This is a genomic window from Nocardia sp. AB354 (assembly GCF_049538315.1).
Lineage (GTDB): Bacteria > Actinomycetota > Actinomycetes > Mycobacteriales > Mycobacteriaceae > Nocardia > Nocardia nova.
Map to the genome: position 1 here is coordinate 1 of NZ_JBMVFU010000023.1, position 54808 is coordinate 54808.

Here is a 54808-nt window from a genome sequence, read left to right on the forward strand (position 1 = left end):
GGCGGCAGACCCGAACGCCGACGGTCTCGACGAGTCTTCCGCGGTTCGCGAACGTTCGCATCGATCGTCTGCCGCCGACGTGGATTCGGCTGGCTCCGAATGCTCTCCCAGATCTTGCCGAGATGGCCGACGGCGGTGGGCGTCATGAACCCAGGACCGTGTCCTCCTCGCGCGCGTCGTAACTCTCACGGGCGGATTCGATGGCCGGCATATGGTCGGCTGCCCACGCCAGCAGTACGTCGACAGGGTGGCGCAGGGTTTTGCCGAGGGGGGTGATTCGATATTCGATCGCGACCGGGCGGGTGGTGACGACTACGCGTTCGATCACGCCGTTGCGCTCGAGTCTGCGCAAGGTCGCGGTGAGCGACTTCTGGGTGACCGCCGGGATGGCGCGGCGTAGTTCGTTGAAGCGGCACGGACGTTCGCAGAGTTCGTTGAGGACGCTGAGCGACCACTTGTCGAGCACTTGATCGAGTAGGTCACGGTGCGCTGTCTCGATGCGGATTTCACCGTTGGTATCCATGCTGAAACCTGGTTTCGTTGAAGTGTCCTTCGTCAACTAAGTATCTTAGTGATACTTCAAAACGAAAGGTCCAGAGCATGACTGTCAAGCACTTCACGCCCGAGGGAATGTTGCAGCCGACCCCCTACCATCACGTGGCTGTAGGCACCGGATCGCGCCAGGTGCACGTCAGCGGGCAGGTCGCACATTTCGCGGACGGCACTCCGGTTGTGCCGGGCGATCTCGCCGGCCAGGTCGCCCAGGCGCTGCGCAACACTGCTCGCGGATTGGCCGGTGCGGGTGCGTCTTTCGCGGATGTGCTGCGCCTGACGTTCTACGTCACCAGGTGGAGCCCGGAGCAGATCGACGACTTCATGGCCGGCGTGGAGGCGGTCGCCGCGGAGATCGGACTGCCGATTCCGATGCCTCCGGCGTCACTGATCGGTGTCGACTACCTTTTCGAGCCGGATGTGCGGGTGGAGGTCGAGGCGACCGCGGTGCTCGACTGACCGGTAGGAATATCGGCTAGCAATTTCATGATTTCTCAATGCATATCGCCGAGATGGGCGGTTACCCGCCCGCACGACCCGGTTTCACTGCCCTCGCCACGGTGCACGCGGGACTGGGTATGTGCTCCCGGCCCAACTGCCCTGGGCCGGGAGCACCTGCCTGTCGAAGCTGTCGTGAATGATTCGGCTGCAGGCATGCCCACGGCGGCAACCGCACGGGCAGCCTCGTCTCACGCTAGCCGCCCCGTCAGCGAGGCGGCCGAAAAGACTAGAGACGCAAGCTCTCCGCGCCGGTGTGATTGCGGCGCGAACCCTGTTTGGCAGTCCGAATCCCGGGAATACGGGCGCAATGGGAACCGCCGTCAAGTATGTGATCGGCCTCGTCGAATCGACGGGGACCGCTCGGGCAGCCGACTTCGACATCGAGGGCATCGTCGACAATCTGCATGCCTTGGTCGACGACTGGGACTTCAGCATCATCGACCGCCCGTTGTTCTGGGGCGTCATCGCCAGCTACCAGCGGTGATAACGGGTTCCTGAGGCCCGCGTGGCCCGGGTGACGCGCTCTCCGACGAGCAGCGACGTGCCGGACGCTGTGCAATCGGCGAGACATACGCGGTCGTACCCCACTTCCGCCGCCACTCGCCGCGTTGCGGGGGTCCCAGCGCCGATCGGGCTATGGCTCGTTGTGGGCAAGGTCGGCGGTGGTGTCCGCAAACAGCCGCACAACGTAGTCGATGACTGCGGAGGTGGCGCTCGCACACTCGCCGTGGATTCGGGCGGTGGTGGTCGAACTCGTTTACCCAATACTGTGCCGCCTTCGTGTTGGGTCGTTGCGCGGTAAGTCGACCGGTCGCTCGGTTCGAGGGTTCAGCTGGATTACCTGCCTGCGGTGACGCTCGATATCACCCCACAGTCCGATGCCATGCCATACCTGGGGGTGAGTTGAAACGAGAAGTCGGCCAATAGCTTCGGTGTATCGACACGTCACCCCGCCCCACCGCGCGATGCACCGGATCCCGATCGACATCGGCCGGCATCCAGAGCGGGCGAGGTGTCGTCCGCGCCTCAGCTCCCAGGAAGAACCATGACGACACCGGCTTTGGTCCCACTGCCCTCCCCGAGATCATCGCGGCGTACCGACGGTGATTACGCCCGCCTGTTACGTCGAATCTCCGACGCGGGCTTGATGAATCGACGTCCCGTCTACTACGCCATCCGGCTCGGCCTCGTCGGGATTGCGTTCGTAGCCGGCTGGGTGGCGCTCGTGCTCGTCGGCGACTCGTGGTGGATGCTTCTGGTCGCGGCGTTCATGGCCGTGACCTTCGCTCAGGTCGCGCTCGTCATGCATGACGTCGCCCACCGTCAGGTGTTCCGGCTCCGTCGCCCGACCGAGATCATGGGTCGGGTCGTCGGTAATGCCGGGATCGGACTGGCGTACGGGTGGTGGCAGGACAAGCACACGCGGCATCACGCCAATCCGAATCACGAGGAGCTGGATCCTGATGTCGCGCCGGACATTCTGGTGTGGTCGCAGCGGCAGGCGCGGGCCAGTCGTGGGTTGCCTCGGCTGATCGGGCGGGCGCAGGCGTTCCTGTTCTTCCCGCTGCTGATGTTGGAGGGGCTGAATTTGCATGTGGCCGGGGTGCGTGCGCTCCGGAGCCGGGCGGCCAAGCACCGTGTAGTGGAGGGCGTGCTGCTGTTCGGGCATTTCGCCGGCTATCTGGGAGCACTGTTCGCAATTCTGCCTGCCGACAAGGCTTTCGCGTTTTTCGTTGTGCACCAAGCGCTGTTCGGGCTCTACATGGGGTGCATCTTCGCGCCGAATCACAAGGGTATGCCGACATTCACGGGAGACGACCGGCCCGACTACTTGCGCCGGCAGGTGTTGACCTCGCGCAATGTGCGCGGCGGCGTGCTGACCGATATCGCTCTCGGTGGGCTGAACTATCAGATCGAGCACCACTTGTTCCCCAGCATGCCGACTCCGAACCTGCGGCATGCCCAGGTGATCGTCCGCGATTACTGTGCCGAGATCGGCGTGCCGTATCACGAGACCGGGCTGGTCACCTCGTACCGCGAGGCGTTGAGGCACCTGCATGACGTCGGTGTGCCATTGCGCACAAAAGGTTCGCACCATGCGCAGGATGAACCAATCGAGGAGCCGGCAGCGGGACGCTAGGCCGGCTCGATTCGAACGCCCATCGCTCTTCGCGCCCGACCCTCGCGTGACCGCGTTACGCACCCACAGCATCGCGCCTGGCGGCACTGCATCAGGCGCCCGCAGCATCGCCCGCGCAGCTGGTGGCACCGCGCCACGCGCCCGTCACCGCCAGACGCTGCGTCACCGCGTCACGCTCCGCGTCACCGCGCCAGACCGTGCGTCACCGCGCTACACCCGCGGCACCGCGCTACACCCCGTCACACCCTGCGCCACCGCGCTACGTCCGCGAGGCCGTGCCGCGCACGAAGAAGTGCTCGTGCCCTTAATCCACAGCATCCAGCATCGACCGGCGTGCGGGGATGTGAACTGATCGTGCAAACCTCGCCGAATTTTGCAGTTTTCTCGCATTCTCGTCGAGGTTTGCACGAAAAATTCGGCCCCGACGCCCAGTCGACATCGCGCGAGGGCCAGTCGCAGCCCAACTTCGTGAAGTCGCCACCAGTCGCGCTATTCAGCGGGCGCACAATGGGCCGTGCGAGGATCGGAGCACCCAACCACGGGAGATGTGATGACCACACTGGAACAGGCGGTGGAGCTCGGTCGCGCCGAGAAGGGGCTCGCCGTCGTCTCCACCCTCAGATCCGACGAGACTATTCAGTCCACGCTGGTCAACGTCGGGCTGTTGGCTCATCCTTCGACGGGGGAGCCGGTTCTTGGTTTCGTTACCTACGGCAAGGTCAAGCTCGCGAATCTTCGCGCTCGCCCGCAGGTCAGCGCCACGTTCCGGCAGGGCTGGGCATGGGCGACGGTGGAGGGGCGCGCTCAGATCGTGGGTCCCGACGATCCGCAGCCGTGGATCGACGCCGAGGGATTGCGTCGGCTTCTGCGTGATGTGTTCACGGCCGCCGGCGGTGAGCACGACGACTGGGACGAGTACGACCGCGTGATGGCGGCGGAGCGCCGTGCGGCGGTCCTGGTCGAACCGACTCGGGTGTACAGCAACGGCGGCTAGTTTCGACGAAAGGGATTGGGCCATGCGGATATTGAGAACGCCCGACGAACGCTTCACGGGGCTGCCCGACTTTCCGTTCGAACCGCATTACGTCGAGGTGCCCGCGGGTGACGGGACCACGCTGCGGATGCACTACCTGGACGCGGGCCCGCCCGACGGTGAGGTGGTGCTGCTGCTGCACGGCGAACCGTCGTGGTCGTACCTGTATCGGCGGATGATCCCCGTGCTGGTGGCGGCCGGGCTGCGCGCGATCGCGATCGACCTCGTCGGCTTCGGCCGCAGCGACAAGCCGGCGGACCGTGCGGACTACACCTATCAAGCACACGTCGACTGGACCTGGGCGGCGATCGAAGCCATCGGCCTCGACCGGATCACGCTCGTATGTCAGGACTGGGGTGGATTGATCGGGCTGCGCTTGGTCGGAGAACATCCCGATCGCTTCGCGCGCGTTGTCGCCGCGAATACATTCCTGCCGACCGGTGATCGCCATCCCGGCGACGCGTTCCTCGCATGGCAGCGCTTCAGCCAGGACACACCCGACTTCCGAGCGGGGAAGATCGTCAACGGCGCGTGCCTGACCGATCTCTCTCCCGAGGTGATCGCTGCCTACGACGCTCCCTTCCCCGACGACACCTACAAGCAGGGCGCTCGCCAGTTCCCGCTCCTGGTTCCGACCAGTCCCGAGGATCCTGCCGCCCCCGCGAACCGGGCCGCGTGGGCAGTCCTGGAGACGTTCGAGCGGCCGTTCCTGTGTGCCTTCTCGGACTCGGATCCGATCACGCGCGGCGGGGACAAGGTGCTGTCGTCGAAAATCCCTGGCGCCGCGGCGCATTCACCGGTGACCATCACCTCGGCCGGGCATTTCCTCCAGGAGGACAAGGGCGAAGAACTCGCTGCAGTGGTCGTCGACTTCGTCCACGCGACGCCATTGGATCAGTCGCTCGCCTGAGGCGACTGGATCGGCGGCGGGCCCGACTCGACCGCTGCCGCTGTCCGCTTGCAACCGATGGCCGCGGTCGGGGAGGCCGAGCTCACCTACCCGCGTGCGGTGGTGCAAACATGCCATGAACGATGCGGTCCATCGCAGGTTCGGCCCACAGCGACGTCTCAAGGCGAGAACGATTGCGCCACAAATGATCCGGGCAATCGCCGACTACCGTGCGATCCAGCTGACGGCGTACCTCCGCATCCCGTGGAAGGTTGCGGCGTTGCGGTGCGTGGAAGCCGGTTACCGACCCCGGTCGGCGTCGCACCGACGACCCCGGCCACGCAGTCCGCGGAACCCGCGCTGACAATCGCCGCCGGTATCCCGCTGCAGGGACACGTCCCACCAAATCCGGACGACGTCCGAGCCGGTATCGCAGTCGTGCGGACCGTGAACGGTCGAGACCGAAAAGACAAGTTTCCTTGACATTGGATGTCAAACATCCTTAACATTGGTTTCGTGGTCGGCGATCAGCAGGAGCATCCGGTACGCAAGCGACGGCGCGAGTGCCGGATGACCCAGGCGCAATTGGCGACGACCGTCGGCGTCAGCCGGCAGACCGTGATCTCGATCGAACAAGGCGACTACGCGCCGAGTGTCTATCTTGCGCTGCGGATCGCCCGTGCGCTGGGAACGACGGTGGAAGACATTTTCTGGACCGAGGATCTGGAGGGGACATGGCCAAAACCACTGCATTCGAGGACATCTTCCTAGCGCCCGACGAACCGGCGTGGGGTGACGAGCGCGCCCGCGAGGAGTTCTACCGAGGCTCGACCATCGCGCTGTGCGCCACGATCTACGGCTGTTACGCCATCGCCATCGTCGCCGCAGCGCTGGATGCCAAGTGGGTATCGCTGCTGATCTTCGTGCTGCCCAGCCTCACATCGCTTCTGCTTCTGCGCTATTGCGCGCGGCGCGGCATCGATATGCAGACCGTGCTGAAAGGCTTCCCTTCGCGGCGCAAACGGATCGCGTATGCCACGACGTATCCGCTGATCGCCGCGTGGGTGATCGTCTTCCTGTGGCGCACCCTGCCATCGGATTCGTTGCCGCAGAGTTTGTTAGGCGCGGTGGTCGGCGGTGCGGTCGGAGCGGCTGTCGCCGGAACGATCGCAAAGCTCGTTCGGCGCCGCTCCGCAGCGCAGCAACTTCCCGAGGACGACAGCTTCGACTAGCGATACGTGTGAAGCTGCTGCTCTCACCGTGGAAGATGATGTGCCGCAGCGCGATAACGTCCCGGGGGAGTGCTGTACTCGCGTTTGAATGCCTTGGCGAAGGCGAATTCGGAGGTGTAGCCGACTCGCTGGGCCACAGTGTGCAACGGGGTGTCGTCGGAGCGGAGCAAGCGGCCGGCGAGAGTCATGCGCCACCAGGTGAGATACGCCAGTGGGGATCGGCCGACCGTGGCGGTGAAGCGGCGGGAGAAGGCGGCGCGTGACAGGCCGCCGAGGGCGCCTAGTTCCTCTACGGTCCACGGCTTTTCGGGGCTGGTATGGATGGCGCGGAGGGCGGTGGCGACGGGGCGATCGGCCAATGCGGCGGCCCAGCCGTTGCGCGGGGTCCCGTCGTCCTCGGTGTCCAACCACCAGGCGCGCAGGATATAGAGCAGCAGGGTGTCGAGCAGGGACGTGATGATCGCGTCCGAACCGGGCTGGGACTCCTCGAGTTCGGTGCCGAGTAGTTCGACCGCCGCTCGCAGGGAGCGATGCGCTCCGACTCGTGGGCGCAGATGGACGACATCGGGGAGGTCGGTGAGCAGGGGGTGAGCGCGTCGACGGTCGAGTTGGTATGCGCCGCAGAGCAGTAACGTACTGGGCGCCTCGGGTTGGTGGGGTTCCGTCGCGGGTGGTGGCCACGATCCGTCGGGCAGTGGGTTCACCACGCGCAAAGGTACGGACGGATCGCTGGCCAAGGCGTGGCCGCGGCCGTGCGGCAGGAAGACGATATCGCCGGGGCCGAGCGTAGTGGGTTCGCGATTCTCGACGATCAACCATGCCGAACCTTGCAACACGACATGGAATCCCGTGCCGTCGGACGCGGGGAAGCGCATTCCCCACGGAGCCGACTTGTGCTGGCGCGAGGAGTGCGGGCGGCCGGTTCGCATCGTCGCGACGGCATCGCTGAGTACGTCCAAACCCATATCCGCATGGTAGCCGCGAACGGCGCAGCGAGACGAACGGACATTTGCGCGAGACTTTCACGCATAGATCATCTTCCCGGCGGTACATACCGTCGATGGCATGACAACCGACGCGATTACCGCACGCACCGTCGTCTTCCATGAACTCGGTGACCCCGAGGTATTGACCATCGAGAATCTCGACCTGCCCGCCCCCGGACCGAAGGAGGTACTCATTCGCATCGAAGCACTCGGACTCAACCGGGCGGAGGCCTTGTTCCGGGCCGGCGCCTACTACTACCTGCCGACGCTTCCGGGGTCCCGGCTGGGCTACGAATCCTCGGGAGTAATCGAGGCGGTCGGTGCTGACGTCACCGAATTCGCTGTGGGAGAGAAGGTTTCGACCGGCCCGAATATCGAGATGAGCTCGGCGGGGGTCTACGCCGAGCGGGTCGTGCTGCCGGTGGAGTCCGTGGTCCCGCGCCCGGAAGGCCTCGACGCGGTCACCGGCGCGGCTACCTGGCTGACCTATTCCACCGCATACGGTGGACTGATCGAAACCGGTGGGCTGCGTCCCGGTGACAACGTACTGATCACCGCGGCGTCGAGCGGTGTCGGTATCGCCGCGCTGCAAACCGCTGCCCGGATCGGCGCCATCCCCATCGCGGTCACCCGAACCGGGGAGAAGAGTCGATACCTCCTCGACAACGGGGCGGCGCACGTCATCGCCTCGGGCGATACCGACGTCGTGGCCGAGACCCGCCGCATCACCGACGGCGTCGGCGCGCAGGTGATCTTCGACGCCGTCGGCGGACCGGGCCTGGCCGAATTGAGCACGGCCGCAGCGCATAACGGCACCGTCGTCGTCTACGGTTGGCTCGACCAGCGCCCGATGGCGATGCCCATGAACTGGCCGCTGCGAATTCTCGGGTACGCGAACATGGAGCTGTCGGTCACCGCCGACGGTCGCCGCCGGATCAACCACTGGATTGCCTCCGGCATCCGCGATGGTGTTTTCCGGCCGCACGTGGGGGCGGTCTTCGACGGTCTCGACAGCATCCGCGACGCCCACCGTCTGATGGAATCCAGCACCCACACCGGCAAGATCGTCGTCAAACTCTGAATGTGGGCCATGACGCGCATGATGGAGCCGTCGCTGGTCACCGATGTGGGTGACGTCCGGCTCGCCGCCATCGTCGTGAATGGTCGAGCAGTTCCTGGCGCCGGTTCCGGCATCCGGGGTGCCGCGCTCGGGGTTTTCCTGCGAAAGCAAGGCGTCGTCGAGCGATGAATCGCGGGAGGATCGGCGGCGTGGCTCGAAGAGCTCCGGACGTAGGTCTGCCCATGCTGCGTCGCGAAACCAACCGCTGTAGCGGTGGATTGGTGAAAGGTGCCGATTGCCGCTGCGGAGTAGCCTCGACGCGGGGTGGGCAGGTGAAAGGCGATATGTATGTCCAGTGGGAACATGTTCAGCGTCTACGGGCGGATGAAGGCTCTGCCCGGGCGGCGTGACGAACTGATCGCTGTGCTCCTCGCCGGATTTCGCGCCGGCGGAGACGAGAGCGGCCTGCTCCACTACAGCATCAACATCGCATTCGACGACCCGGACACGATCTGGCTGACGCAGCTGTGGCGCGATAAGGACGCACACGACGTCACCACCCGTTCCGAGCCGGTGGCGGCGGTCTCTCGCCAGGTTCCGCCGCTCCTGGCCCAGCAGCCCGAAGGCGGTTACGGCCACACCGTCCATGTCGGCGGTCGAATCACCGAAGGCTGAGCGGGTCCGTTGCGCGACTGGCCGTCCCGGACCGGCGAGCGGCGGAACAGCCCAAACGACGAAGGCCGGAACAGCACCATAGTCATCGCCCCGCCGATCGAGAAGCGGGCGATGACAAGACGGAACGGCACGGCGGCTACCTCACGACCGCCATACGGGTGGCGGGGCCGATGGAGCTGACGGAGCCGGGGGCACCCATAGCCTGAACCCGCTTAGGCCCGGATCGCCGTAGTCACCGTGTACCCCTTCGGATCTCGCCACGACCGGCCCGGGTTGGCTGCGAACCAGCCGCGCAACTCGGATTCCACCTCGGCACGGATCTCGGAGTATTCGGGCGTGGCCGGCGTGACGCCCGAGAACGCGAACAGCGATTCCGCGAACCGAATCGCGGGTTCGGGTCCCGGGATGACCAGTGCGTTGTCGAACGATCGGACTTCGGCGTTGCCGAAGACATCCCGCATCATGGCGGGCACGGTGTCGGAGTTGACGGTGTGGTTCATCATGCCCGGCGGCTCTCGGAATCCGTAGCGACCGGCGACGGCCGTGACGAGGTCGCGGGTCCGGGCGCACGCTCCCGCATGGTTGACGACGACACATACCGTGCCGCCGGAACGGACCACCCGTCGGAACTCCCGGAGAGCGGCGGCCGGGTCGTCGAGGTGGTAGAGCATGTGCCTGGCCGTCAGGCAATCCCACGCTCCGTCGGGAGGCGGTATCTGCTGTGCTGTCGCGCGGATACCGGCCCCGCCCGGCACCCGGGCCGCCGCAGCCGCGGCCGACGGTGAGGCATCGAGACCGCACAACCGCCCGGCATGGCCGCGCTCGGCGAGGAGGGTAATGAATTCTCCTGTACCGCAACCGATATCGATCAGATTATCGGATACCGCGAGTCGCAATGCATCGAGCACCGAGACGCTCACGTCGTCGTCGACCTCGGAATAGAGCTGGTGCGTCCGGATGCGGATCCGAAGAGCATCCAGGTTCGCGTACTCGGAGGTGAGCGACGGAGTTGTCATCGGTGCCCTTCCGGATCGGTGCTTCGCCCTGGAAACCACCCTGCCGCAGAGGCACGCTGGGCGCTCGACGTTCGGTGAACAGGAATCCGACAGCGCCGCACCGGTTGCCGATGCCGCGCCCTCGCAGGGTGACCGCGCTCTGGGGGACAGGCCGTGGTGATGAGTGCGCTGAGTTCTGCCGTGACGCACTCCGGGTTGACCTGCCGGGACGTCGACGCTCATCCTCTGTCGCCGATCCGATCCCGAATGCCCCACCACGCCGATCCGACTGAGGAATAATCGTCGAAGTCGTTGCGTGACAAAACATGTGAATGACGGGGGTGGCTGGTGAACGACTATCTGTCTCTGCTTCCATCGACCTTGCAGTGGATTTCCAGGCAACTCGACTCGGTGTCGCCGATACCGTGGCCGCTGTGGATCGGCGGGTTGTTTCCGGTCTACGTGGCTGTCGTGTCGGTGCTGCTCTGGTTTCTGCGTGGGTCGGTGTGGCCGGTTCAGTGCGCTTATCCGCGCACGAGTAAGGGGCGACCGTGCCGCAATTGGGTGCCCGGCGAGTGGATGCGCTGTCGCCACCACAATCGCCGTGTCAGATATCGGTACGGGCACGAGGTGGTGAAACTGCAACGCTGGCAGACACTCACCAGGGGAAACAAGATCGTGGACAGGCCGGAGATCGGCGTGGGAGCGCTGAGGCTGCGCCCGGCCAATGCCACCTTGCTGTACGAGAGGGGTTACGCCAGACCGCCTTTGGCTGTGGTGCGGTTGCTGCCGGACAAGGTCGAGGCGGGGCTGCGGCGGTTGAAGGAGGCCCGCTTGAGAAGTCCGGCGTCGCCCGCAAACGATACGGAGTCCGATCGCGCACCCTACGAACCGATCGCGACGGAACGGCGGACCGATATCGCGAAAGGGCTGAACCAGGTTGTCCGAGCGACCCAGTTCGCGACGATCGCCTTCTGCGTCGCCATCGTTTTCACGATCACCGCGATCTTGCTCCGCGACACCGCTCAGACCGTCCTCCAGTATGTGGCGACACTGGGATTCGTATTGGCTTGGGCGGCAACGAGTGCGGGAGTCTACGGGCGCAGCGAGATGTGGCTCAAGGGCGCATGCCTGAAATCACTGAAATGGTGGGCGGGCATTTTCGTGCCGGTGGGTCTGCTCAATCTCGCCTTCACGGTCATGAACAAATCTCCCGCATAACGCCGGATGCTCTCGGCCCGGCCCATCGTGACGAGTTCGGTGAGGGCCACGGGAACCCGGCGCAACCGCGATCGTTCGCCGACGAACCCTGTCAAGCGCGGTCGTGGAGGGTGATGTGGTAGCCGTCGGGGTCGGCGAAGGTGAAGGTTCGGCCGAAGGGGCCGTCGATCGGTGCGGAGACGATGGGGTGGCCGTCGGCGGCCAGAGCGTCGTGGATGGTTTGGACGTCTGTGGCGTGGAACCAGATCGCGGTGCCGATGCCGGGTTGGGCCACGGATGCGAGATCGGTGCCGGGGACGATGTCGCGGAGTGCGAACGCGATCGGCTTCGTCTCGAAGACGACGGCGTGCGGTGGGCCGGCCGGTGAGCGGACGAGGCCGAGGTACTGCTCGTAGAACGCCTGTGAAGCGGCGAGGTCGCGGGTTTGAAGTGAGATGAAGTCGGGGCCGGTGACGGACATGAGGATGCTCCTTAGATTGTGTCAGTTTTCTGACACATGCAACGCTATGTCAGAATACTGACATGAGTCAAGACGGCGTCGACCTCGAGACGTCACTGGGTTACCTGCTGAAAGAGGCTTCGAGCGTCCTTCGCGTCGCCATGGAGGAGGTATTGCGGCCGCTCGGGATGAGCGTGACCCACTACTCCTGCCTCGAGCTGCTGGCTCAACGACCCGGCTTGTCGAACTCCGAGCTGGCGCGGGGTGCGTTCGTGACACGGCAGTCGATGAACGTGCTGCTCCAAGCCCTGGAACGAGACGGCTACGTGACCAGGCCCGCGGAGGCGCCGGTCGGAAAGGTGCTCCCCACGCGGCTAACGCCTCGCGGACGAGGGAGCCTCGAGAAGGCGAGCGCGGCGGTCCGGTCCGTCGAAGACAGAATGCTGGCCGGCCTGACCGAGAGCGAGCGGGCGACCGCGTTGCGGATCCTGCGGAGCATGATCCGATCCCTGCGCGAAGGCAACGCGGACGCGTAGCTCATTACCTTCGCTGTAACGCGACTGAATTCGCTCATTCGTGGTAGCCGGAACATATGGCCACGCACGTGAACGAAAGGGAACGGAAGTACCAGTTGCCGATCACGGGTGGGGTGCCGCTCGATGATGTGCCCGGCATGACTCTCGACCCGCTGACCGACGAACAGGTGCTCGACGCTGTTTACCATGACACCGCGGATCTGCGGTTGGCGCACAAGGGAATTACGCTTCGGCGCCGGACCGGTGGGGACGACGCGGGGTGGCATCTGAAATTGCCGCTGGGGGAGGACACCCGCGAGGAAATCCAGGTCCCGCTGGGGCGCGGGGGCAAATCGGCGCCGGAGGAACTGACCGACATGCTGACGGGCATCACCAGGGGCCAACCGCTCGCGCCGGTCGCGCATATCCGGACGAAGCGGCGGAAATGGCGGCTGCTGGACGAGGCGGGCCGAGCCGCGGCCGAGGTCGTCGCGGACAGCGTGTCCGGTCAGACGCTCGGTGAGTCGTCCTCGGTGATGTCGTGGGAGGAGATCGAGGTCGAGTTGGCCGGCGGTGGTCCGGATGTGTTCGACAGCGTCGAGAAGAGATTGGGCAAGCCGTCGGATGCGCCGCCGAAGGCGCTGCGCGTCCTCGGTGTCCGTACCGAGCGGCGCGCGCCCGATCCGGGCGTGCAGGGTTATATGCGCGAGCAGGCGGACAAGATGATCGAGCAGGACGTCCTGATCCGGCGCCGCGCCCCCGATTCGATACATCAGATGCGGGTGGCGGGCCGCCGGTTGCGCAGCATCCTGCAGGCCTTCAAGGGATCGCGAGAGCTGCGCAACGAGCTGAAGTGGCTCTCCGGGGTGCTCGGAGACATGCGGGACCTCGAGGTTCTGCACGACCACCTCGTCGCGGAAGTCAGGGCCTTACCGGACGAGCTGGTGATCGGCGAGGTCCGCCGGCGGCTGACCGAGTCATTCGTCCCGCGCCGGTCGGCGGCCCGCGCCGACGTGCTCGAGGCACTGAACAGCGAACGGTATTTCGCGCTGCTGGACTGCGTCGAAACCAGCCACCGACTGCCGCTGAAGCGCACGGAGGCCAAAGCGCTGCGCAAGACGCGCCGCCGTGTCGACCGCGCCTTCGACAACATCGGCCGGCTCGGTACCGATCGCGGCCTGCACGAGGTGCGGAAGGCGGCGAAACGTACCCGCTACGCGGCCGAGGCGACCGACAAGAAGAAGCTGGCCCGCCGCATGAAGACGTTGCAGAAATCCCTCGGCGTCCACCAGGACGCGGTCGTCGCCCGCGCCGAGGTACGCACCCTCGGCGTCCAGGCGCACCTGGCGGGGGAGAACGCTTTCACCTACGGCTTGCTGTACGGCAGGGAGGTACAGCGCGCCGAGAAGGTGCGGCAATCGCTGCGGCTCGGAGAGCGATAGGCGAATCTACCCGCCGTCGGGTTGTGCGAAGCGGGCGATGGCCCGGGCGATCGCGTCGCTCATGGCAGGACTACCGGTGTGGCCGGAGTCGTCGATGACGTGCAGGCGAGCGTCCGGCCACACCTTCGCGAGTTCCCAGGCGGTTTCCAGCGGCGCGCTGAGGTCGAGGCGGCCGTGGATCAGGTCGCCCGGGATCCCCGCCAACCGCCCGGCCTCGCGGAGCAGCACACCTTCGTCGAGCCACGCCGCGTGCGCGAAGTAGTGCGTGCAGATGCGGACGAAGGTGAGCATCGCGGTGTCCGGCTTCGCGCTGTATTGCCCTGGGCGGCCGAGTGATTCGTGTGCGATCACCGCGTCCTCCCAGCGGCACCACTCGATCGCGGCCTCGCGGCGCACCGCCGGGTCCGGGTGTTCCAGGAGTTGCCGGTAGCCCTCGACCAGGTCCCCATCGCCGGGCAGGCCGGCCCGGAATCGCTCCCATTCGGCGGGCAGCAGCGGTGCGACACCCCGGTACAGCCAATCGATTTCGCGGCGGCGGGTCGTGGTGACGCCGACCAGCACGATCCCGGTGACACGCTCCGGATACCGCTCGGCGTAGGCGAGGATGAGCGTCGAACCCCAGGAGCCGCCGTACATCAGCCAGCGGTCGATGCCGAGATGGGTGCGCAGCCGCTCCATATCCGCGATCAGGTGCTCGGTGGTGTTCACGGCCATGTCGGTGTCCGGGGCGGCGGCGCTCGGAAGGCTTCGGCCGCACCCGCGCTGATCGAACTGGACGATCCGGAAGATGTTCGGGTCGAACGACTTTCGTGGTCCCGGAGTGCTGCCGCTGCCCGGCCCGCCGTGCACCACGAGCACCGGCCGCCCCGTGGGGTTGCCGCTGGTGTACCAGTACATCTGATTTCCCTGGCCGACCTCGAGCAGGCCGTCGGCGTACGGGTCGATCGGGGGAAAGGAGGTCGGCACGGTTGCCGAGGTTAGCGGAACAGGGGTGACGGCGTCGACGACTCAGTCGGGGATCAGGGCATACACCTGTACGACGAATTCCTGCGTCGCCCCGTAAGGATCGGCGATGTAGAAACCGCGGCGGGACAACGACTTCCGCTCCAGCGGCATGCGGGTTCTGCCGCCGGAGACGATGTTGGAGAGTACGCGCTGGTCGTAGTTGGCTCGGACGTCGACCATCACACTGAACTTGATCACTTCGGTGCCGGGGCCCGTCCGCCAGAGCAGTTCTTCCGCTTCCGGCGGCACGGTCGCGAACGAGAAGTTGTCACTCGATCGCGCTTTCTGATTGCGCCGAGGCTGTGAATCCGACCGGACCTCGGCGACCAAGACCTCTCGCATCGCTGCCCTCCCTGTATGTCTTGCGCCGCTTCGGGGTGTCATCGAATCTTAGCGGTTAGGGCTGTCCGATCCCCGGTTCGTGATGTCATCGGTGTCGCGGGACGGCGCGGGGACGGATGAGCGTTCCGGATTCGTACTCTTCCATCGCGTGGGCCAGCCAGCCGGCCGTTCGCGCGACGGCGAAGATGATTTCGCCCGCGCCGGGAATCATGTCGAACACCGTGGCGAGAACGCCGAGTCCGAAATCGCTGTTCATCGCGGGCAAGCGCCGGTGCCGCAGCTCCGCCGAAATCGCCTCGGCCACAAGGAGAGCCGGGTGATCCGGTGCGATCGTTCGGATCGCATCCACCAGGTAGGTGCCGCGCGCGTCGCCCGATCGGTAGACCGCGTGGCCGGCGCCGGGAATGCGTTCACCGCGGCGCAAACGCTCGTCCAGCGCCTTGGGTACGGCGCCGGGATCGGTGATCTCGGCGAGCATCCGCTCCACCGCCAGCGAGGCGCCGCCGTGCATCGGACCGCCGAGAACTCCCAGGCCACAGCCGACCACGGCGTAGGGGTCGGCATGCGCCGAGGCCGCGATCCGGGCCGCGAACGTGGAGGACGCCAGCTCGTGATCGGCCAGCAGAACCATTGCGGCGCAGAGTATGTGCAGTCGGCCGTCGTCGGCGGGCGCGGTGGCGGACAGTCGTGACCACAGCATCGCGGCGGCGGATCGTCCGACCGGGATGGACAGCTGGGGAAGGGCCTCGATGATGCCGGCGATCATGGCGCGCGCGATGGTGACGACGGTCGCGCGGTCGCGGTGGAAGCGCAGGGGGTCGCCGACGGCCAAGGTGGTGACGATGAGTTGCAGCCGGTCGATCGGCAGCAGGCCCTCGGGCAGGCCGGCCTGGGTGGCGCGGGCTGCCGCTACCGCCTTGTCGGAGAATTCCCAGGGGCCGCTGTCGGTGAGGTCGCCGTCCCACAACCATTCGGCGACGGCCTCGAAGGTATGCGAGGCGGCCAGGTCGACGGCGTCGCGACCGCGGAAATACGGCCGGTCGACGCCCAGGGTGGTGATGCGGGAGGCGATGTCGATCTCGGTCGGCGCGGGTTTGCGGCGCGGTTTGCCTCGCCGGGCCAGCTCCTCGATCTCGGCCGGATCGAACAGGCTGCGCCGCCGGACCGGGTCGTAGCGGCGTTTCAGCACGCCACGGCTGACGTAGGCGTAGAGGGTCGCGGGCTTCACCCCGAGCCGTTCGGTGGCGTCGGCGGTGTCCATCCACTCCATGGGTTGACCATAATCAATATTGATTACGGTGGTGCAGGGGCGCACAGTTCACTCATGCACCTGGTATCGCAATTCGAGCTGCAGGCCAAGGCTTGCGACAAGCTCGGTTCACCGCTGTACGGCTCGCTGCTGCGCGATATCGCGCGCGATATCGACGATCGTGGACCCTGCGCCACGGTTCTGGAGGGCTACGAGACCATCGACTTCGATTCCGCGGTACCGCTGCGCTTGCTCGCCGGCGTGCACGCATTGGTATTGTCCGGCGCCGCAGCCGATCTCGCGCCCTTCTATCCCAGTTCGGGTGCGTCGGTGCGGGCCCACGATCCCGCCGGCGCGTGGGCGCCGTTCCGGCAGGTCGTGGCGGAGCGGGCCGAGTGGATCCGGGACTGGCTGACTCGTCCGCCGCAGACCAACGAGGTCGGCCGGGCCGTTCCTTTGCTGGCCGGGTTGCTCGCGGCGGTCGATGCGACTGCGCTGCCGATCCGGTTGTTCGAATTGGGCGCCAGCGGCGGGCTCAATCTGCGCGCCGACCACTTCCGGTGGGACAGCGGCGATATCGGCTGGGGGCCGGAGGACTCACCGGTCACGATCGCGGACGCGTGGCGAGGACCGGTCCCGCAGTGGCTGGCCGGCGCCGTGCGACGCCATCCGCGGCTCGCGGTCGTCGAGCGGCGCGGCTGCGATCCGACGCCGCTGGATCCCTTGTCGCCGCGCGACGCACTGGCGTTGCGCGCGTATGTCTGGCCGGATCAGCAGGCCCGTGCCGCCCGCCTCGACGGAGCGTTGCGACTGGCGGAGAAGATCCCCGTCGATATCGCCGTAACCGGCGCCCGTGACTTTCTCGCCGGCATCGAAGTGGAGCCCGGCACGCTGACCGTCGTCTGGCATTCGGTGATGCGCCAATACGTGCGCAAGGACGAATGGCAGGCGGTGACCGCCGAGCTGGACCGGCTGGCCGCGGACTCGCGGGCCGACGCCGGATTCGCCTGGGTCGCTTTCGAACCCCAGAACAACTCCGACGACCGCAACGGGTTCCGGCTCACCGTCCGGATCGGTGCGAACGAGCCGGTGATACTCGCCCGTGCGATGCCGCACGGCGTTCCGGCGTTCACCTATCCGCTCGACGAGCCCGGTGCCGAGCGGAGCTGACCGTGAGCCTGGGAGTTCTGTTGCGCTTCACGAAGGGCGGCACTGAGCGCGGTCCGGAGATCACCCCGAATCCCTGCGGCCTCCAGCCGGGCGTACCACGCTCGGTCGATGTCGGAAACGGCGGCGCGAGCGACGCGGACGGCGCGCTTGCCCTTCTCGGTGAGAACGATCAGCCGGGCGCGACGATCCGACGGGTCCGGTTGTCGCGCAAGATAACCCAAGCCGATGAGGTCGGCGACGAGTTCGCCCATCGATTGATGGGTGATGCCGGCGCGGGCGGCCAGAGTGGTGAGGCGGGTGCCGCCCGCGTCCATGTTGTAGAAGACCGGGTGGTGGGCCGCGGTGATGTCGGGATAGCCGGCGGCGTGCAGTGTCGTCACGAGTTCGCCGACGATGGAGGCGCTGATGCCGCGCAGTAGTGCGACGAGCGGCTGAGTCACTGGCCCACCTTCCGGATATGTCCTGGACAGTACGCAGGCTACCTGCCTACAATTTAGGCAGGTAGCCTGCGTAATAAGGTGGTTGTCATGCCTGAACGTCATGCCGCTGTCGGCACTCTGGTCTTCTTCGCCGTTGCCCCGGGCACCGTCGCGGGTCTCATTCCGTGGTGGATCTCGCGCTGGGAGTTCCACCAAACCTGGCTCCCCGCGCTAATCGTGGGCGCCGTGGTGATCGGAGCGGGACTGATACCGCTGATCGGTGCGTTCATCGAATTCGCCCGTTCCGCAGGGACACCCGCGCCGATCGCGCCCACCGAGACGCTGGTTGTGAGTGGATTCAATCGCTATGTTCGAAACCCGATGTACCTCGGTGTCGTCATGATCATCGCCGGCCAATCGCTGTTCTTCGGCCAGATTGCGCTGCTGCTCTACGCTGCTCTGATCTGGGCGGTGACGGCTCTGTTCGTCGTTACCTACGAGCAGCCGACTCTGACGGCGCGGTATGGCGAGCAATACGAGAACTACCGGGCCGCTGTTCCGGCGTGGGTGCCCCGGCTGCACCCCTCCGGCGGCCGGGGCGGTGGGTGTGACGGACCGTCGGTGTGATTCGTGACCACGGCCCCGCACCGATCACCCGGACGGGCCGAGCGTCGGTAGCTCTACGCCCGCTGCTGAGTGGCGGATCGCACTGCCTCGGCGATGATCTCGTGCACGGCCTCGGGACCGGGGGATCGGCGGATCGCATCGCCGATTGCCTCGGCACGCAGGCGATAACGCTCGTCGGTCAGCACGGTGCGGACCGCGGTGGCGACCTTGTCCGGCGCAGGGTTGTCGGCGCGCAGGTCGATGCCGACTCCGGACCACGCCACTCGCGCGCTGACCTCGGTCTTGTCCTCGGTGCGGCCGGCGACCACGATCGGCACTCCGTGTTCGAGCGCATAGTGCACGCCGCCGTAGCCGCCGTTGGTGACGAAGACGTCGGTCTGCGGCAGCAATCGGTCGTAGGGAAGGAATTCCGCGACGCGCACATTGGCGGGCAGGTTGTCCGGGAGCGTGTCGACCGGCCGTCCGCCGGTGCTGACGACGACGATGACGTCGTCGCCGGCGAGTGCGCGCACCGTGGGCTCGATCAGAGTCCATTCACCGGTGGCGACCGTGCCCTGTGTCACGTGCACGACGCGGCGGCCCGCGAGATCGTCCCACCACTCCGGCACCGAGATCGCCGACGGCCGCGACCGCGCCACCGGACCGACGAAATGCACGGTGTCGGGCAGGCCGCGGCGCGGATATTCGAATTCGGGGACGGTGAACTGCACGATGTGGTCGGCTCCGGCCGGCCAGTCGAGGAAGAACCGCGGTAGGGCACGACCGGTCTCGGCGCGCGCGATCTCGTTCGCGAAGCGCTGCACGGGAGCGAACACGACCTTTTCGGCGCCGAGGGTGAGGACCGCGTTGCGCAGACGCCCCAGCGGCCCGCGCATCGGCGTGATCCCGAGACCGAAGGGTGCGACATCCGGATCCTTCAGCGCGAGCGGCAGGATCCCGAGGTTGACAAGCAGTGGTCGTTCCGTGCGCGGAAGACCGCTCAGGACCGCGGCGGCGGCGAACATCGACTCGGCCAGAACGGCATCCGTGGACTCGGCGGCGATGGCCTCCCGGACCGCCCGCACCTGGGCGGGTACCGGTCGCAGGAAGATCTCGATCGTGTCGTATCGAATGCCCGCGGGGCCCGACAGTCCGCGACGGCCGGGGAAGGCGGCATCGATATCGCGATCGTCGTAGTCGGCCTCCGGCGGGAGCGGCAGGAAATCGGCGCCGGTCGCGAGGACGTCGTCGCTGAAGCGGCTACCGGTGAGGAACCGCACGCGGTCGCCCGCGGCGACGAGCGCCTCCGCGATGGACAGCAGGGGCGTGACGTGGCTGCGCACGGGTGTGGCGGTCAGGAGAACGGAGATCATGGGCAGGTCTTCCGACGTGTGAAGCGAAGTAAGATTGGTGACACCGATGAAGTATTCACTGCCTCGCCGGGGTAGTCAATTAGGAATTGAGATGAGTGACAAGACCGCCACCCGGACCTACCGATCCGCCCTGCGCAGTGAACAGGCCGCGGCGACCCGCCGCCGTGTGCTCGACGCCGCGGCGGCCTGCTTCGTGGAGCGCGGCTACAGCGGCACGTCGCTGGCCGATATCGGCTCGCGCGCCGGAGTCTCGACCGAAACCGTGAAGGCCAACGGCCCCAAGCGCAATCTGCTGCTGGGCGCCTTCGAGCAGGCGTTCGCGGGCGAGGAGGGGGAGGCGCCCGTCTCCGACAGCGATGCCGCGGTCGAGGTCAACGCCATCGCCGACCACGACGCCTTCCTGCGGGCGGCCGCGAGCTTCGTTGCCGCGGCGAACGCTCGCACCAGTGTGCTGTGGACGGAGTTCCTGAGCGCCGCCAACGCCGATGCCGCCGTCGCCGAGGCGCTGGCCGGACTGCTGACGCGCCGCAAGCAGGACTACCGCACCGTGGTCGGCATGTTGCTCGAACGCGGAATCGCCCGGGCCGACATCGATTCCGAGACCGCGGCCGACGAGCTGTCCTTCCTCTGGTCGCCCGAAAGTCATCAGCAGCTCGTCCTGCAGAGCGGATGGAGCATGGAACGCTACGAGGAGTGGCTCGTCGCCGCGGTCCGGCGTCAATTCGGCTGAGATCCGAAAGCCGTTGCTTCGCAGTGCTCTTCGACATCGCATCCCCGGTTGCGGTTCGGTAACGTCTGCGGCCGCAGCGGATACCGGCGATGAATTCCGGTCACCGGATTCGTCTATCTCTTCGAGGCCGTACGTCTCGTGGAGATAGGAGGGGCGCGATGTCGTCAACTGACCGGGAGCCGACCGATGCAGGGCGCTACGCGGAGCATCCGACCGTGAAACACCTTGCCGCACAGGCGAGAAAGGCGCCGGATCCGGTGCTGAGCGCTGAGCGGCTGCGGGAGATCTGCCTCACTGCCGGAGCCGACGATGTGGGCTTCGTGTCCGTCGATGATCCGAGGGTGGCGGAGGAGCGCGAGCACGCGCGCGGCATCCTGCCCTCGGCCCGCACCTTCGTGGCCTTCTGTCTCCGGATGAACCGCGACAATCTGCGCAGTCCGATGCGCAGCCTCGCCAACGCCGAGTTCAACCACGCCGACGACGAGACGAACGTGGTATCGCGGCGCATCACCCGGGCTCTCGAGGGGGCCGGCTACCGCGCGGTCTATCCGGCGCCCGGATATCCGATGGAGGTCGAACAGTTTCCGGGGCGGGTATGGGTGCTCGCGCACAAGGTGGTGGCCGAGGCAGCGGGCCTGGGAGTCATGGGAATTCACCGCAACGTCATTCATCCGAAGTTCGGTAATTTCATCCTGCTCGGCACCGTCGTGACCGACGCGGTGGTCGACGAGCCGAGTGCGGCGCTGGACTTCAATCCGTGCCTCGAATGCAAGTTGTGCGTCTCCGCGTGCCCGGTCGGCGCGATCACCAACGACGGTGGTTTCGATTTCCAGGCCTGCTACACCCACAACTATCGCGAGTTCATGGGCGGCTTCACCGACTGGGCCGAAACCGTCGCCGACAGCGCCGACCGCGACGACTACCGCGAGCGGGTGACCAGGGGGGAATCGTTCTCGATGTGGCAGAGCCTGTCGTTCAAACCCAACTACAAGGCCGGCTACTGCATGGCCGTATGCCCGGCCGGCGAAGATGTGATCGGCGCCTTCCTCGACGACCGGAGAACGCATCTCGACGAGGTGGTGCGCCCGTTGCAGAACAAAGCGGAAACCGTCTATGTACTGCCGGGATCCGCGGCCGAGGAACACGTCACGCGCCGGTTCCCCAACAAGACGCCGAAGCCGGTCGGCAACGGGTTCGGCGAGGGGGTCAACGATCTGCTCGATCAGATCGGGCCGCGCCCGCGCCGGGGCGCTACGCCGGAGTGACCTCGGCTACGAGCGTTTGCGCAGCTGTCCGAGCAGCGGCAACAACGACACCACGACGATGACCGCGACCGCGGGCAGCAGATACTTGTCGACGTTCGGCACCGACGCACCGAGCCAGTAACCCAGCAGGACCAAACTCTGCGACCATACGATCGCGCCGACGATCTGCCACAGCGTGAATGTGCGCGTGGGCACGTCGAGCACCCCAGCCACCGGGCTGATGACCGTCCGGACCATCGGCACGAAGCGGCCGATCACGATCGCCCGGCGTGCGCCGTAGCGGTCGAGCCAGCGTTCGCCGCGGGCCACCACGGTGTGCACTCGGGAGTTCGATGTGCGGTGCAGGACGGCGCGGCCGCCGTGTTTGCCGAAGACGTATCCGGCCTGTGCGCCGGCGATCGAACCCACTGCGGCGCAGAGCAATACCTGCCACAGGATGAGGTGTGGGCCGGAACGGGTCCCGCCCGCGCACAGGATGCCGGCGGGGAAGATCAAGGTGTCGCCCGGAAGGAAGAACCCGACCACCAGCAGCCCCGACTCGGCGAAGGTTCCGGCCAGTACGGCCAGCGCCCCGAAGTTGGCCAGCAGTGAGGACCCACTCGTCGGGTTGAGTGCGGTCCACGTGCCGGTCACGGGACAACCGTAACGGTTTGCCGGGCTCGGGGCCGGACACGGCGTCCGCCGTCCTAGGGAGCGTTCCCCTCCCGCCTGCGCTCGACCGTCTGACCCGGTCGTAGCACCGTTCCGCAGTCACCGGTCTTCTGGTAGTCCGACAACAGGTGCGGAAGGACCTCGGCCGAGTACCGGCGCAGTTGCCCGAGTTGCTTGTCGCCGCGCACCACATCCTTGCGGACCCAGTCCTCGTCCGGACTGGCGAGGTTCTGAGACTGCTGAATCCGGTAGTAGTCGCGGTCCATACGCGGATCGACGGTCAGTCCGTTCTGCATCCAGACGCCGTGAGTGTGGACGAACGTCGGCTTCAGATCCTCGAATACGTAGTCGGCCAATCCGATGTCGGCCTTGCCCGCGTAGATGTCCGCGATCCGGGCATCGGCGAGTCCTGCCATATCGATCAGCCGCAGTCGAGAGGTCAGCGCGCTTCCGCCCATGTCGGGGGCGAGCAACGTGCCCTGCTGCAGGTCGAGGATGTCGGCGTAGCCGTTGAAGTAGCGGCCGAAGCGAAAGGCTATCCAGCACAACGGGATATCGGAATCGGCACGGTAAGAGTCGGCGGCGTCCGCCAGGGCGACACCGGAGGGGATCATGGCGGCGACCAGCGTCAGCGCGACGAGGGCCCGGCCCCGGGTGCGCAGCCGGGCCAGAACCTCGGTCGCCGAGAGCACGACGACGAGCGCGGCGAGCGCCCAGACCGGAGTGGCGAACCGGAACTGCCCCATCCAATCCGGTTGCAGCACGCAGTAGCCGGTGATCGCCAGCGTCAGCGGAACCAGCAGGGCGACAAGGCCGTTACGGATTCTGCTCGGGCCGGCCAGGGCGAGCCCGACCACACCGACCGCCGCGACCACGGCGGGCGCGCCCGCGTACTGCACCAGATCGCCTGCTCTGGTGAGGTCGTGTACGGTCGGCATCGCCTGATTCTTGGCGACCGCCGTATTCGCGACGAGCCGGCCGAACTCGCTGACCCGCCACACCAGATACGCCCCGAACGGAATCGCGAACGCCGCACCGGAATACAGCACATGACGAAGTGCGACGGGCCAGGTGGCACGGCGAACCAGGATCACCGAGACCAGGGGGTACGCCGCGAGGTAGATCAGGCCGTCGGGCCGGGTCAGCGCCGCGAACGCCGCTATCGCACCGGCCGTCACGGCCACCGCGGGTGTCCACAGCCGCTCGTCCAGCACCGCCAGGAACACGGCGAGAGCGCATACCGCCAGCGCGAACAGCGAGTTCTCCAGGCCGGAGAAACACCAGATCACGAAGGACGGCATCGCGGCGAGCACGGCGCCGGTCACGAACGTCACCACCGCGGGCCAACGCGACACCCGCCGCGCGGCGAGGTAGCAGCAGAGGAGGATTCCGGCGCAGCACAGTGCCGCGATCGCCTTGGGGTAGAAGACGAAATCCGGGATGCCGAACAGGGCGCCGGAGTCGAACAAGCCGCACCATTTGCCCAGCACCAGCACCGCGAGCCAGGTGGGATCGGAGAATCCCTCGACCGGTTGCGCGCCCGGTTGCAGTACCGGCCCGGCGCCCTCGGCGACACTGCGCGCGTACGCGAACGTGATTCCGGCATCGTCGACCAGCCAGATGCCGTACCGCGCCGCCTGCCACACCAGTAACAGCACGCCGCTCATCACCGCGGCCGCCGCGCCCCACCATGATCGCCCGCGTCGCTTCCGCAGGTTCTCCCGCTGCCCGCCGGAGGTTTCCGGCCGCGCTGTTACTACCTCAACCATTCACCAGAACCCATACTCGAAAGAGTCGCCAAGGGGCACAACAGCTTTTGCGCCCCTCGCGAGTACATCTGCAGACGTCGGTCGATCTTGAATCCGCGTGTGGACAGCTGTCAATCCGGCGGGACCGGCCAGGGGTGGGGAAGGGCGCTTGCCGGGTGTTCGCCATGGCTCGGCGTCACCGAAACGAGAAGTTCACGCACGACCAATGATCCGGTAACACCCGGAACCGTAGATTCTGTCCAGAAAATATTTCATCTGAAAGCAATGGGAGGTGGGTCCATGCCGCTGTATCAGTTCAGCTGTCGCGGATGCGGGCTGTTCGACCGGTCCTACCGCATGGCCGAGGTGCCCGCGAGCGTGGCATGCCCGCGGTGTGCGCAGGCCGCGGTGCGGCGCCCCGGGGGTGGGTTGGTGCGGCGTTCGGCCGCCGTCCGGATGCTCGACGCGACCGCGCGCACCGCGTCCGAGCCGGCCGTCGTCGGCGCGGTACCGCAGCCCCGGACCTCTCGCCCGACAACCGCCGACCCCCGCCATCGTCGCCTGCCGCGTCCCTGACCGAAAGCAGAACCGCCATGCCCGAGCTGATCTTTCCCCTCGACTCCAGCAAGAAGTTCACCGAGCAAACGCTGGTCGGCCACAATCGGTGGCACCCCGACATCCCGGCGGTAGCGACCGTCAGGCCGGGCGACGAATTCCGCGTCCACGTCCGCGAATGGTTCGACGGCGCCATCGTCAACGACGACTCCGCCGCCGACATCCTCGACGCCCCGCTCAGTACCGTGCACTGCCTGTCCGGTCCGTTCGCGATCGAGGGGGCGCAGCCGGGCGACCTGCTGATCGTCGACATCCTCGACATCGGGCCCATTCCGCAGGAGGACTCCGGGCCGCTGGCCGGGCAGGGCTGGGGATACACCGGGATCTTCGCCACCGACAACGGCGGCGGCTTCCTCACCGAGCAGTTTCCCGATGCCTATAAGGCGATCTGGGATTTCAGCGGCCACACGGCCACCTCCCGGCACATCCCGGGCGTCAGCTTCACCGGCATTCAGCATCCGGGCCTCATGGGCACCGCGCCATCGGCGGCATTGCTCTCGTCGTGGAATGCTCGCGAGGCCGCGCTGATCGCCACCGACCCCGAGCGGGTGCCGCCCCTGGCGCTGCCGCCATTGCCGCGCGATGCCGTCCTCGGTTCGCTGACCGGCGCCGACTTCGACCGGGTCGCCGCCGAGGCCGCGCGCACCGCCCCGCCGCGCGAGAACGGCGGTAACCAGGACATCAAGAATTTCACCCGGGGCAGCCGGGTGTTCTATCCGGTGTTCGTCGAAGGCGCGAACCTGTCGGTGGGCGACCTGCACTTCTCCCAGGGCGACGGTGAGATCACGTTCTGCGGTGCGATCGAGATGGGCGGCTACATCGATCTGCGGGTGGATCTGATCAAGGACGGGATGAGCCGTTACGGCGTCACCGAGAACGCGATCTTCCTGCCCGGCAACGAGGGACCGGTCTATTCGGAGTATTTGGCCTTCTCCGGCACGTCGGTGACGCTCGACGGTGAGCAGCGGTATCTGGATTCGCAATTGGCGTTCCAGCGTGCCTGTCTGCACGCGATCGACTATCTCAGCTCGTTCGGCTACAGCCGCGAGCAGGCGTATCTGATCCTCGGGGCCGCGCCGATCGAGGGCCGGTTCTCCGGAGTGGTCGACATCCCGAATGCCTGTGCGACGGTGTACATCCCGACCGCGATCTTCGACTTCCCGGTCACGCCCACGGCTTCCGGGCCGGTCGACGTCGACCCCGGTCCCGGCGTGCCGCATGCCGCACGCTGACGGCCGGTGACCGACAGGCGGGGTCGATCAACCGGTGGGCCGGGACGCCCCGATCGCTGCCTCGGGGTGCTCGGCCCGCAGGAACTCCAGCAATGTCGCGAGCTCGCCGATCAGCTGTGGCCGGGCGCCGGGGATCGTCTCGAGGGCGGTGCCCTCGAGACTCCGCCGCATCTTCTGATAGGCGAGAGTCCCACGGCGCGTGCGGGATACGAGCACGCGGCGGCGATCGAGCGGATCCACCTTGCGCTGCACCAGATTGTCCGACACCATGGCGTCGATCAGCCGGGTGAGGCTGGCGCCGGTCAGCGGGGTGAGTTCGGACAGTTCCGACATCGACAGGCCGGACCCACCGTACAGCGCCGCCAGCACGTGCCAGCGGGCGACGGTCGGCTCACCGAGTCGTGCCGTGATCGCCTCGTCGAGCTGCTGTGATGCGTGTCGTAACAGGCGCGCGAATTCTTCCAGTGCGTCCCCTGCGCTGCTACCGTCCATTGGGGACGAGTATACAGCGCCGTATGGGTAATTTTCATATGAAAATATACGGTGGTGGTTGCGATGTCCTACGGGCAATCGGCACGTGCTCGCCGGCCGACCGTGGACATCGCCCTCGTGGTGCCACTCAGTGGTCCGGCGGGCATGTTCGGGCCGTCGTGTGAAGCGTGCGCCACCCTCGCCGCCGCCGATCTCGATGCCGCGGGCGGGATTCTGGACCGGCCGGTGCGGCTGCATGCCGTCGACGCCGGTGCTCCGCCGCCGGTGCTGGCCGCTCGCGTGCGGCGCTTGGTGAGTTCCGGTGCGGTCGACGCGGTGGTCGGCTGGCATCTGTCGGATGCCCGGCGCGCGATCACCCCGCATACGGCGGGACGGGTTCCCTATATCTACACGACGTTCTACGAGGGTGGGGAGGATGCGGCCGGGGTGTACATGGTCGGGGAGACGCCCGATCGGCAGTTGTTCCCCGCGCTGCGATGGTTGCGTGCCGAATCCGGCATCCGGCGCTGGTGCGTCGTCGGCAACGACTACGTCTGGCCCCGCGAGACCGCGCGCGTGACAGAGGATTTCGCGTCCGTACTCGGAATCGAGGTGGTCGGCTCGGCATTCGTGCCACTCGGTGGGCGGGAGTTTCGTGGTGTTCTCGACACGATCCGGACCTCGTCCGCAGAAGGGGTGCTCATGCTCATGGTCGGCGCCGACGCCGCGGCGTTCAATCGCGCCTACGCCCGTGCCGGCCTGGATCGCGACCGCATCCGGCTCGCCATGATGATCGGCGAGGATGTGCTGTACGCCAGCGGTGCGGCGGGTACGCGCGGCCTGTTCACGGCGTGCGGATATCTCGAGGGTGTCGCGTCGGCGCCGTCGATGGAGTTCGGCGCGCGATATGAACGGCTGTTCGGCGCGGAGGCGCCGACCTTGAACAACATCGGCGAATCCTGTTACGAGGGAATGCTTCTGCTGGCCGCGCTGGCCGAACGGGCGGGCAGCCTCGAGGTGGGCGCCATCGAGCGCGCCGCCGCCCGGGTCAGCTATCAGGGCCCGCGTGGCGAGGTACGGGTTCGCGGTGCGCACACGACGCAGCCGGTGTATCTCGCCGACGTGGATGCGCTCGACTTCGGGCTGCTGGCGGACTTGACACCGCGAGGCCGGTAGTCCGGGCGCCGGGGATCGAGGCTCGACAGCCTCGATCCCCGGCGTTTCCGACCACACGCGAACGTTCCCTGTTCCTCTGTCGCTGCGGGGATTACAGCGCCGGTGTGGATTGCCGCAAGCCGAGGTCGGCGGAGGTGGCCACCGGATCCTCATGGGTGGCCGACTGACACTGCTCGTGGCAGCCCTTGGTGAGCGTGCACGTCAGCGAGGACACCGTGCCGCCGTGGAAGGGGCAGTCGTGCACCATGTCGGGGAGTTCGTAGCGCTTGCCGTCGACGATGTCGAGCAGCGTCTGCCCGGCCCACAGCGGTTCCCGCTCGATCTCCTCGCGCAGCGGATTCTTGCGTGCCAGATAGTATTTGCCCTTCGTGGCGACCGCGATGACCGGGGCGAGCACCATCGCGACCGCCAGCGCGAGGTACGGCGACCAGGCCTGGCAGAACTCGCCGAACGCGCCGAAGAACGCGGCGATCGAGACCGCCGAGGCCACCAGCATCGAGACGAAGCCCACCGGATTGATCGCGTACAGATAGGCCCGCTTGAACTCCACGTACGGCGGGCTGATCTTCAGCAGTCCCTTGTTGATCACCAGATCCGCGACGATCGCGCCGATCCAGGCGATGGCCACATTCGAGTAGAAGCCGAGGATGGTGTTGAGCAGCGAGAACATATTGCACAGCATCAGCGTCAGCGCGATCGCGATGTGCAGCGCCAGCCACACCACCCGGCCCGGATGGATGTGCAGGGCCCGGCTGAAGAAGTTCGACCACGACAGCGAACCCGAATAAGCGTTGGTGACGTTGATCTTCACCTGCGACAGCAGCACCATCACCGTCGCGACGCCCAGCGCGACGCCGTGGTTGTGCAGGACCGCACCGTAACCGCCCAGGAACTGCTCGATCGGTTCGGTCGCGCGGGTGAACCCGACCTGGCCGACCACGTAGAAGGCCAGGAAGGCGCCCGAAATCTGTTTGGCCGCACCGAGAATCACCCATCCCGGGCCTGCCAGCAGCACCGCAGACCACCATTTCAGCGGCGGGGTCTCCGACTTCTCCGGCATGAACCGCAGGTAGTCCACCTGTTCACCGATCTGCGCGATCAGCGACAACGCGACGCCGGCTCCCGCACCGACGGCGATCGCGCCGACCCGTTGGCTGCCGCCGTCGCCGGTCCAGGACAGGAAGCCGTCGGCCCCGTGCGGATCGGCGATCAGGATCATCGCGATCGGCGCGACGAACAGCACCAGCCACAGCGGCTGGGTCCACACCTGGAACTTCGCCAGCGCCGACATCCCGTACAGCACAAGGGGAATGATGAGGACCGAACCCAGGATGTAGCCGATCGGCAAGGGTATGTGGAAGGTCAGCTTCATCGCCTGCGCCATGATGGCGCCCTCGAGCGCGAAGAAGATGAAACAGAAGCTGGCGTAGATGAGGCTGGTGAGCGTGGATCCGAAGTAGCCGAAACCCGCGCCCCGGGTCAGCAGGTCCATGTCCACGTTGTATTTCGCGGCGTAGTACGCGATCGGGATGCCGGTGAGGAAGATCGTGGCCGCCGCGACCAGAATCGCGACGATCGCGCTGGCGCTGCCGTGGCTGACCGCGATGGACGCGCCGATGGAATAGTCGGCCAGATAAGCGATTCCGCCGAGGGCGGCGACCCCGCATGCCATCGGCGTCCAGCGGCGGAAGGTGCGCGGGGCGTAACGCAGCGAATAGTCCTCGATGTTGTCCTTGGCGGCCCACGTCTGGAAGCGGTTCCACCGCGTCGGTGGAACGCCGGAGGCCGGCGGTGTCGGGGAAGTGTTCATCGTCAGATCTCCTTGCAACGAACGCTGCGACGCTTCGGAACTCTGTCGACCGCACTGTCCTACGTCATCCGATAAGCAGCAAAACTCAAGGTAGGAGAGCTGATTCCGTTTGACAACATTCAAATGAATATTTTTCGAACGGGCAATCTGTTGGTTACAAGCGGGCCCGGCACCGTCCTTGCGCGCACTGTCGCTCGATCCTGCCGCGCGACACCGTCTGCGCCAGGCCGATCAGCCAGCAGGTGGGGCAGCCGCGCAGCGCGACCACACCGGCGGGCAGCAGGAGCAGGACGACCGGCCCCGCGGCGGGGATCAGCGCGATCGACGCGGCGATCAGGCCGAAACCCAACAGCCCGCGTGCCAGGTGGACCGGGACCGAGCGGCTGGCGAACGTCTTCTGCTGTCCGGCAACGTCCTTCACGGCCGCAGCCCCCGATCCGGCATCCCGAGTTGCGCGCGAACAGTAGCCCGGGCTCGGTGCAGCCTGGATTTCATTGCCGCCGTGCTCATTCCGAGCGTGCGGGCCACCATGCCGCCCGGCAGGCCTTGGACATCGCGCATGATCAGGACTCGGCGCTGATCCGCGGGCAGCGCCGCGATCGCCGCGGCGATTCGCTCGATTTCGAGCCGGGCCAGCACATCGTCCTCCGCCGAGGCCGCCGCGATCTCCGCGTGCGGTTCCCGGTGCACGGCTGTGCGTAGCCGCCGCAAGCACTCGTTGCGCACGATGCGAAACATCCACGAGGCCAGCGCACCCGCCGCTCGCAGCGTGCCGATTTTGCGGAACAGGACCAGCATCGCCTCCTGCGCGGCGTCCTCGGCGTCCTGACTGCTCGCGCACAAGGAATGGGCGAAGCGCTGGACGTGCGGATAGGACCCGGAAACCAGGGCGGCGACGGCGGACTCGTCGCCGTCGCGGGCCGCCGCGACCAGATGTTCCTCCGGCCAGGCCGATCTCGTGCACTCAGCCACGGGTACGCCTCCGCCGCAGAACCAGCATGCAGCTGCACAGTAATACGGCCGCGACCACCACGGCGATGACGGCGACAACCATGTCGACTCCTTCGGTTACGCGGGCCCGGTTGCCCGCACGGTTATGAGAGCGATCGAGGGCGGGAAAGGATTCAGGGCGGTGTCGAGTGGGTGCGCGCGGCCGGCCGGGCACCACGAGGGCCGCCGGTTCCCGGTCGATTCGCTGACCGCCGGGTACCGTGCCGATAGCGGATGCGGCGGATATCGCGGAAGGAACGGGGTCGATGGCGGCAGTGTCGGATACCGTCCCCGAATTGCTGCGCGCCCTCGATCTGACCGGTGTGTTCGCCAACGCGATGCTCGGCGGGGCGGTGGCGCGCACGTTCCGGTTCGACCCGATCGGATTCGCCGTGCTCGCTACCGCTTCGGGGCTGGGTGGCGGCATCATCCGGGACACGCTGCTGCAGCGGGGGACGCCGGTGGCGCTGGTCGACTACGCCTACCTGCTGACCGCCCTGTTCGGGGCGTCGATCGCCTTCATGTTCCGGTTCGAGGGCCGGTTGTGGGACCGGCTGTTCCCCTGGGTGGATGCCCTGGCGCTGGGTTGCTGGGCGGCGGTCGGGGCGCAGAAGACGCTCGAAGTCGGGCTCGGGTGGCTGCCGGCGGTGTTGCTGGGAACGACGACAGCGGTCGGGGGCGGGGTGGTACGCGATATCGCGGTGGGTCGGGTGCCGACGATCTTCGGGGGTAACACGCTGTATGCCACCGGTGCGCTGCTGGCCAGTGCGACACTGGTGATCATCTGGTATTCCGGCCATGCGACCGCGGGTTCGATCGCGGCGACGGTGGTCGGCGCGGGATTGTGCCTGCTGGCGCGGTGGCGCGGATGGATGCTTCCCGAGCAGGTGAGTTGGCCCGAACGATTGCGTTACGGTCGGCGAAAGGAGAGGTGATGACCTCGACCACGCGGGATACCTCGGTACTGGCGGGTGTGGACGACATCCGTGGGTGGCAGGAGGAGTTCTACCGCGACTTGCACGCCCATCCGGAGCTGTCGCATCGAGAACATCGCACGGCCGGGCTGATCGCGGAGAAGTTGCGGTCGCTGGGGTACGACGTGCACGAGGGGATCGGCGGAACGGGAGTCGTCGGAATTCTGCGCAACGGTGACGGGCCGGGGGTGCTGCTGCGCGCCGACATCGACGCGCTGCCGGTGCGTGAGGCGACCGGATTGCCGTATGCCAGCGCGGTTTCCGCTGTCGACAAGGACGGCAAGGAGGTGCCGGTGATGCATGCGTGCGGCCACGACGTGCACGTCACCTGCCTGCTGGGCGCCGCGCAGCTGATGGCCGCGCAGACCGGCCACTGGCGCGGGACGCTGGTGGCGCTGTTCCAGCCGGCCGAAGAGGTCGGCGACGGGGCGCGCGGGATGGTCGACGACGGACTGGCGAAGGTACTGCCGCGGCTGGATGTCGCGCTCGGCCAGCATGTGCTGCCCACGCCGGCCGGTTCCGTCGCCACTCGCAGCGGGCCGACGATGGCCGCGGCCGACAGTATGCGCATCACGGTGTACGGGCGAGGTGGGCACGGGTCGATGCCGCAGGCCACCATCGACCCGGTCGTGCTGGCATCGATGATCGTGCTCCGGCTGCAGATGGTCGTCTCGCGCGAGGTGGCGCCGACCGAGACGGCGGTGCTGACCGTCGGCAGCATCAACGCGGGTACCAAGAGCAATGTGATCTCCGATCACGCTGTGCTGCAACTGAATGTGCGCACCTACAACGAGTCCACCCGCACCACGATCCTCGACGCGATCCGCCGGATAGTCACCGCGGAGTGCCAGGCCTCAGGCTCGCCACGCGACCCGGAATTCGAACTGTTCGACCGATTTCCGTTGACCGACAACGATCCCGGCGCCACCGCCCGCGTGGCCGAGGCCTTCGCCGCCTACTTCGGCGACCGCGCCACGGAAATGCCGATGGCCAGCGCCAGTGAGGATTTCAGCGATATCCCGAACGCCCTCGGCGTGCCGTACACCTACTGGGGCGTGGGCGGAACCGACCCGGAGAAGTTCCAGGCCGCGCTGCGGGCCGGCCGGGCCATGCAGGATATCCCGGTCAACCACTCGCCGAATTTCGCGCCGGTGATCGAGCCGACGCTGCGAACCGGGACGGAAGCGCTGGTCGTGGCCGCGTTGGCGTGGTTGGGACGGTAGGACGACGACCTTAGTTGTCCGCGGGTGATTCCCGGCGCTCGTATCGGCTGCGGGCGATGCGGTGGGCGCAGCGCAGGAGGTCGGCGACGGCGGTGGCGGTTCGCGGGCCGGGGTTCACGACGGCGAGCCAGGCCTGTGCCCCGTAGACGGGGTGGGGGAACAGCGTGTCGGCGAGGCTCGGGTCGGCCGGGATCGTGGCGTGGTCGCGCGGGGTGTGACCGGTTCGTTCGATGAAGGCCTCTTTGCCCGCGAAGATGTTGAGGCGGAACGTGTTCGGACGGTCCAGGCGCGATGATCCATCGTCCGGATAATCCTTGGTGACGATGGTGGCGAAGGGCTGGGTGCGGGGTACCACGCCGTCCGGGGCGTAATAGAAGAAGGTATCGCCCCAGCTGATCTCGGGGGTGCCGTCGCCGGGCCGGGGACTCAGCGTCAGGACGCCGCCGAGGTTTTCGACGAATTCGACGATCTCGTTGATCTCCATTGCTCTAGCGTTTCATTGAAGTGCTTGTGGAGACTCCGTCCATCGGAATGGCAGGTCGTGTGATGACAAGTCGCAAATCCACTGGTCTGCGAACCGTGGATGTGGCGCGGCGGGCCGGCTGTTCCGTCCAGCAGATTCGCAACCTCGAACGCGACGGTGTGCTGCCCCCGGTCGAGCGCGGTCCGTCCGGGTATCGCACCTACCGTCGGGTGCATGTGCTGTCGGCACACGCGTATCGGCTGCTGGCGGCGGCCGTCGGGCCCGCCGAGGCGAGAGATGTTCTGCGCGCGACACATTCCGGGCAACCATTGCCCGCGCTGTTGGATGCCGCGCATGCGCGCTTCGACGCGCAGCGCCGGGAACTGCGGCTGGCGAAGCGAGCGGCCGCGGCGATCGCGGACGAACCGATCGGGGATGCGACATCCGCCGACTCGATGACGGTGTCCGAACTGGCGGGCGCGCTCGGTGTGCGGCCGTCGACATTGCGGCACTGGGACGCGGAAGGGCTGGTCGTGCCCGGCAGGGCCGGGGCGCGCGGTGCGCGGCTGTACGCGCCGGAGGATGTGCGCGACGCGCGGATCGCGCATCAGCTCCGGCTCGCCGGATATCGCATTCCGGCGCTGCGTGATCTGCTGTCTGCCCTCCGGGCTTTTCGAGGTGGTGACGTGTCGGCCGCACTCGCGGCGCGGGAGGTCGAAATCGACACGCGCTCGTGGGCGTTGTTCGAGGCGGCCGCGCTGTTGTTCCGGATCGTTTCCCCGTCCGGCGACGACTCCTTCGAGATCGGATGAACGTTCGCCGGCAACGTGTTTCGTTTGCCCGGTCGGGTCGTCTGCGGAGACGGCCCGGTCGGGATGTCGCTCGGCCGCCGTCGATCCTGTGCGCGGGGCAGGAGTGGGCGGCGGCCGACCGGTGCGGTCACCCGCGAGCGCAGCTCACGACACGGGTGCGTCGGAGGCGATCTCCGGCGCCAAAGGTGCGATGGCGCCGATGATTTCGCCGACGGTCGGCTCCGGAACGCCGGCGTCCGTCAGGGCGTCGGTGAGGTGGCCGGCGACGAGGGTGAAGTGGTGCATGGTGATGCCGCGGCCCTGGTGGACCTGCTTCATCGGGGCGCCGGTGTACGGTTCGGGGCCGCCGAGGGCTGCGGCGAAGAATTCCACTTGGCGCCCCTTCAGCCTCGACATGTTGGTGCCGGTGAAGAAGCCGGCGAGATCCTCGTCGGCGAGGACACGAACGTAGAAGTCCTCGACGACGGTTTCCAATGCTTCGTGCCCGCCGATCTGCTCGTAGATCGACGGGGCGGGCACGGACGGGGCTGCGGACGATTTCGAGAAAAGTGACGAGATTCGCATGAAAACAGGAAATCAGCGGCGTGTTTCACCTCCGTTAGTTGTGTGTCGCCGACGGGTTGCCCTGTGTAGAAAGGCGGTTGCTCCGATCTCACCTCCGCCGCGGCCGGGCTGCGAGGTTTCTCTCGCTCCGATGACGAGTACGCGAGCCGCGCCCATCGAACTACGGGGTGGGCATCGCCGGCACCGCCCGGCTGGGGTCCACGCCGGAGAAAGCCAGCGAGATGACGAAACCGGCGGCCTCCTCCAGCTGACGTGCGCGGTCCAGACCGCCCAGCACCACCGGTACGGCGCCGACGTCGCGCACCAGGTGTTCGGTGGTGCGCAGGGCGGCCGGGGCGTCGCCGCAGATCGTGACCGAGGGCGGTCGGTGAGTCGATCCGGTATCGGCGGTCGCGTCGGCTTCGGGTGCGGCCCACTGTTCGCTGGGGAACAGGTGGAACGCCTTGACCACGTGCGCTCCCGGCGCGAGTTCGGCCACGCGCTGCGCATGCGAGGTGCCGGGCGGCAGGCGCAGCACGCCGAGCCCGTGGTCGATCGCGTTGGTCGCATCGATGACGGTGAGACCCGACAGCGCACCACCGGGCGCGCCCACCGCGCGCAGAACCTCCTCGACTCCGGTGTAGGCCACCGCCAGCAATACCGCATCCGCAGTTCTTCTCGCCCCGGCCCCTACGGCGTCTGCGCCGCCCGCGACTGTCGCTGGGTAAGCCGCCGCCGGAGCGTGCGGGACCACCTTTCCGCCGGCCCCGATCTCCGTCAGCGGCACAGCCCGCACGCCGGCACCGAGCCGCCGCGCGAGCGCCTCGGCCTTGTCCATCGAACGCCCGGCCACCGTGATCTCGTGTCCGGCGCGGGCCCATCGGCGGCCCAGTGCCTCGGCCAAGGTGCCGGTGCCGAGAATCGTGATTCGCATCGTGTGCTCCTTCGAGTTGTCGATCCGGCGCTACGGTAGGACGGCCGATACGCACCGATCGGTGCGCGACGGATGGGTGATCATCACGGGATGAGCGGTTACGACGAGCATGCGGGCGAACTGGTCGCCGATTGCCGATTGCGCGCGGCCACAGACCTTTTCGCGCACACCTGGGATCCGGTGGTGCTGGTCGGACTGCTCGGCGGAGCGCGCCGGCGCAGCGAATTGCGGGCCGAGATCGGCGGCATCAGCGACAAGGCGCTCACCGAGGCCCTGCGCCGGCTGCTCGGCCACGGCCTGATCGAGCGTCACCGCTACGCACAAGCGCCACCACGCGTCGAATACGCGTTGACCCCGCTCGGGCTGAGCCTCGTCGAGGGCCCGATGCGCGCGCTCGGCGAGTGGGTGGAGGAGCACGGGGACGCACTGCTGGAGGCGGACCCGCTCGCCGAGTTCGACACGCACGAGCGCGGCTGACCCGCCGCCACCCGGACCGCACAGTGACCGACCCGACACAGCCGCCCGGGCGCGGACCGCGAGCCGCCGGCGCTCGATAAGCTCGCCGGGTGACCGACGAGACGCTGCAGCAGGGCCCCATCCACGCCGTCCACACGGAGCTGGGCGCGACCTTCGCCCCGTTCGGGGGGTGGGAGATGCCGGTGCAGTACGCGGGCACCGTCGCCGAGCACACCTCCGTGCGGACCACCGTCGGGGTTTTCGATGTGAGCCACCTCGGCAAGGCGACCGTGCGCGGCGCGGGCGCGGCGGCGTTCGTGAACGCGGCGCTGACCAACGATCTCGGCCGCGTCGGGCCCGGGAAGGCGCAGTACACGCTGTGCTGCACCGAGCAGGGCGGGGTGATCGACGATCTGATCGCCTACTACGTCTCCGACGACGAGATCTTCCTGGTGCCGAATGCGGCCAATACCGCCGCGGTGGTGGCGGAGTTGCGTAAGGCCGCGCCGGAGGGCATCACGATCACCGACGAGCACCGCGAGTACGCGGTCTTCGCGGTGCAGGGCCCGAAATCGGCGGAAGTGCTTGCCGCGCTGGGACTTCCGACCGATATGGAGTACATGGCATTCGCCGATGCCGAGTGGGACGGCCGTCCGGTACGCGTCTGCCGCACCGGATACACCGGTGAACACGGCTATGAACTGCTGCCGCGCTGGGCCGATGCGGAGGCGGTTTTCCGCGCGCTGGTGGCCCGGGTCGACGCGGCGGGCGGGCAGCCGGCCGGCCTGGGTGCGCGCGACACGCTGCGCACCGAGATGGGCTATCCGCTGCACGGCCACGAGCTGTCGCCGGAGATTTCGCCGGTGCAGGCCCGCGCGGGCTGGGCGGTCGGCTGGAAGAAGCCGGAGTTCTGGGGCAAAGCGGCTCTGACACAGGAGAAGTCGGCGGGCCCACGGCGAATCCTGCTGGGGCTCAGGGCGCTCGATCGCGGTGTGCTGCGTCAGGGTCAGACGGTGCTTCGTGGTGAGGAGGCCGTCGGTGAGACCACCTCGGGCACCTTCTCGCCGAGCCTCAAGGTCGGCATCGCCTTGGCACTGTTGGACACCGAGGCCGGACTGGAGCCGGGCGACGAGGTCGAGGTCGATGTGCGCGGCCGCCGGTTGCGCGCCGAGGTGGTGCGCCCGCCGTTCGTGACGCCGCATACTTCCTGAACGGCGGTCGCGGACCCTCTGCGTGTGGCGTCAATCATGACAGTTCCGGAGTGGAGGGTCCGGTGGCCGTGAGTGTGCTGCGCGAAGGGGGACGCCGCTCGCTCCGGAGGGGCCGTTGCGGGACGAATACCTCGCATCGGACGCCGTCGACGGGGAATTATGTCCCGATTGTCGCGATTCTCGATCGCTGCTCGGCCCGTCTCCACGCAGGTCCGAGCATCGGCGTCGACGACCGCAGTTCTAGTATCGAGGTCATGACAGTCGCTGCACAGTTCACTCGTACCCCGCATCCCGCCCCGGTTCCGGCGGATCGGCGCACGGAGATTCTGGCGGCGCCCGGGTTCGGTCGCTACTTCACCGACCACATGGTGTCGATCGACTATCTCGACGGGCAGTGGACCAACGCGCGGGTCGAGCCGTACGGGCCGCTGTCGATGGATCCGGCGACGATGGTGTTCCACTACGGTCAGGCCATCTTCGAAGGTCTCAAGGCGTATCGGCAGGCCGACGGCAGTATCGCCACCTTCCGCATCGATGCCAACGCGGCGCGGTTCCAGCGGTCGGCGCGACGACTGGCGATGGCGGAGCTGCCGGAGGAGTTGTTCATCGAATCGGTGCGTCAGCTGCTCGAGGTCGACGCGGACTGGGTGCCCGCGGCCGGCGGTGAGGAGTCGCTGTATCTGCGGCCGTTCATGTTCGCCACCGAGGCGGGACTCGGCGTGAAGCCCGCGGCCGGGTACAAGTATCTGCTGCTGGGTTCGCCTGCGGGAGCGTATTTTCCGCGTGGCGTGAAGCCTGTGCGGGTGTGGCTGTCCACCGAATACGTGCGCGCCGCCCCGGGCGGCACCGGTGAGGCCAAGGTCGCCGGCAACTACGCGTCCTCGCTGCTGGCGCAGCAGCAGGCCACCGACAAAGGCTGCGACCAGGTCGTGTGGCTCGACGCCTGCGAGCGCAAGTACGTCGAGGAGATGGGCACCAACAACCTGTTCTTCGTCTACGGTTCCGGTTCCGAGGCCCGGTTGGTCACCCCGGAGCTGTCGGGGTCGCTGCTGCCGGGCATCACCCGCGACAGTCTGCTGACCCTCGCCGCCGACTCCGGTTATCCGGTCGAGGAACGCAAGGTGTCGGTCGAGGAATGGCACAACGGCGCCGAATCCGGCGAGATCACCGAGGTTTTCGCGTGCGGCACCGCCGCGGTCGTCACCCCGGTCGGCTGGGTGCAGTCCGCCGAGGGCGAATTCGAGATCGGCGGCGGTGAGCCCGGCGAGGTCACGATGGCGCTGCGCGACACGCTGACCGGAATTCAGCGCGGCACGTTCGCCGACAATCACGGCTGGTTGCGCACCCTGGCCTGACCCGGGAAACGGACTGCGGCGCCGGGCCTTTCGGCACGCGCCGTAGCCGCACACCGGAATCGGCGCGCGCAGCCATGGGCGGCAGGTCGCGTGCCGGCGATCGTCGTGCCGCGTGCGCGATACGGTCGCGGCGGTGCGCCTCATCCGCCGAGGGTGAATTCGATATACCTCCTCCACAGCCGTCCGAACAGTTGCCGAATACTGCCCACGACGGGGCCAATGGCGCTGTACCGTCGGGTCAGCGAACGATCGGCTACCGCCGCCGGTGTCGTCTCTTCGGACAGTGAGGGAGAGGAAGTCATGCCACACCGCACCGACTCCGGCACCCACCACGCCTGCTGCGCACCGGCAGCGGGAAAGAGCGCCGATTCGACCGGTCACGATGCCGTTGCCGGTCGGCCGGGCGAGGCGGATCGCCGCGCGGAGTTCGATGCCGCGCTGGTCGCCCTTCCCGGCGGCACCTTCACCATGGGAGACGAGAGCCGCTGGGCCTATCCCGGCGACGGCGAGGGGCCGTGTCACCGGGTCACCGTCGACGCCTTCGCCATCGGCCGGTACGCGGTGACCAATGCCGACTTCGCCGCATTCGTCGCCGACACCGGCTATCGCACCGATGCCGAGAAATACGGCTGGTCGTTCGTCTTCGCCGGCTTGCTGCCGCCGGATATGCCGCCCACCCGCGCGGTGGTCAACGCCCCGTGGTGGCGGCAGGTGGAGGGCGCGGACTGGGCTCATCCGTTCGGGCCCGACTCGGATGTCGGCAACCTGGCCGACCATCCCGTCGTCCACGTCTCCTGGGAGGACGCCCGGGCCTTCTGCGCGTGGTCGGGCACGCGGCTGCCCACCGAGGCCGAATGGGAGTATGCCGCGCGCGCCGGATCCACCGGCCCGTTCCCCTGGGGCGAGGACTTCGAGCCGGACGGGCAGCGACAGATGAATGTCTTCACCGGCGAATTCCCCCGCACGGCCCCCGGCGCGCATCTCGGTACGATGCCCGTGAATGCGCACGCGCCCAACGGTTTCGGTCTCTACAACACCACCGGGAATGTGTGGGAGTGGTGTTCGGACTACTTCTCGCCGGACTACTACCGGCACAGTCCCGAAGCGAATCCCACCGGACCCGATCTCGGCCGCGACCGGGTGATGCGGGGCGGATCGTATCTGTGTCACCTGTCCTACTGCCGCCGCTACCGGGTCTCGGCGCGACAGGGCAGCGAGCCGGTCTCCTCGACGGGAAATCTGGGCTTCCGGGTGGTCGCGGATAAACCGGTGCGGTGAGGTCCCGCCGGGCCGGACCGAACGGGGGAGTGCAGGGCAGCGGGCGCAGCGGCGGAGTGAGCATGCGGTCCCGGGGCGTGGCCGTGCCGCCGGGCCGAGGTGAGCTACGTGCCGTCGGGTGTGTGCGGGCCGGCCGCCGCGTGACGGAGATACGGAGTCAGTAGCTCTCGGACGCGTGTCGCCACAGTGTCGACGGGGGCGTGGTTTTCGACCATGCGCGAGGCGGTGAGGACGACTGCGTTGATCAGTTCGGCGGTCGTCGCCGGATCGGGTGCGCCGAGTTCGGTCAGCGCGGCGATCAGCGGCGTGCGGAGTTCGTCGTGAATGGCGCGGCCCTGGGCGGCGAGGGCGTCGGGCGCGATATGGGTCGAAAGCCCTTGTACCACCGCGTGTTCGCCCTCGTCGACCAGTTCGAGATTGACCAGCGCATAGGTCAGGACTTTGGCGCCGGGGTCGTCGTCCGCGGCCATGCGCTCGGTGATCCGTGCGCTCCAGCGGGGTAGCGCATCGGCCAGTACCGCCTCGAACAGCTCGTCTCGTGAGCCGAAATACTGATAGACGCTGGGCCGGGCCAGACCGGCGCGGGCGGCCACCTCGGCGAGGGTGGGCGCCGCACCGGTCTGTTCGGAGAGGATCGCGCGCGCGGCGTCGAGGAGGGCACGCCGCTGCGCCTGCCGGTGTTCCGCGACAGTCGCCGCCTGAATCCTCGGCACGAAACCTCCTTCTCGCCGCGGCCGGGACGGTGTTTCACCCGGCCGGGCCGCATCCGACCCTGTGCGACAGTGCTATCACATCCTGTCGCGGTCACACTCGGTCGCGGTGTGCCCCGACCCTCAGCGCTCGGGGGTGAGGCGGCCGTCGACCATGGTCAACACGCGGTCACAGCGGTCGAGGATGTCGTGGTCGTGCGTGACCATGACGGTGGCGACCGCCGCCGCGCGGGTTTCGCGAGCCAGCAGTTCTACCACCTCCGCGCTGCGGGCGCGATCCAGGGCGGCGGTCGGCTCGTCGACCAGCAGGACTCGTGGCGAGCCGATCAGCGCCCGGGCGATGCCGACGCGCTGGCGTTCGCCGCCGGACAGCTGCTCCGGTCGCCGATTCGCCTTCTCGCCCATGCCGACCGCGCCGAGCAACTCTCGCGGATCGCGGCGGGTTCCGGTGAGGCGGGCGACCAGCCGCAGTTGATCGGCGGCCGTGAGCGCGGGCAGCAGGTTGCCCGATTGGAAGACGAAACCGATGTGGTGCAGCCGGAATCGGGTGCGCTCGCGCGGGCCCAGGGCGGTGAGATCGGTGCCGCCGATGCGAACCCGTCCGGTATCCGGAGTGGTGAGACCGCCCGCCACGGCGAGCAGGCTCGATTTGCCGGAACCGGAGGGTCCCATGATCGCGACGAATTCCCCGGGGTTGACCGACAGGCGCACGTCGTCCAGCGCGGTCACCGTATCGGCGCCGTCGCCGAGGGTGAGGGTTACGCCGTCGAGTTCGAGTCCCGTCTTCGAGTCGGAAAGGTCGCTCGCGCGCGCATCCTCTTGTGTCGCAGCGCCTTTGCGTGTGGTGAAGATGCTCATCGGTTGGCTCCCAAGGCGGTGAGGGGATCGATTCTGGTGACGCGCACGATGGCGGCGGCCGCGCCCAGCACGCCGAGCAACACCAGCAGGCCGGCTCCGGTGGCGACGGCTGCGGGTTCGAGCGTGAACGGCATGCCGTGGATGAAACTGCTGCCGCCGACGGCGATCAGCACTCCGATGGCGGTCGCGCCGACCAGCACCACCACGGCCTGGGTGAGTCCGTCGACGAGCAGGAACCGCGTCGGCGCGCCGATCGCCCGCAACACCGCCAGTTCGCCCGTGCGCTGGATGGTCCACACCAGGAAGAACGCGCCGACCACCAGTGCCGAGATCGCGTAGAGGAACGCCTTGATCATCGTCATGGTCGCCATCTCCGCCGTATATCCCGGGGAAGCGTCGTAGGAGGCGGTGCGGGTCATGGCGGTCGTGTCCGCGGCCGCGTCGCCGGCGGTCAGGTCGAGTTTCGCACCCGGCTGCGCGCGCAGCGCCACGGCACTGGCCTCCCGGTAGGACTGCTCTCGCACCTGCTCACCCGGTTTCGCCCCGGCGTGGATCTGCTGCCAGGTGTGCAGCGGCACGTAGGCGACATCGACGTGGCCGAAGGTCTGTTTGCCCGCGGTGACACCGACGATCGTCAGCGTCGTGCCGAGTCGATCGATGACGACGGTGTCGCCGAGTCGCGCACCCTTGTCGAGGGCGGTCGCGCTCACGACGATGCCGTCCGGCCGATCCAGTCCGGTGCCCTGCGCCGCCGCTGGTGCCAGGAACGACTGCGGTTCGACGCCGAACAGCGCGAAGTCGACCGCGACGCCACCGCCGGTCTTGGCGTTGACCAGCGTATTGCCGAAGGGGGCCGCGTCGGCCACGCCCGGCTGGGATCGCCACGCCGCTACCTGTGCGGTGTCGATCGTGCTGCGGGTGAATGCCGAATCGGTCTTCGTGCCGTGCGCGAAGGCGAAGGCGTCGACCGGCAGGGCGCGCAGGCCGGAGACACCGTCGTCGACGAGTCCGGACGACAGCCCGGACAGCATCACGGTCAGGATCGAGATGAGCGCGACCACGCCGCCCATCAGGCCGAATCTCACTCGCGCGTACCACAGTTCGCGCAGTGCCAGGAACATGACAACACTCCTCACGGCTGCCGCCGGTCGGACCGGCGGCGTGACAGCACCATCTTCCTGACGGTGCGTCGGTAAGATATCAACGCCGCGTCGGCAAAAGTTCGCCGGGGTGGTGAATCCGCCCAGAAAATACGAAAAGCCCTCTCGCACAAGGCGAAAGGGCTCGGAGGGTGGAGGTGGTCGCTCAGCCGGGCATCAGCATATGCCACTGTTCGAGAGTGGTCGGGCGCATGACGTAGTTGTTCTCCCGCACCGACGACAGGGCCGCGCTGGGTTCTTCCGAGTACCAGTGGCCGGGGTAGACGACCGGGTCGCCGGACAGCTCGGCCAGGTGGCGCAGGCTGCGGAACATGGCGTCGGAATCGCCGCCGGGGAAGTCGGTGCGGCCGCAGCCGTCCACGAACAACGTGTCACCGGCGACGAGCCGGTCCTCGAACAGGAAGCACTGGCTGCCCGGCGTGTGGCCGGGGGTGTGCAGGAATTCGATCTCGACTCCACCGACGGCGAGGGTGTCGCCGTGGTCGTGTCCGGTCAGCTCGCTCGGCGCGATACCGGTGACATTGGCGACCCAGGACAATTCCTCGTGGTTCACGTGCACCGGAACCTGCACCCGCTCGAGCAGTTCCTTCACCCCGCGCAGGGTGAAACCCATCATCGTGCCGCCCACGTGGTCGGGATGATGATGCGTTGCCAGCACACCGGTCAGCCGCAGGCCGTCGGCCTCGGCGATATCGACCAGATCACCCGCCGCGTACGCGGGATCCACCACCACACATTCGCCGGACTCGCGATCACCGATCAAATACGAGAAATTCCGCATCTGCGTGGCAATCGGATCGCCGACGGCCCAGTCCCGGCCCGCCAGCAGTTGACGAAAATATAAACGATCGGATCCCATACGCACACCCTATTGTTCGCCGGCGAACTCCGCGCATCCGGACGCAATGTTGTGAATCGTCACGGCCGCGGGCCGCCGGATGGCTCGGTCTCTCGAGCCGGCGCTCAGCTCAGCAGCGCGCCGAGTTCGTCCGCGGCCTCCGGGCCGTACGCGCCGCGCAACCGTCGCAGCGCGTCGTCGCGGTCGAGCGACCACTCCTGGGTGCCCACGGTTTCCAGCACCAGCACCGCGGTCAGCGAACCCAGCTGGGCCGAGCGCTGCAGGCTGAGTCCGGCGGTGTGCCCGGTGAGGAAGCCGGCCCGGAACGCGTCGCCGACGCCGGTCGGGTCGACCTGCGAAAATTCCGGCACCACTTCGACATTCACCTCGACACCATCACCGTCGACGATCAGCGCGCCCTTGGCGCCGAGGGTGGTGACGCGAATGCCGACCCGGCGGCCGATCTCCTCGGGGGACAGGCCGGTCTTCTGCAGCAGCAGGCCCCACTCGTACTCGTTGGTGAAAAGGTATGTGGCGCCGTCGATCAGGGCGAGCGCCTGGTCGCCGTCGAGGCGGGCCAGCTGCTGTGAGGGGTCCGCGGCGAACGGGATACCGAGCTTGCGGCACTCCTCGGTGTGGCGCAGCATCGCGTCGGGATCGTTGGCGCCCACCAAAACCAGGTCCAGCGAACGGTTTTCGGCCACCTCGGCGATCGAGATGTCGCGGGCCTCGCTCATCGCGCCGGGATAGAACGACGCGATCTGGGCCATGCTCTCGTCGGTCGTGCAGACGAAGCGCGCGGTGTGCGCGGTCTCGGAGATCCGCACCGCCGAGCAGTCCACGCCGTGGCGCTCGAGCCAGTCGCGGTACTCACCGAAGTCGGGGCCGACCGCGCCGACCAGCAGCGGGTTCCCGTTCAGCAGACCCATCGCGTACGCGATGTTGCCGCCGACACCGCCTCGGCGAATCACCAGATCGTCGACCAGAAAACTCAACGACACGTGCTGCAACTGATCGGCAAGCAGGACGTCGGAGAATTTCCCCGGAAAACGCATCAAATGGTCGGTCGCGATGGAAGCGGACACAGCGATGGTCACGAAGCCCGGTCCTTGTCTGTCGAGGGCGGAATCAGCCTTACCGTACCGTGTGCACGACACGGCGCGGAACCTCCGCAGAGATTCCGCGCCGGGAGCAGATCGTCAGTTGAAGCTGTCGCCGCAGGCGCAGGAGCCGGTGGCGTTCGGGTTGTCGATCGTGAAGCCCTGCTTCTCGATCGTGTCGACGAAGTCGATGGACGCACCCTGAACATAGGGGGCGCTCATCCGGTCGACGGCCAGCTTGACCCCGCCGAACTCGGCGGTCAGGTCGCCGTCGAGGGTGCGATCGTCGAAGAACAGCTGGTACCGCAGACCCGCGCAACCGCCCGGCTGCACCGCGATGCGCAGCGCCAGATCGTCGCGGCCCTCCTGGTCCAGCAGCGCCTTCGCCTTGGACGCGGCGGCGTCGGTCAGGATCACACCGTGGGTGGTGGTCTCGTTCTGCACAGTCATGAAGTCTCCTCGCAGACCCTCGTTACCCGTGAACGTTGTTTCCGTGAACAGCGCACGGCTCGGTAGCTGTCAACGCCACGTCGCGGGTGGCTATTCCAATCTTGCCACTGCGCGCGCCGGCGTGGGCCCGTCGGCCCCGGAATTGCCGGATGGAGGGCGCTCGGACGTGCGAATCACCACACCCGCGGGGCGTGTCGCGGGGTACAGACCGGCCGGTCGGAGCCGGTTTGCCGGTATGGGCGGTATGACCGATCACACAGGCTCAGTGGAGACCGTATTTCCAGGCCGGTATGCCATCCAATAGCCTGGTCGGCGTGAAGTTCCTGCGCCGTGGCGATGCCAGCACCACCGACGACCACGTCGACGACACGTCGGCCGCGACCGACGACGACACGGCCACGGCAGCGCAGCGGCCCACACCGACCGCCGGCAAGGGGCGCCCGACGCCCAGGCGCCGCGATGTCGAGGGCAGGCGCCGCGGGCCGGTCGCGCCCGCGCCGCTGACCGCCAAGGAGGCCCGGGCCAGGCGCAAGGCCACCCGCGGCAACCGCGAGGAACGCAAGGTCGCCTCGGCCGAACGCCGGGCCGCCGCCGCCGATCGCCGCGCCCGGATGCTCGCCGGTGAGGACAAATATCTGCTGCCGCGCGACCGCGGCCCGGTTCGTGCCTACGTCCGGGATCTGGTCGACGCCCGCCGCAACCTGGTCGGATTGTTCATGCCGCTGGCGCTGGTGCTGATCCTGACCATGTTCCTCACCCCGCAGGTGCAGGCCTACGTCACCCTCGCGATGATCGTGATGATGCTGTTCATGGTCGCCGAGGGCTTCGTGATCGGCCGCCTGATCAACAAGCGGGTGCAGGAGCGCTACCCCGACGACACCACCTCGAGCTGGTCGCTGGGCTGGTACGCCTTCGTGCGCGCTTCCCAGATCCGCCGCATGCGCGCCCCGAAGCCGCGGGTGTCGCCCGGCGACGCGGTCTGAGTTTCGGGGATCCGGCGCCGGACCGCACGATCGTTCTCCGCACGGGCGGCCGTATGTCCGGTCGGCGGGGCGGTTGCTGTGTACTTCCGGTCGAGGGCCGCCGCGAGTGTGCTGAACAGCGGCGCCGGACGGATCGAACTCGGCCGTTGCGGGGGCCTCGGGCTCGGAGAAGCAGCGCCTCGGGTGTGCGGCGGTCGGGGTACGGGCCGATTGGTACCGTGCTGACGTGGTGAACGATGCTGCGGGCGGCCGAGGGCTGCGGACGCTGGTGCTCGGTGGGGCGCGCTCGGGGAAATCCGCCTATGCCGAGGAGGTAGCCGGCCGCAGCGGACCGGTGCGCTACGTCGCGACCGCGGTTCCCGATCCCGCCGACGCCGACTTCGCCGATCGTATTGCCGCCCATCGCGTTCGGCGCCCCGGCACCTGGCATGTGGTGGAGGGCGATCCGATCACCGTGCTCGGTGACTCGGCGCCGGTGACGCTGATCGACGACCTCGGCACCTGGTTGACCGCCCGCATCGACGCGCGCGCGGCCTGGGAATCGCCGCGCGGAACCGTCGGCCCCGATATCGACGCGCTGGTCGCGGCGGTGACCGGCTATGCGGACCGCCTGCTGATTGTGAGCCCGGAGGTGGGACTGGGTGTGGTTCCGGCGACCGCGTCGGGACGACTGTTCCAGGACGAGATCGGGACGCTGAATCAGCGGCTCGCGGCGGTGTGCGACGAGGTCGTGCTGGTCGTCGCCGGAGTGCCGGTCGTCCTGAAGGGGGCCGGTACTTCGACCGGAAGCGGGATCGCGGCGGCCTCCGCCGCGGTCGCGGCCGCCGGGCTGGGAGATGTTGCGGCGCAGCGAGTCCCGGCTTCCGACAGCGCTGATTCCGCGGGCCGGGAGCGTCCGGTCCACGGGTCCGGTTTCGCCGACTCCGCTGCGGCGGAAAAAGCGTTGTCCTCCGGTCACGATGCGGACGGCGGCGCTACGCCGGCCTCGGACGCCGGAGCTGCCGCTGCCGGCTCGGTGGTGGGTTCGACCCCGCGTGGCCTCGCCGAATTCGACGGCACCACACCGGCATTCGGTCCCGTCGCCGCGCCCGACGCACGGGTGCGGGCCGAGGCCGAGCAGCGGCAGTTGCAGTTGACCAAACCGGCGGGGGCGCTCGGGCGGTTGGAGACGCTGGGCAACTGGGTGGCGGCGTGCCAGGGGGAGTGCCCGCCGCATCAGTTCCGGCGTGCCCGGGTCGTGGTGTTCGCGGGCGACCACGGTGTGGCGCGACACGGCGTGTCGGCGTATCCGAGCGAGGTGACCGCGCAGATGGTCGCCAACTTCCTGGCCGGTGGGGCGGCGGTGAACGCGCTGGCGCGCCTCGCCGACGCAACCGTGCGGGTGGCGGACATCGCGGTGGACGCCGACACCGATCCGTCGGTCTCGGCACACAAGATTCGCCGCTCCAGCGGCGCCATCGACCGTGAGGACGCCCTCACCGAAGCCGAGCTGTACGCCGCGCTGGCGGCGGGCCGCGCGATCGCCGACGAGGAGATCGACAGCGGGGCCGACCTGCTGATCGCCGGCGATATGGGGATCGGAAACACCACGCCGGCAACGGTTCTCATCGCCACGCTCACCGACACCGAGCCGGTGGTGGCGATCGGCCGCGGCACCGGCGTCGACGATGCCGGATGGATGCGCAAGGCCTCCGCGATCCGCGACGCCATGTGGCGTGCGCGCCCGCACCGTCAGGACCCGTTCGCGCTGCTGCGGATCGCCGGTGGCGCCGATTTCGCCGCCACCGCCGGCTATCTCGCTCAGGCCGCCGCACGGCGCACGCCGGTGATTCTCGACGGTGTGGTGGTCACCGCCGCCGCGCTCATCGCCGAAATGCTCGCTCCCGGCGCGAAGCGCTGGTGGGTGGCGGGGCATCGGTCCACCGAGCCGGCGCACCCGCTGGCCCTCGCCAAGCTCGATCTGGAGCCGCTGGTCGAGCTGAACATGCGGCTCGGTGAAGGCTCCGGTGCGGTGAGCGCGCTGCCGCTGCTGCGTGCGGCCGTCGCCGCGCTCTCGGAGATGTCGACCTTCGGTGAGGCGGGGGTGAGCACCGCCGAATCCGATTCGGCCGCACCGGAAGTCGTGTCCTGAACGAGGGGCGCGGACCGGATCGCCCGGCCCGCACGGCCGGCCCTCCGAGCACGCGGCGGAAGGCCGGCCGGATCGGGTATCTCGTCGATCACCCGCGCGCCGGGTGTCGTCGGTCGGCGGCGCCGCACGCAGCATCGAGATGTGCGTGCTGTGGCATCTCCGGATCGGGGTTCCGGCCGTGATCGCGGCGGCTCGTCTCGCGCTCTCGTGGTTGACGGTGCTGCCGGTGCGCGGACCCGAGACGGTCGACCGCAGGGCGGCGGCGGGAGCGATCGCGGCCGCGCCGGTGGTCGGGGCGGTGCTGGGGGCCGGTGCCGCCGGGTTGCTGTGGGTACTGGTCCGGGCCGGAACGGGTTTCGCGCTGGCCGGGCTGATCACCGTCGGTGCGCTGGGACTGGCGACCCGCGGAATGCATCTGGACGGGCTGGCCGATACCGCGGACGGGCTGGGCAGTTACGGCCCGCCGGAGCGTGCCCGGGAGATCATGAAGAGCGGCGGTGCGGGGCCCTTCGGGGTGGCCGCGTTGATCTTCGCCATCGGGATTCAGGCGCTGTCGTTCGCCGCCCTCGCCGAGCACGGCCGCTGGTTCGCGGTCGGGCTCGCGGTGGCCGTCGGACGGGTTGCGGTCGTCCTCGCCTGCCGCGGATACGCTTCCGCTCCCGGCGCCGGATTCGGTGCGCTGGTGGCGCGCACGCAGTCGGCGGTGACACCGGCGGTCTGGACTCTCGCCGCGCTCGTCGCCGGCGTCTTCGCCGCGCCCGCGTCCTGGCTCGGGCCGGTCGCGGTCGCCGTGGCTCTGGCGGGTGCGGCTGTGCTGGTGTGGCATTGTGTGCGGCGTTTCGGCGGGCTCAACGGTGATGTGCTCGGCGCCGCCGTCGAGGTGACCGTCGCGGTCACCGCCGCGGTGCTGTCACTGTCCTGAGTTCGTCGCACCGCCCGATCGGCCGTACCGTTTCATCCACCCTGAAGGACTCCGACCAGCGAAAATGATTGTGCGTCAATAACGCAACGGCGTTGCCCCTGTTTGGGAATGAAACATCGGGGTATCCGTGAGCAATGACGGTGATAGAGCGGATCGCCGTTGTTGCCGCCCGTCGACGATGCCGAGCGCACGCGCGGCGATACCGGAGCCCTCCGAATTCACAGCCCCCGGTATCGAGCGCAGGACCACCGCGCGATAAGACGACCTCGCGATCGACGAACGGTACACCGAGGTCGAAGAGGGGAGCAGGTTTGTCGATTTCATCCGGTGAATCGAAGCGCAGGAACCCGGACAAAGGCTATGTCGCCCTGCTGGGTTGGAGTCTGAACGCGGTCGAAGCGGTGGACCGATTCGATCGGCGTTATGTGGTCGTAGCCCCGGAGTGGGCAGAGGAATATTGCACCGAGAACGAAATACCCTACCTCTGCTGGAATTTCGAGCGACTCAACGACCGGTCGATGGAAATCGCCGAGACCCTGAAGGAGATGGGCGTCGACGTCGCCATCCCGATCTTCGAGGAGACCGTGGAATGGGCGGGTGCGATCAACTCGGTGCTGCTGGACAATCCGCGGCTGCTCGGCCAGGCCATGCTGCTGCGCGACAAATCGCTGATGAAGCGGCGCGCGCAACTGGGCGGTATCCGGGTGGGCATCTTCGAGGAGGCACACGAGCGTGACGACGTCATCCGGTTCCTCAAGCGCGTCAACCAGACCCTGCTCAAACTCGACGGCGATCCGAACGATCCGATCCATGTCAAGGCCTTCGACAAGGCCGGCTGTCTCGGTCACCGGGTGATCCGCACCCCCGACGAGATCGACGCCATCCCCGACGACGAGTTCCCGGTCCTGATGGAATCCCATTTGGACGGGTGGGAATTCGCGGTCGAGGCGTGGATCCACGACGGCAAGATCCGATTCCTCAACATCTCCGAATACGTGCGGCTCGGCTACTCCGTCTTCGTCCCCGCGACCCCGGAACTGGAAAAGTACCGGCCGGAGATCACCCGGCAGGTCGAAAAGCTCATCAAGACCTTCGATATCGAATTCGGGTTCGTCCATCCGGAGTATTTCGTCACCAGCGACGGTGAGATGTACTTCGGCGAGGTCGCCTATCGCCCGCCCGGGTTCAAGGTGTTCGAATTGCTCGAGCGCGCATACGGATTCAACGCCTATCACGCGCTGGTACTCGCATTCGATCCGAAGACCACCGAGGAGGAGATCGTGGAGTTCTTCCCTCGCGAAGTGGTGGATGCGAAAGGACATGCCGGTTCGTTCGGCGTCTACCCGCGGCGGCGGGTGGTCAGCCGGTTGTCGATCCCGGAGGAGACGGAGGATCACGAGTATTTCGAAACCCACGAACTCACCGCCCCGCTGTCGGAAAAGGTCACCAAGCGAACCGCATTCGGCAATCACTGGGGTCTGCTGTACTTCTTCGGCGAAGACCCGTACGCTCTGCGGGACCTGCTGAAGCGACAGGAAGAACTCGACTTCTACGTATGAATCCTTCTCGGCAGGAATGGATCACGGGAGGATCCTGATTGACTCCACTCGGCAGCGACGACGACACTCTGGACAGACGTCTCGCCACGCTGGACGAAGCCACGCGAATTCTGGGCGCCACCAGCGATTTCGGTAAGCAGGTGAAGCTGTCCAGGGTGCTGGGTGCGCTGCGGCGGGTGCTACTGCTGCCCGGCGGCTGCGCGGCGGTGCGGGCCCGGGCGAGCGGTCTCGAGGCGGCCGGGCTGTTCCTGGGCACCGACTGGGCGAAACCGGAGATCCTCATCCCGGCGCTGAGTGTGGGCTCGTTGCGCAGCGCCAACGCCGACACGGTAGTGCTGGAGACGGTGAGCGATCTGCGCCTGCTGGCGGTGGCCAAGGGCGAGTTCACGCATCCGTCGGTGAGCGCGGAGCAGGCGCTGGGGCATCTGTCACAGGTGCTGGCGGTGAACCTGAGCCTGCTGTTCACCCCGCCCAGCGAGGCCGAACGCGAACAGCAGGGGCGGATGGCGCGGGTCTCGCGGGAGCTGCTGCATCACCTGGTGGAGGAGATCGGCTACGAGAAGGTGCTCGAGCATCTCGTCGACGAGATCTGGCGGATTCTGCGCCAGCGACCCATCCAGGTCGAGCAGGTGAAGCGGATGATCACGCAGATCGCCGTCGCCCGCAGCAATCCGGATATCGATCTCGGCGCCACCGGGCTGGGTGCGGACCGGCTGATCAGCAGCCTCTACGGCACCACCGACGCCTGCCGGGAGGATCCGGGTGTCGAGGTCTACCGCACGCGCCTGGACGGTATGGACGACAGCGCATTGCAGTACGAGGCAACGGGTTTCGCGCGCTCGATGCACGACACCGGGCTGGTGTCGCCGTATCATGCGGTCCTGCTGCGGTTCCTGCTGACCAAGGGGGAATATCTGCTCGGTGAGGCGCTGGGCTTGTCCAGCACCGGGCGCGACAGCCTGCTGTGCTACCACGAACTCGTGCGCAACCTGATCGAGGAGGCCGTGCACGTCGAGACCGCGCAGGGCATCTACGGGCTCGCGCTGCTGCTGGAGCGGGGGATTCTGTATCAGCCGCCGGTCGCGCCCGCGCTGTGGCGGCAACTCGCGCTGCAGGTATCGCCGCGCTCGCGGGAGCGGCTGCACGAGGTGTTCGGGCCGGTGCCGGACGCACGGGCGCGGTTGCTGTCCGGGATGCTGTCGATTCTGGGCCTGCCGCTCGGCGTGGGCCAGGGCGACAACCCGACCTGCCAGTCGGCGCGCGCCCTGTCTATGTGGGCTTACAACGATCCCGACTATCTGTTGCAGACCGTGGCGTGGGCGGCCCGCGACGACGAGATCGTCATGCATTTCGAGGGACAGCCGATCTCCTCGAAGGAGGCCGGTGCCGGGGTCGCGACCTCGCTGCCGATGGACCTGGACCCGGTATCGCTGCTGGTCGTCCCGCATCTCGATCGGATCTACGCCGAAATGGGGCGGCGCTGCGCCGGGCGCGAGGGCGATCCGCATCGGTGGATCAACCCCGAATTCCACGGCTGGTGGTCCGGGCGCGGATTCCGCATCAATGTCGACGTCGAGACCGGGCGGCTGATCGACGTCGACGAATTCCTGCGGCACTTCTACGCCAGCTACCACCCCTTCTACAACGGCAATCAGCCGCTGATCCACCCGCAGCCGGCCGGCATCGCGGTGACCGACAGCGCCGCCCGGTTCGTCGGCTGGCACGCGATCACCATCCTGCGGGTCAGCCTCGATCCGCAGGACACCATGCGGGTCTACTTCTACAACCCGAACAACGACAGCGGCCAGGACTGGGGCGACGGCGTGGTCGTCGGCACGGCCGGGCACGGGGAACGGTTCGGTGAGGGATCGCTGCCGTTCGAGCAATTCGCCTCGCGGCTCTACATCTTCCACTTCGACCCGCTCGAACGCGGCGAACCGGCCGCGGTGGCGCGTCCGGAGCTGGATCGGGTCGTCGGCTACATCCACCGCAGCTGGGGCGCGGACCGGTTGCCGGAGATCGTGAGCGATGCGCCGTCGTGACCCGGCGGATAGGTCGCGTGCACGGACGATTCACGGTGGCGAGCGGCTCTCGTGGCCGAGGGCGATGCGATCGCCGCGCGATCATCGCGCTGTGGGTCAGCTGTCGGAGCGGGGGCGGGTGAGGATGAAGGTGTCCACCGGTTTCAGCGTGTCGGTGACGGCGTAGTAGGTGGCCGTCATGGTGGTGTGGCCGCCGGGGGAGCCGGGGTTCACGTCGAAAGCGCAGAAACCGTAAGGGTGTTCGGGGTCTTTGAAGGCGGACCAGGGTGCTTGCTCCATCACGTAGATCGGCGCCTTCTTACCCGTGCCGGGGTCGACGGCGCCGACACCGGTGATCACCCGGCACTGCTGTCCGGGGAAGAACAGCCCGTTCGAGGGGACGGAGGTGCCACCGCCGCCGATCACGAGATGCACTGTGCCCTTGGAGGTGTCGATGATCTCGGGTGCGGTCGCGGTGGCGGGCGTGACAGCCTCCGGGACCGGTTTCGGGGTGAGGGTGTCGCTGCCGAGGACGCCGCGGACGGGATGTGAACGCTCGTAATGGTGTTCGTGACCGCACAGCACCAGATCGACCTGGTAGCGGTCGAACAGCGGCAGCCACTCCTGGCGGATCCCCAGATCGGCGCCGTTGGCCTTGTCGGCCGAGGAGATCGCGGTCTGGTGCATGAACACGACGATCCAGTCGATGGCGCGGTCGGCTCGAGCGGCGGCCAGTTCCTCGTCGAGCCAGCGCTTCTGGGCGCCGCCCGAGTAGCCGTGCACGTAGGAGTTGCCGCCGTCCTGCAGGCAGATGTCGTCGTTGGCCACCGCGATCACCCGGACCGCGCCGACCGTGAAGGCGTACCAGAGCCCGCGCGCGAGATTCTCGGCCCCGCTGTCGGGCACGGTGAAATACGTTTGGAACGCCTCGTAACCGATCGGACCGTTGCCGCGTTCGTTCTCGTGATTGCCGGGCGCCGGCATCCACGGTCGGTGGCGAGCGGAGCGAGAATTGTTGGCCCACCAGTCGTTCCAGGTGCGGATCCGGTCGGTGGCGAGATTGGCGTAGCACAGGTCGCCGTTGACGAGATTGAACAGCGGGGCGAGATGTTCGATCCCCGCGGTGACATCTCCGGCGACCGGGGAGCCGAGGTTGTCGTTGACGTAGCGGCCGTTGTCCAGTTTGCCGAGCGTCGGGGTGCCCTGATCGCCGAAACTGGTGAAGCGGAACGCGGCCCGGCCCGCCGGTGCGGTGCGGTGTGTGCCCAATTCCGGTGTGGCGCCGTCGTGTCCGGCCGCGTAGATGTAGTCGGTGTCCGGCGTGAGCCCGCTCAGTACCGCGTGATGGGCGTACACCTCCGTGCCCGAGGCGGCGTCCCGGTAGACCCGGGTCTGCGCCTGGGCGGTCGCGCCGAAACCCGTTGTCGCCGTGCCGAATCGCACCACCGGATTGCGCACCGAACCCGGACTCTGCCAGCTCACCACGGCCTCGCGCGCGGCGTCGGCGCCGAACTGCAGGTGCAACCCCGTGACCGGTGGTGCCGCCACCCGGGCCGGCTCGATCGCCAATTCCGGCGACAGCGGCCAGAATCGCCCGCCGCTGCCGGTCGACGATCCGTCGCCGTGCAATGCCGCCGTCGTCCCCGCGCCCACGGCCAGCCCGGCGATCGCCGCCGCCCCCGACGCGCCGAACAGCCACCGCCGGCTCACCCCACGCGATCGGTCGGGGCGAGCGCCGCCACCCTCGGGCCCTCCTACTCGAGCAGCGGCGTCCGGCCCGGCGGTGTCATCTCCGTGCGTACCGCCGCCCGGCGTCGAACCAGGACCCGCCCCCGCCCCGGCGCTACCCGCCTGCTCCGATACCGGCTCCGACGCATCCCGCTCGTCCATCCCTCCACCCAACCGTGCGCGGGTTCAGAAAACCCCACGCCACGGCGAACGCCGGGTGAATCACGAGCCGAACGCCATCGAGAACCGGTCCGCCGCCCTGCTCAGGCGCGAGCGGCGATGCGGGCTTGCACTTCCGGGCGTCGCAGCGGCGGAACCGACTTCGGCGGGGCTTTGCGCTCTGGCAGCGCCGCCAGCAGCCGGGTGGTCGCCGCCGCGATCTCGGCGACGGCCTCCTCGACCGCGGGGCGGGTGGTCTCGGAGATGCTGCTCAGACCACCCACCTTGCGGACGTACTGCAGCGCGGCCGCGTCGATTTCCTCGGGTGTCGCAGCGGGGTCCAAGCCGCGCAGCGCGGTGATGTTTCGGCACATGCCTACGAGGGTAGGCCGCGTGCCGGGTGCGATC

Annotated in this window: 58 protein-coding genes; 32 read left to right on the forward strand and 26 right to left on the reverse strand. The window is 67.7% G+C overall.

Annotation, left to right across the window (positions count from 1 at the left end):
• Window positions 1-142 precede the first annotated feature (142 nt).
• Window positions 143-523 (reverse strand): winged helix-turn-helix transcriptional regulator, encoded by a 381-nt coding sequence (locus ACPCUW_RS27110; RefSeq protein ID WP_104366161.1) that lies wholly within the window; start codon window positions 521-523, stop codon window positions 143-145.
• Between the two features lie 77 nt (window positions 524-600).
• Here ACPCUW_RS27110 and ACPCUW_RS27115 point away from each other — a divergent pair, with 77 nt between their 5' ends.
• From ACPCUW_RS27115 to ACPCUW_RS27145, 7 genes are all read left to right on the forward strand, one after another.
• Window positions 601-1011, forward strand: a complete 411-nt coding sequence (locus tag ACPCUW_RS27115) for a RidA family protein (RefSeq protein ID WP_030514836.1) — start codon at window positions 601-603, stop codon at window positions 1009-1011.
• A 349-nt stretch (window positions 1012-1360) separates the two neighbouring features.
• Complete coding sequence (locus tag ACPCUW_RS27120; protein ID WP_181065144.1) at window positions 1361-1537, forward strand: hypothetical protein; 177 nt, start codon at window positions 1361-1363, stop codon at window positions 1535-1537.
• 561 nt (window positions 1538-2098) lie between these two features.
• Window positions 2099-3193, forward strand: coding sequence for a fatty acid desaturase family protein (locus tag ACPCUW_RS27125; RefSeq protein WP_423427960.1), 1095 nt, complete (start codon window positions 2099-2101; stop codon window positions 3191-3193).
• Between the two features lie 550 nt (window positions 3194-3743).
• Window positions 3744-4187, forward strand: a complete 444-nt coding sequence (locus tag ACPCUW_RS27130) for a TIGR03618 family F420-dependent PPOX class oxidoreductase (protein WP_030514834.1) — start codon at window positions 3744-3746, stop codon at window positions 4185-4187.
• Window positions 4188-4209: 22 nt separating this feature from the next.
• The gene (locus ACPCUW_RS27135; protein WP_423427962.1) at window positions 4210-5136 is read left to right on the forward strand and encodes a haloalkane dehalogenase; all 927 of its coding nucleotides are present in this window, start codon (window positions 4210-4212) and stop codon (window positions 5134-5136) included.
• A 468-nt stretch (window positions 5137-5604) separates the two neighbouring features.
• Complete coding sequence (locus tag ACPCUW_RS27140) at window positions 5605-5886, forward strand: helix-turn-helix transcriptional regulator (protein WP_423427964.1); 282 nt, start codon at window positions 5605-5607, stop codon at window positions 5884-5886.
• Window positions 5850-6347, forward strand: a complete 498-nt coding sequence (locus tag ACPCUW_RS27145) for a hypothetical protein (RefSeq protein WP_104390839.1) — start codon at window positions 5850-5852, stop codon at window positions 6345-6347. The genes ACPCUW_RS27140 and ACPCUW_RS27145 overlap by 37 nt, the downstream gene beginning before the upstream one ends.
• Before the next feature lie 23 nt (window positions 6348-6370).
• Here ACPCUW_RS27145 and ACPCUW_RS27150 read toward each other — a convergent pair whose 3' ends face one another.
• Window positions 6371-7312, reverse strand: a complete 942-nt coding sequence (locus ACPCUW_RS27150; RefSeq protein ID WP_423427965.1) for an AraC family transcriptional regulator — start codon at window positions 7310-7312, stop codon at window positions 6371-6373.
• Between the two features lie 100 nt (window positions 7313-7412).
• On the opposite strand from ACPCUW_RS27150, the gene ACPCUW_RS27155 reads away from it, so the two are divergent.
• The 3 genes from ACPCUW_RS27155 to ACPCUW_RS27165 all read left to right on the forward strand — a co-directional run bounded on the left by ACPCUW_RS27155 (window position 7413) and on the right by ACPCUW_RS27165 (window position 9068).
• Window positions 7413-8414: a zinc-dependent alcohol dehydrogenase family protein gene (locus tag ACPCUW_RS27155; protein ID WP_423427966.1), complete on the forward strand. Its 1002-nt coding sequence runs from the start codon at window positions 7413-7415 to the stop codon at window positions 8412-8414.
• 9 nt (window positions 8415-8423) lie between these two features.
• A complete protein-coding gene (locus ACPCUW_RS27160) occupies window positions 8424-8582 on the forward strand; it encodes a hypothetical protein (RefSeq protein ID WP_195075464.1) in 159 nt (52 codons plus the stop codon).
• Window positions 8583-8741: 159 nt separating this feature from the next.
• Complete coding sequence (locus ACPCUW_RS27165; protein ID WP_064901430.1) at window positions 8742-9068, forward strand: putative quinol monooxygenase; 327 nt, start codon at window positions 8742-8744, stop codon at window positions 9066-9068.
• 212 nt (window positions 9069-9280) lie between these two features.
• Here ACPCUW_RS27165 and ACPCUW_RS27170 read toward each other — a convergent pair whose 3' ends face one another.
• Complete coding sequence (locus ACPCUW_RS27170; RefSeq protein ID WP_423427967.1) at window positions 9281-10084, reverse strand: class I SAM-dependent methyltransferase; 804 nt, start codon at window positions 10082-10084, stop codon at window positions 9281-9283.
• A 327-nt stretch (window positions 10085-10411) separates the two neighbouring features.
• On the opposite strand from ACPCUW_RS27170, the gene ACPCUW_RS27175 reads away from it, so the two are divergent.
• Window positions 10412-11284, forward strand: a complete 873-nt coding sequence (locus ACPCUW_RS27175; RefSeq protein WP_423427969.1) for a hypothetical protein — start codon at window positions 10412-10414, stop codon at window positions 11282-11284.
• A 91-nt stretch (window positions 11285-11375) separates the two neighbouring features.
• On the opposite strand, the gene ACPCUW_RS27180 is transcribed toward ACPCUW_RS27175, so the two are convergent.
• Window positions 11376-11744, reverse strand: a complete 369-nt coding sequence (locus ACPCUW_RS27180; RefSeq protein WP_423427970.1) for a VOC family protein — start codon at window positions 11742-11744, stop codon at window positions 11376-11378.
• A gap of 62 nt (window positions 11745-11806) precedes the next feature.
• Here ACPCUW_RS27180 and ACPCUW_RS27185 point away from each other — a divergent pair, with 62 nt between their 5' ends.
• Window positions 11807-12259 (forward strand): MarR family winged helix-turn-helix transcriptional regulator, encoded by a 453-nt coding sequence (locus ACPCUW_RS27185; protein WP_423427971.1) that lies wholly within the window; start codon window positions 11807-11809, stop codon window positions 12257-12259.
• 56 nt (window positions 12260-12315) lie between these two features.
• Complete coding sequence (locus ACPCUW_RS27190) at window positions 12316-13680, forward strand: CHAD domain-containing protein (RefSeq protein WP_423427972.1); 1365 nt, start codon at window positions 12316-12318, stop codon at window positions 13678-13680.
• A 6-nt stretch (window positions 13681-13686) separates the two neighbouring features.
• On the opposite strand, the gene pip is transcribed toward ACPCUW_RS27190, so the two are convergent.
• The 3 genes from pip to ACPCUW_RS27205 all read right to left on the reverse strand — a co-directional run bounded on the left by pip (window position 13687) and on the right by ACPCUW_RS27205 (window position 16297).
• Window positions 13687-14646: a prolyl aminopeptidase gene (pip, locus tag ACPCUW_RS27195; protein ID WP_423427974.1), complete on the reverse strand. Its 960-nt coding sequence runs from the start codon at window positions 14644-14646 to the stop codon at window positions 13687-13689.
• Window positions 14647-14688: 42 nt separating this feature from the next.
• Window positions 14689-15027: a hypothetical protein gene (locus tag ACPCUW_RS27200; RefSeq protein WP_064901442.1), complete on the reverse strand. Its 339-nt coding sequence runs from the start codon at window positions 15025-15027 to the stop codon at window positions 14689-14691.
• An 85-nt stretch (window positions 15028-15112) separates the two neighbouring features.
• Window positions 15113-16297: a citrate synthase gene (locus tag ACPCUW_RS27205; RefSeq protein ID WP_423427976.1), complete on the reverse strand. Its 1185-nt coding sequence runs from the start codon at window positions 16295-16297 to the stop codon at window positions 15113-15115.
• A gap of 54 nt (window positions 16298-16351) precedes the next feature.
• Here ACPCUW_RS27205 and ACPCUW_RS27210 point away from each other — a divergent pair, with 54 nt between their 5' ends.
• Window positions 16352-17446, forward strand: a complete 1095-nt coding sequence (locus tag ACPCUW_RS27210) for a DUF2332 domain-containing protein (protein ID WP_423427977.1) — start codon at window positions 16352-16354, stop codon at window positions 17444-17446.
• Here the strand turns inward: ACPCUW_RS27210 and ACPCUW_RS27215 are convergent.
• Window positions 17410-17886, reverse strand: a complete 477-nt coding sequence (locus tag ACPCUW_RS27215) for a MarR family winged helix-turn-helix transcriptional regulator (RefSeq protein WP_423427979.1) — start codon at window positions 17884-17886, stop codon at window positions 17410-17412. The two genes, ACPCUW_RS27210 and ACPCUW_RS27215, sit on opposite strands and share 37 nt — an antisense overlap.
• A gap of 87 nt (window positions 17887-17973) precedes the next feature.
• On the opposite strand from ACPCUW_RS27215, the gene ACPCUW_RS27220 reads away from it, so the two are divergent.
• The gene (locus ACPCUW_RS27220; RefSeq protein ID WP_423427981.1) at window positions 17974-18492 is read left to right on the forward strand and encodes a methyltransferase family protein; all 519 of its coding nucleotides are present in this window, start codon (window positions 17974-17976) and stop codon (window positions 18490-18492) included.
• A gap of 53 nt (window positions 18493-18545) precedes the next feature.
• On the opposite strand, the gene ACPCUW_RS27225 is transcribed toward ACPCUW_RS27220, so the two are convergent.
• Window positions 18546-19844 (reverse strand): glycosyltransferase, encoded by a 1299-nt coding sequence (locus tag ACPCUW_RS27225; RefSeq protein ID WP_423427982.1) that lies wholly within the window; start codon window positions 19842-19844, stop codon window positions 18546-18548.
• 91 nt (window positions 19845-19935) lie between these two features.
• On the opposite strand from ACPCUW_RS27225, the gene ACPCUW_RS27230 reads away from it, so the two are divergent.
• Together ACPCUW_RS27230 and ACPCUW_RS27235 are read left to right on the forward strand one after the other, a co-directional pair.
• Window positions 19936-20574: a TetR/AcrR family transcriptional regulator gene (locus ACPCUW_RS27230; protein ID WP_064901454.1), complete on the forward strand. Its 639-nt coding sequence runs from the start codon at window positions 19936-19938 to the stop codon at window positions 20572-20574.
• Window positions 20575-20732: 158 nt separating this feature from the next.
• Window positions 20733-21839: a 4Fe-4S binding protein gene (locus ACPCUW_RS27235; protein WP_423427984.1), complete on the forward strand. Its 1107-nt coding sequence runs from the start codon at window positions 20733-20735 to the stop codon at window positions 21837-21839.
• 6 nt (window positions 21840-21845) lie between these two features.
• On the opposite strand, the gene ACPCUW_RS27240 is transcribed toward ACPCUW_RS27235, so the two are convergent.
• Both ACPCUW_RS27240 and ACPCUW_RS27245 read right to left on the reverse strand, forming a co-directional pair.
• Window positions 21846-22472: a DedA family protein gene (locus ACPCUW_RS27240; RefSeq protein WP_423427985.1), complete on the reverse strand. Its 627-nt coding sequence runs from the start codon at window positions 22470-22472 to the stop codon at window positions 21846-21848.
• 53 nt (window positions 22473-22525) lie between these two features.
• Window positions 22526-24259, reverse strand: a complete 1734-nt coding sequence (locus tag ACPCUW_RS27245; protein WP_423427986.1) for a hypothetical protein — start codon at window positions 24257-24259, stop codon at window positions 22526-22528.
• Between the two features lie 279 nt (window positions 24260-24538).
• On the opposite strand from ACPCUW_RS27245, the gene ACPCUW_RS27250 reads away from it, so the two are divergent.
• Window positions 24539-24814, forward strand: a complete 276-nt coding sequence (locus ACPCUW_RS27250; protein ID WP_423427988.1) for an FmdB family zinc ribbon protein — start codon at window positions 24539-24541, stop codon at window positions 24812-24814.
• A 17-nt stretch (window positions 24815-24831) separates the two neighbouring features.
• Window positions 24832-26085: a formamidase gene (gene fmdA, locus ACPCUW_RS27255; protein ID WP_423427990.1), complete on the forward strand. Its 1254-nt coding sequence runs from the start codon at window positions 24832-24834 to the stop codon at window positions 26083-26085.
• Window positions 26086-26112: 27 nt separating this feature from the next.
• Here the strand turns inward: fmdA and ACPCUW_RS27260 are convergent, their stop codons facing one another.
• Window positions 26113-26577, reverse strand: a complete 465-nt coding sequence (locus ACPCUW_RS27260) for a MarR family winged helix-turn-helix transcriptional regulator (RefSeq protein WP_423427991.1) — start codon at window positions 26575-26577, stop codon at window positions 26113-26115.
• A 63-nt stretch (window positions 26578-26640) separates the two neighbouring features.
• On the opposite strand from ACPCUW_RS27260, the gene ACPCUW_RS27265 reads away from it, so the two are divergent.
• A complete protein-coding gene (locus ACPCUW_RS27265; protein WP_423427993.1) occupies window positions 26641-27732 on the forward strand; it encodes a substrate-binding domain-containing protein in 1092 nt (363 codons plus the stop codon).
• Between the two features lie 91 nt (window positions 27733-27823).
• Here ACPCUW_RS27265 and ACPCUW_RS27270 read toward each other — a convergent pair whose 3' ends face one another.
• From ACPCUW_RS27270 to ACPCUW_RS27280, 3 genes are all read right to left on the reverse strand, one after another.
• A complete protein-coding gene (locus ACPCUW_RS27270; RefSeq protein ID WP_423427995.1) occupies window positions 27824-29542 on the reverse strand; it encodes a purine-cytosine permease family protein in 1719 nt (572 codons plus the stop codon).
• Window positions 29543-29696: 154 nt separating this feature from the next.
• Window positions 29697-29963 carry a hypothetical protein gene (locus ACPCUW_RS27275; RefSeq protein WP_423427997.1) on the reverse strand — a complete coding sequence of 89 codons (267 nt, stop codon included), beginning with the start codon at window positions 29961-29963 and terminating at the stop codon, window positions 29697-29699.
• Window positions 29960-30514 carry an RNA polymerase sigma factor gene (locus ACPCUW_RS27280; RefSeq protein WP_423427998.1) on the reverse strand — a complete coding sequence of 185 codons (555 nt, stop codon included), beginning with the start codon at window positions 30512-30514 and terminating at the stop codon, window positions 29960-29962. Before ACPCUW_RS27280 ends, ACPCUW_RS27275 begins: the two co-directional genes overlap by 4 nt.
• Window positions 30515-30798: 284 nt before the next feature.
• Here ACPCUW_RS27280 and ACPCUW_RS27285 point away from each other — a divergent pair, with 284 nt between their 5' ends.
• Both ACPCUW_RS27285 and ACPCUW_RS27290 read left to right on the forward strand, forming a co-directional pair.
• Window positions 30799-31467 (forward strand): trimeric intracellular cation channel family protein, encoded by a 669-nt coding sequence (locus ACPCUW_RS27285; RefSeq protein ID WP_063016025.1) that lies wholly within the window; start codon window positions 30799-30801, stop codon window positions 31465-31467.
• A complete protein-coding gene (locus ACPCUW_RS27290) occupies window positions 31467-32729 on the forward strand; it encodes a M20 family metallopeptidase (RefSeq protein WP_423428000.1) in 1263 nt (420 codons plus the stop codon). Before ACPCUW_RS27285 ends, ACPCUW_RS27290 begins: the two co-directional genes overlap by 1 nt.
• A 10-nt stretch (window positions 32730-32739) precedes the next feature.
• Here ACPCUW_RS27290 and ACPCUW_RS27295 read toward each other — a convergent pair whose 3' ends face one another.
• The gene (locus ACPCUW_RS27295) at window positions 32740-33213 is read right to left on the reverse strand and encodes a DUF6194 family protein (protein WP_423428002.1); all 474 of its coding nucleotides are present in this window, start codon (window positions 33211-33213) and stop codon (window positions 32740-32742) included.
• A 62-nt stretch (window positions 33214-33275) separates the two neighbouring features.
• On the opposite strand from ACPCUW_RS27295, the gene ACPCUW_RS27300 reads away from it, so the two are divergent.
• Window positions 33276-34004: a MerR family transcriptional regulator gene (locus ACPCUW_RS27300; protein WP_423428003.1), complete on the forward strand. Its 729-nt coding sequence runs from the start codon at window positions 33276-33278 to the stop codon at window positions 34002-34004.
• Between the two features lie 144 nt (window positions 34005-34148).
• On the opposite strand, the gene ACPCUW_RS27305 is transcribed toward ACPCUW_RS27300, so the two are convergent.
• Together ACPCUW_RS27305 and ACPCUW_RS27310 are read right to left on the reverse strand one after the other, a co-directional pair.
• Window positions 34149-34568 (reverse strand): group I truncated hemoglobin, encoded by a 420-nt coding sequence (locus tag ACPCUW_RS27305; protein WP_423428005.1) that lies wholly within the window; start codon window positions 34566-34568, stop codon window positions 34149-34151.
• Between the two features lie 160 nt (window positions 34569-34728).
• On the reverse strand, window positions 34729-35481 hold the full coding sequence (locus tag ACPCUW_RS27310) for an NADPH-dependent F420 reductase (RefSeq protein WP_423428007.1): 753 nt from the start codon (window positions 35479-35481) through the stop codon (window positions 34729-34731).
• Between the two features lie 90 nt (window positions 35482-35571).
• Between ACPCUW_RS27310 and ACPCUW_RS27315 the strand changes: the two genes are divergently transcribed.
• The 4 genes from ACPCUW_RS27315 (at window position 35572) to ACPCUW_RS27330 (ending at window position 39781) form a co-directional block, all read left to right on the forward strand.
• Window positions 35572-35958, forward strand: coding sequence for a winged helix-turn-helix transcriptional regulator (locus ACPCUW_RS27315; protein ID WP_063015983.1), 387 nt, complete (start codon window positions 35572-35574; stop codon window positions 35956-35958).
• Between the two features lie 89 nt (window positions 35959-36047).
• Window positions 36048-37148, forward strand: a complete 1101-nt coding sequence (gene gcvT / locus ACPCUW_RS27320; RefSeq protein WP_104363160.1) for a glycine cleavage system aminomethyltransferase GcvT — start codon at window positions 36048-36050, stop codon at window positions 37146-37148.
• Window positions 37149-37402: 254 nt separating this feature from the next.
• Complete coding sequence (locus ACPCUW_RS27325; protein ID WP_423428009.1) at window positions 37403-38503, forward strand: branched-chain amino acid aminotransferase; 1101 nt, start codon at window positions 37403-37405, stop codon at window positions 38501-38503.
• Between the two features lie 300 nt (window positions 38504-38803).
• Entirely contained in the window at window positions 38804-39781 is a 978-nt protein-coding gene (locus ACPCUW_RS27330) for a formylglycine-generating enzyme family protein (RefSeq protein WP_423428011.1), read from the forward strand.
• Window positions 39782-39885: 104 nt separating this feature from the next.
• On the opposite strand, the gene ACPCUW_RS27335 is transcribed toward ACPCUW_RS27330, so the two are convergent.
• The 6 genes from ACPCUW_RS27335 to ACPCUW_RS27360 all read right to left on the reverse strand — a co-directional run bounded on the left by ACPCUW_RS27335 (window position 39886) and on the right by ACPCUW_RS27360 (window position 44897).
• A complete protein-coding gene (locus ACPCUW_RS27335; protein ID WP_423428013.1) occupies window positions 39886-40494 on the reverse strand; it encodes a TetR/AcrR family transcriptional regulator in 609 nt (202 codons plus the stop codon).
• A 120-nt stretch (window positions 40495-40614) separates the two neighbouring features.
• Complete coding sequence (locus ACPCUW_RS27340) at window positions 40615-41349, reverse strand: ABC transporter ATP-binding protein (RefSeq protein WP_423428014.1); 735 nt, start codon at window positions 41347-41349, stop codon at window positions 40615-40617.
• Window positions 41346-42470: an ABC transporter permease gene (locus tag ACPCUW_RS27345; protein WP_030514791.1), complete on the reverse strand. Its 1125-nt coding sequence runs from the start codon at window positions 42468-42470 to the stop codon at window positions 41346-41348. Before ACPCUW_RS27345 ends, ACPCUW_RS27340 begins: the two co-directional genes overlap by 4 nt.
• Window positions 42471-42654: 184 nt before the next feature.
• Window positions 42655-43368, reverse strand: coding sequence for an MBL fold metallo-hydrolase (locus ACPCUW_RS27350; protein WP_030514790.1), 714 nt, complete (start codon window positions 43366-43368; stop codon window positions 42655-42657).
• A gap of 104 nt (window positions 43369-43472) precedes the next feature.
• Window positions 43473-44444, reverse strand: a complete 972-nt coding sequence (locus tag ACPCUW_RS27355) for a carbohydrate kinase family protein (protein ID WP_423428016.1) — start codon at window positions 44442-44444, stop codon at window positions 43473-43475.
• A 102-nt stretch (window positions 44445-44546) separates the two neighbouring features.
• Window positions 44547-44897: a HesB/IscA family protein gene (locus tag ACPCUW_RS27360; protein ID WP_036500157.1), complete on the reverse strand. Its 351-nt coding sequence runs from the start codon at window positions 44895-44897 to the stop codon at window positions 44547-44549.
• A 290-nt stretch (window positions 44898-45187) separates the two neighbouring features.
• Between ACPCUW_RS27360 and ACPCUW_RS27365 the strand changes: the two genes are divergently transcribed.
• The 5 genes from ACPCUW_RS27365 to ACPCUW_RS27385 all read left to right on the forward strand — a co-directional run bounded on the left by ACPCUW_RS27365 (window position 45188) and on the right by ACPCUW_RS27385 (window position 52534).
• Window positions 45188-45880: a DUF3043 domain-containing protein gene (locus ACPCUW_RS27365; protein ID WP_245007664.1), complete on the forward strand. Its 693-nt coding sequence runs from the start codon at window positions 45188-45190 to the stop codon at window positions 45878-45880.
• A gap of 226 nt (window positions 45881-46106) precedes the next feature.
• Complete coding sequence (cobT, locus tag ACPCUW_RS27370) at window positions 46107-48011, forward strand: nicotinate-nucleotide--dimethylbenzimidazole phosphoribosyltransferase (protein ID WP_423428019.1); 1905 nt, start codon at window positions 46107-46109, stop codon at window positions 48009-48011.
• A gap of 181 nt (window positions 48012-48192) precedes the next feature.
• The gene (locus ACPCUW_RS27375) at window positions 48193-48933 is read left to right on the forward strand and encodes an adenosylcobinamide-GDP ribazoletransferase (protein WP_423428081.1); all 741 of its coding nucleotides are present in this window, start codon (window positions 48193-48195) and stop codon (window positions 48931-48933) included.
• Window positions 48934-49451: 518 nt separating this feature from the next.
• Window positions 49452-50492, forward strand: a complete 1041-nt coding sequence (locus ACPCUW_RS27380) for an ATP-grasp domain-containing protein (protein ID WP_369817451.1) — start codon at window positions 49452-49454, stop codon at window positions 50490-50492.
• Window positions 50493-50530: 38 nt separating this feature from the next.
• On the forward strand, window positions 50531-52534 hold the full coding sequence (locus tag ACPCUW_RS27385) for a hypothetical protein (RefSeq protein WP_030514783.1): 2004 nt from the start codon (window positions 50531-50533) through the stop codon (window positions 52532-52534).
• A 96-nt stretch (window positions 52535-52630) separates the two neighbouring features.
• Here the strand turns inward: ACPCUW_RS27385 and ACPCUW_RS27390 are convergent, their stop codons facing one another.
• Window positions 52631-54223 carry a purple acid phosphatase family protein gene (locus ACPCUW_RS27390; RefSeq protein WP_423428021.1) on the reverse strand — a complete coding sequence of 531 codons (1593 nt, stop codon included), beginning with the start codon at window positions 54221-54223 and terminating at the stop codon, window positions 52631-52633.
• A gap of 281 nt (window positions 54224-54504) precedes the next feature.
• Window positions 54505-54774, reverse strand: coding sequence for a DUF2277 family protein (locus ACPCUW_RS27395; RefSeq protein ID WP_063018276.1), 270 nt, complete (start codon window positions 54772-54774; stop codon window positions 54505-54507).
• Window positions 54775-54808 lie beyond the last annotated feature (34 nt).

Excerpts from the sequence above, each read along its gene's own strand:
- ACPCUW_RS27120 (WP_181065144.1), top strand. The coding sequence starts at position 1,361 with ATGGGAACCGCCGTCAAGTATGTGATCGGCCTCGTCGAATCGACGGGG.
- ACPCUW_RS27340 (WP_423428014.1), bottom strand. The coding sequence starts at position 41,349 with ATGAGCATCTTCACCACACGCAAAGGCGCTGCGACACAAGAGGATGCG.
- ACPCUW_RS27155 (WP_423427966.1), top strand. The coding sequence starts at position 7,413 with ATGACAACCGACGCGATTACCGCACGCACCGTCGTCTTCCATGAACTC.
- ACPCUW_RS27380 (WP_369817451.1), top strand. The coding sequence starts at position 49,452 with ATGGAAATCGCCGAGACCCTGAAGGAGATGGGCGTCGACGTCGCCATC.
- ACPCUW_RS27270 (WP_423427995.1), bottom strand. The coding sequence starts at position 29,542 with ATGAACACTTCCCCGACACCGCCGGCCTCCGGCGTTCCACCGACGCGG.
- ACPCUW_RS27265 (WP_423427993.1), top strand. The coding sequence starts at position 26,641 with ATGTCCTACGGGCAATCGGCACGTGCTCGCCGGCCGACCGTGGACATC.
- ACPCUW_RS27170 (WP_423427967.1), bottom strand. The coding sequence starts at position 10,084 with ATGACAACTCCGTCGCTCACCTCCGAGTACGCGAACCTGGATGCTCTT.
- ACPCUW_RS27295 (WP_423428002.1), bottom strand. The coding sequence starts at position 33,213 with ATGGAGATCAACGAGATCGTCGAATTCGTCGAAAACCTCGGCGGCGTC.
- ACPCUW_RS27395 (WP_063018276.1), bottom strand. The coding sequence starts at position 54,774 with ATGTGCCGAAACATCACCGCGCTGCGCGGCTTGGACCCCGCTGCGACA.
- ACPCUW_RS27325 (WP_423428009.1), top strand. The coding sequence starts at position 37,403 with ATGACAGTCGCTGCACAGTTCACTCGTACCCCGCATCCCGCCCCGGTT.
- ACPCUW_RS27330 (WP_423428011.1), top strand. The coding sequence starts at position 38,804 with ATGCCACACCGCACCGACTCCGGCACCCACCACGCCTGCTGCGCACCG.
- ACPCUW_RS27200 (WP_064901442.1), bottom strand. The coding sequence starts at position 15,027 with ATGCGAGAGGTCTTGGTCGCCGAGGTCCGGTCGGATTCACAGCCTCGG.
- ACPCUW_RS27160 (WP_195075464.1), top strand. The coding sequence starts at position 8,424 with ATGACGCGCATGATGGAGCCGTCGCTGGTCACCGATGTGGGTGACGTC.
- ACPCUW_RS27220 (WP_423427981.1), top strand. The coding sequence starts at position 17,974 with ATGCCTGAACGTCATGCCGCTGTCGGCACTCTGGTCTTCTTCGCCGTT.
- ACPCUW_RS27115 (WP_030514836.1), top strand. The coding sequence starts at position 601 with ATGACTGTCAAGCACTTCACGCCCGAGGGAATGTTGCAGCCGACCCCC.
- ACPCUW_RS27305 (WP_423428005.1), bottom strand. The coding sequence starts at position 34,568 with ATGCGAATCTCGTCACTTTTCTCGAAATCGTCCGCAGCCCCGTCCGTG.
- ACPCUW_RS27290 (WP_423428000.1), top strand. The coding sequence starts at position 31,467 with ATGACCTCGACCACGCGGGATACCTCGGTACTGGCGGGTGTGGACGAC.
- ACPCUW_RS27135 (WP_423427962.1), top strand. The coding sequence starts at position 4,210 with ATGCGGATATTGAGAACGCCCGACGAACGCTTCACGGGGCTGCCCGAC.
- ACPCUW_RS27190 (WP_423427972.1), top strand. The coding sequence starts at position 12,316 with ATGGCCACGCACGTGAACGAAAGGGAACGGAAGTACCAGTTGCCGATC.
- ACPCUW_RS27110 (WP_104366161.1), bottom strand. The coding sequence starts at position 523 with ATGGATACCAACGGTGAAATCCGCATCGAGACAGCGCACCGTGACCTA.
- ACPCUW_RS27225 (WP_423427982.1), bottom strand. The coding sequence starts at position 19,844 with ATGATCTCCGTTCTCCTGACCGCCACACCCGTGCGCAGCCACGTCACG.
- ACPCUW_RS27140 (WP_423427964.1), top strand. The coding sequence starts at position 5,605 with ATGTCAAACATCCTTAACATTGGTTTCGTGGTCGGCGATCAGCAGGAG.
- ACPCUW_RS27250 (WP_423427988.1), top strand. The coding sequence starts at position 24,539 with ATGCCGCTGTATCAGTTCAGCTGTCGCGGATGCGGGCTGTTCGACCGG.
- ACPCUW_RS27150 (WP_423427965.1), bottom strand. The coding sequence starts at position 7,312 with ATGGGTTTGGACGTACTCAGCGATGCCGTCGCGACGATGCGAACCGGC.
- ACPCUW_RS27185 (WP_423427971.1), top strand. The coding sequence starts at position 11,807 with ATGAGTCAAGACGGCGTCGACCTCGAGACGTCACTGGGTTACCTGCTG.
- ACPCUW_RS27345 (WP_030514791.1), bottom strand. The coding sequence starts at position 42,470 with ATGTTCCTGGCACTGCGCGAACTGTGGTACGCGCGAGTGAGATTCGGC.
- ACPCUW_RS27245 (WP_423427986.1), bottom strand. The coding sequence starts at position 24,259 with ATGGTTGAGGTAGTAACAGCGCGGCCGGAAACCTCCGGCGGGCAGCGG.
- ACPCUW_RS27235 (WP_423427984.1), top strand. The coding sequence starts at position 20,733 with ATGTCGTCAACTGACCGGGAGCCGACCGATGCAGGGCGCTACGCGGAG.
- ACPCUW_RS27310 (WP_423428007.1), bottom strand. The coding sequence starts at position 35,481 with ATGCGAATCACGATTCTCGGCACCGGCACCTTGGCCGAGGCACTGGGC.
- ACPCUW_RS27165 (WP_064901430.1), top strand. The coding sequence starts at position 8,742 with ATGTCCAGTGGGAACATGTTCAGCGTCTACGGGCGGATGAAGGCTCTG.
- ACPCUW_RS27210 (WP_423427977.1), top strand. The coding sequence starts at position 16,352 with ATGCACCTGGTATCGCAATTCGAGCTGCAGGCCAAGGCTTGCGACAAG.
- ACPCUW_RS27125 (WP_423427960.1), top strand. The coding sequence starts at position 2,099 with ATGACGACACCGGCTTTGGTCCCACTGCCCTCCCCGAGATCATCGCGG.
- ACPCUW_RS27145 (WP_104390839.1), top strand. The coding sequence starts at position 5,850 with ATGGCCAAAACCACTGCATTCGAGGACATCTTCCTAGCGCCCGACGAA.
- ACPCUW_RS27260 (WP_423427991.1), bottom strand. The coding sequence starts at position 26,577 with ATGGACGGTAGCAGCGCAGGGGACGCACTGGAAGAATTCGCGCGCCTG.
- ACPCUW_RS27205 (WP_423427976.1), bottom strand. The coding sequence starts at position 16,297 with ATGGAGTGGATGGACACCGCCGACGCCACCGAACGGCTCGGGGTGAAG.
- ACPCUW_RS27365 (WP_245007664.1), top strand. The coding sequence starts at position 45,188 with ATGCCATCCAATAGCCTGGTCGGCGTGAAGTTCCTGCGCCGTGGCGAT.
- ACPCUW_RS27285 (WP_063016025.1), top strand. The coding sequence starts at position 30,799 with ATGGCGGCAGTGTCGGATACCGTCCCCGAATTGCTGCGCGCCCTCGAT.
- ACPCUW_RS27130 (WP_030514834.1), top strand. The coding sequence starts at position 3,744 with ATGACCACACTGGAACAGGCGGTGGAGCTCGGTCGCGCCGAGAAGGGG.
- ACPCUW_RS27360 (WP_036500157.1), bottom strand. The coding sequence starts at position 44,897 with ATGACTGTGCAGAACGAGACCACCACCCACGGTGTGATCCTGACCGAC.
- ACPCUW_RS27230 (WP_064901454.1), top strand. The coding sequence starts at position 19,936 with ATGAGTGACAAGACCGCCACCCGGACCTACCGATCCGCCCTGCGCAGT.
- ACPCUW_RS27300 (WP_423428003.1), top strand. The coding sequence starts at position 33,276 with ATGACAAGTCGCAAATCCACTGGTCTGCGAACCGTGGATGTGGCGCGG.
- fmdA (WP_423427990.1), top strand. The coding sequence starts at position 24,832 with ATGCCCGAGCTGATCTTTCCCCTCGACTCCAGCAAGAAGTTCACCGAG.
- ACPCUW_RS27180 (WP_423427970.1), bottom strand. The coding sequence starts at position 11,744 with ATGTCCGTCACCGGCCCCGACTTCATCTCACTTCAAACCCGCGACCTC.
- ACPCUW_RS27315 (WP_063015983.1), top strand. The coding sequence starts at position 35,572 with ATGAGCGGTTACGACGAGCATGCGGGCGAACTGGTCGCCGATTGCCGA.
- ACPCUW_RS27350 (WP_030514790.1), bottom strand. The coding sequence starts at position 43,368 with ATGGGATCCGATCGTTTATATTTTCGTCAACTGCTGGCGGGCCGGGAC.